Annotated in this window: 47 protein-coding genes (1 of these 47 running past the window's edge); 16 read left to right on the forward strand and 31 right to left on the reverse strand. The window is 67.0% G+C overall.

From position 1 onward, the window contains the following. Positions 1-543: 543 nt before the first annotated feature. The 12 genes from gshB to PSQ40_RS12055 form a co-directional block, all read right to left on the reverse strand. Complete coding sequence (gshB, locus tag PSQ40_RS12000; RefSeq protein ID WP_273951748.1) at positions 544-1,506, reverse strand: glutathione synthase; 963 nt, start codon at positions 1,504-1,506, stop codon at positions 544-546. After that, on the reverse strand, positions 1,503-2,711 hold the full coding sequence (locus tag PSQ40_RS12005; RefSeq protein ID WP_273951749.1) for a benzoate/H(+) symporter BenE family transporter: 1,209 nt from the start codon (positions 2,709-2,711) through the stop codon (positions 1,503-1,505). The genes gshB and PSQ40_RS12005 overlap by 4 nt, the downstream gene beginning before the upstream one ends. Before the next feature lie 52 nt (positions 2,712-2,763). Then, positions 2,764-4,632 (reverse strand): potassium transporter Kup, encoded by a 1,869-nt coding sequence (locus tag PSQ40_RS12010; protein ID WP_273951750.1) that lies wholly within the window; start codon positions 4,630-4,632, stop codon positions 2,764-2,766. A 291-nt stretch (positions 4,633-4,923) separates the two neighbouring features. Beyond that, a complete protein-coding gene (gene gshA, locus PSQ40_RS12015; RefSeq protein ID WP_273951751.1) occupies positions 4,924-6,219 on the reverse strand; it encodes a glutamate--cysteine ligase in 1,296 nt (431 codons plus the stop codon). A 125-nt stretch (positions 6,220-6,344) separates the two neighbouring features. Further along, positions 6,345-7,625 carry a glutamate-5-semialdehyde dehydrogenase gene (locus PSQ40_RS12020; protein WP_273951752.1) on the reverse strand — a complete coding sequence of 427 codons (1,281 nt, stop codon included), beginning with the start codon at positions 7,623-7,625 and terminating at the stop codon, positions 6,345-6,347. 54 nt (positions 7,626-7,679) lie between these two features. Further along, positions 7,680-8,729 carry a DNA polymerase III subunit delta gene (holA, locus tag PSQ40_RS12025; protein ID WP_273951753.1) on the reverse strand — a complete coding sequence of 350 codons (1,050 nt, stop codon included), beginning with the start codon at positions 8,727-8,729 and terminating at the stop codon, positions 7,680-7,682. Positions 8,730-8,744: 15 nt separating this feature from the next. Further along, positions 8,745-9,242: an LPS-assembly lipoprotein LptE gene (locus PSQ40_RS12030; RefSeq protein WP_273951754.1), complete on the reverse strand. Its 498-nt coding sequence runs from the start codon at positions 9,240-9,242 to the stop codon at positions 8,745-8,747. 2 nt (positions 9,243-9,244) lie between these two features. Beyond that, positions 9,245-11,938: a leucine--tRNA ligase gene (leuS, locus tag PSQ40_RS12035; protein ID WP_273951755.1), complete on the reverse strand. Its 2,694-nt coding sequence runs from the start codon at positions 11,936-11,938 to the stop codon at positions 9,245-9,247. 93 nt (positions 11,939-12,031) lie between these two features. Then, positions 12,032-12,466, reverse strand: a complete 435-nt coding sequence (locus tag PSQ40_RS12040) for an ExbD/TolR family protein (protein WP_273951756.1) — start codon at positions 12,464-12,466, stop codon at positions 12,032-12,034. After that, complete coding sequence (locus PSQ40_RS12045) at positions 12,463-13,122, reverse strand: MotA/TolQ/ExbB proton channel family protein (protein ID WP_273951757.1); 660 nt, start codon at positions 13,120-13,122, stop codon at positions 12,463-12,465. Before PSQ40_RS12045 ends, PSQ40_RS12040 begins: the two co-directional genes overlap by 4 nt. 13 nt (positions 13,123-13,135) lie before the next feature. Beyond that, positions 13,136-13,948 carry a 4-hydroxy-tetrahydrodipicolinate reductase gene (dapB, locus tag PSQ40_RS12050; protein WP_273951758.1) on the reverse strand — a complete coding sequence of 271 codons (813 nt, stop codon included), beginning with the start codon at positions 13,946-13,948 and terminating at the stop codon, positions 13,136-13,138. 80 nt (positions 13,949-14,028) lie between these two features. Next, complete coding sequence (locus PSQ40_RS12055) at positions 14,029-14,583, reverse strand: outer membrane protein assembly factor BamE (RefSeq protein ID WP_273951759.1); 555 nt, start codon at positions 14,581-14,583, stop codon at positions 14,029-14,031. 84 nt (positions 14,584-14,667) lie between these two features. On the opposite strand from PSQ40_RS12055, the gene fur reads away from it, so the two are divergent. Then, on the forward strand, positions 14,668-15,090 hold the full coding sequence (fur, locus tag PSQ40_RS12060; RefSeq protein WP_273951760.1) for a ferric iron uptake transcriptional regulator: 423 nt from the start codon (positions 14,668-14,670) through the stop codon (positions 15,088-15,090). A gap of 144 nt (positions 15,091-15,234) precedes the next feature. Here fur and hprK read toward each other — a convergent pair whose 3' ends face one another. The 4 genes from hprK to PSQ40_RS12080 form a co-directional block, all read right to left on the reverse strand. Next, complete coding sequence (gene hprK, locus PSQ40_RS12065; protein WP_273951762.1) at positions 15,235-16,185, reverse strand: HPr(Ser) kinase/phosphatase; 951 nt, start codon at positions 16,183-16,185, stop codon at positions 15,235-15,237. A gap of 32 nt (positions 16,186-16,217) precedes the next feature. After that, positions 16,218-16,685 carry a PTS sugar transporter subunit IIA gene (locus PSQ40_RS12070; RefSeq protein WP_273927911.1) on the reverse strand — a complete coding sequence of 156 codons (468 nt, stop codon included), beginning with the start codon at positions 16,683-16,685 and terminating at the stop codon, positions 16,218-16,220. A 138-nt stretch (positions 16,686-16,823) separates the two neighbouring features. Then, positions 16,824-17,153 carry a ribosome hibernation-promoting factor, HPF/YfiA family gene (hpf, locus tag PSQ40_RS12075; protein WP_273927910.1) on the reverse strand — a complete coding sequence of 110 codons (330 nt, stop codon included), beginning with the start codon at positions 17,151-17,153 and terminating at the stop codon, positions 16,824-16,826. A gap of 412 nt (positions 17,154-17,565) precedes the next feature. Continuing rightward, a complete protein-coding gene (locus PSQ40_RS12080) occupies positions 17,566-19,851 on the reverse strand; it encodes a sensor domain-containing diguanylate cyclase (protein WP_273951764.1) in 2,286 nt (761 codons plus the stop codon). Positions 19,852-20,154: 303 nt separating this feature from the next. On the opposite strand from PSQ40_RS12080, the gene corA reads away from it, so the two are divergent. Continuing rightward, positions 20,155-21,141: a magnesium/cobalt transporter CorA gene (gene corA / locus PSQ40_RS12085; RefSeq protein WP_273951765.1), complete on the forward strand. Its 987-nt coding sequence runs from the start codon at positions 20,155-20,157 to the stop codon at positions 21,139-21,141. A gap of 110 nt (positions 21,142-21,251) precedes the next feature. Here the strand turns inward: corA and PSQ40_RS12090 are convergent, their stop codons facing one another. From PSQ40_RS12090 to PSQ40_RS12115, 6 genes are all read right to left on the reverse strand, one after another. Further along, the gene (locus tag PSQ40_RS12090) at positions 21,252-22,022 is read right to left on the reverse strand and encodes a 5'-methylthioadenosine/adenosylhomocysteine nucleosidase (protein WP_273951766.1); all 771 of its coding nucleotides are present in this window, start codon (positions 22,020-22,022) and stop codon (positions 21,252-21,254) included. Positions 22,023-22,102: 80 nt separating this feature from the next. Then, positions 22,103-23,779, reverse strand: coding sequence for a long-chain-fatty-acid--CoA ligase (locus PSQ40_RS12095; protein WP_273951767.1), 1,677 nt, complete (start codon positions 23,777-23,779; stop codon positions 22,103-22,105). A 209-nt stretch (positions 23,780-23,988) separates the two neighbouring features. After that, positions 23,989-25,428: an NAD(P)(+) transhydrogenase (Re/Si-specific) subunit beta gene (locus tag PSQ40_RS12100; protein WP_273951768.1), complete on the reverse strand. Its 1,440-nt coding sequence runs from the start codon at positions 25,426-25,428 to the stop codon at positions 23,989-23,991. Next, a complete protein-coding gene (locus PSQ40_RS12105) occupies positions 25,425-25,748 on the reverse strand; it encodes an NAD(P) transhydrogenase subunit alpha (protein WP_273951769.1) in 324 nt (107 codons plus the stop codon). Before PSQ40_RS12105 ends, PSQ40_RS12100 begins: the two co-directional genes overlap by 4 nt. An 11-nt stretch (positions 25,749-25,759) precedes the next feature. Then, a complete protein-coding gene (locus tag PSQ40_RS12110; RefSeq protein WP_273951770.1) occupies positions 25,760-26,497 on the reverse strand; it encodes a hypothetical protein in 738 nt (245 codons plus the stop codon). A 5-nt stretch (positions 26,498-26,502) separates the two neighbouring features. Continuing rightward, on the reverse strand, positions 26,503-27,645 hold the full coding sequence (locus PSQ40_RS12115) for a Re/Si-specific NAD(P)(+) transhydrogenase subunit alpha (RefSeq protein ID WP_273951771.1): 1,143 nt from the start codon (positions 27,643-27,645) through the stop codon (positions 26,503-26,505). A gap of 170 nt (positions 27,646-27,815) precedes the next feature. Here PSQ40_RS12115 and PSQ40_RS12120 point away from each other — a divergent pair, with 170 nt between their 5' ends. The 6 genes from PSQ40_RS12120 to PSQ40_RS12145 all read left to right on the forward strand — a co-directional run bounded on the left by PSQ40_RS12120 (position 27,816) and on the right by PSQ40_RS12145 (position 35,502). Next, positions 27,816-28,301, forward strand: coding sequence for an NUDIX hydrolase (locus tag PSQ40_RS12120; RefSeq protein ID WP_273951772.1), 486 nt, complete (start codon positions 27,816-27,818; stop codon positions 28,299-28,301). Between the two features lie 81 nt (positions 28,302-28,382). Beyond that, on the forward strand, positions 28,383-29,498 hold the full coding sequence (gene mnmA / locus PSQ40_RS12125) for a tRNA 2-thiouridine(34) synthase MnmA (RefSeq protein WP_273951773.1): 1,116 nt from the start codon (positions 28,383-28,385) through the stop codon (positions 29,496-29,498). Positions 29,499-29,910: 412 nt separating this feature from the next. Then, positions 29,911-31,269 (forward strand): NAD(P)-dependent oxidoreductase, encoded by a 1,359-nt coding sequence (locus tag PSQ40_RS12130; protein ID WP_273951774.1) that lies wholly within the window; start codon positions 29,911-29,913, stop codon positions 31,267-31,269. A gap of 17 nt (positions 31,270-31,286) precedes the next feature. Continuing rightward, positions 31,287-32,591 carry an NAD-dependent dihydropyrimidine dehydrogenase subunit PreA gene (gene preA / locus PSQ40_RS12135; RefSeq protein ID WP_273951775.1) on the forward strand — a complete coding sequence of 435 codons (1,305 nt, stop codon included), beginning with the start codon at positions 31,287-31,289 and terminating at the stop codon, positions 32,589-32,591. 183 nt (positions 32,592-32,774) lie between these two features. Continuing rightward, on the forward strand, positions 32,775-34,223 hold the full coding sequence (hydA, locus tag PSQ40_RS12140; RefSeq protein ID WP_273951776.1) for a dihydropyrimidinase: 1,449 nt from the start codon (positions 32,775-32,777) through the stop codon (positions 34,221-34,223). A 22-nt stretch (positions 34,224-34,245) separates the two neighbouring features. Further along, positions 34,246-35,502: a Zn-dependent hydrolase gene (locus PSQ40_RS12145; RefSeq protein WP_273951777.1), complete on the forward strand. Its 1,257-nt coding sequence runs from the start codon at positions 34,246-34,248 to the stop codon at positions 35,500-35,502. Between the two features lie 60 nt (positions 35,503-35,562). On the opposite strand, the gene PSQ40_RS12150 is transcribed toward PSQ40_RS12145, so the two are convergent. From PSQ40_RS12150 to PSQ40_RS12170, 5 genes are all read right to left on the reverse strand, one after another. Further along, the gene (locus PSQ40_RS12150; RefSeq protein ID WP_273951778.1) at positions 35,563-36,240 is read right to left on the reverse strand and encodes a TetR/AcrR family transcriptional regulator; all 678 of its coding nucleotides are present in this window, start codon (positions 36,238-36,240) and stop codon (positions 35,563-35,565) included. Positions 36,241-36,375: 135 nt separating this feature from the next. Continuing rightward, positions 36,376-37,380 carry an ABC transporter substrate-binding protein gene (locus tag PSQ40_RS12155; protein WP_273951779.1) on the reverse strand — a complete coding sequence of 335 codons (1,005 nt, stop codon included), beginning with the start codon at positions 37,378-37,380 and terminating at the stop codon, positions 36,376-36,378. Positions 37,381-37,444: 64 nt separating this feature from the next. After that, positions 37,445-38,596: an ABC transporter permease gene (locus PSQ40_RS12160; RefSeq protein ID WP_273951781.1), complete on the reverse strand. Its 1,152-nt coding sequence runs from the start codon at positions 38,594-38,596 to the stop codon at positions 37,445-37,447. Next, positions 38,593-39,480 carry an ABC transporter permease gene (locus PSQ40_RS12165; protein WP_273951782.1) on the reverse strand — a complete coding sequence of 296 codons (888 nt, stop codon included), beginning with the start codon at positions 39,478-39,480 and terminating at the stop codon, positions 38,593-38,595. The genes PSQ40_RS12160 and PSQ40_RS12165 overlap by 4 nt, the downstream gene beginning before the upstream one ends. Further along, positions 39,467-40,297 carry an ABC transporter ATP-binding protein gene (locus PSQ40_RS12170; protein WP_273951783.1) on the reverse strand — a complete coding sequence of 277 codons (831 nt, stop codon included), beginning with the start codon at positions 40,295-40,297 and terminating at the stop codon, positions 39,467-39,469. The genes PSQ40_RS12165 and PSQ40_RS12170 overlap by 14 nt, the downstream gene beginning before the upstream one ends. Positions 40,298-40,703: 406 nt before the next feature. Here PSQ40_RS12170 and bcsD point away from each other — a divergent pair, with 406 nt between their 5' ends. The 7 genes from bcsD to PSQ40_RS12205 all read left to right on the forward strand — a co-directional run bounded on the left by bcsD (position 40,704) and on the right by PSQ40_RS12205 (position 53,323). Beyond that, on the forward strand, positions 40,704-41,177 hold the full coding sequence (gene bcsD / locus PSQ40_RS12175; RefSeq protein WP_273951784.1) for a cellulose biosynthesis protein BcsD: 474 nt from the start codon (positions 40,704-40,706) through the stop codon (positions 41,175-41,177). A gap of 33 nt (positions 41,178-41,210) precedes the next feature. Then, on the forward strand, positions 41,211-42,167 hold the full coding sequence (gene bcsP / locus PSQ40_RS12180; RefSeq protein WP_273951785.1) for a cellulose biosynthesis protein BcsP: 957 nt from the start codon (positions 41,211-41,213) through the stop codon (positions 42,165-42,167). After that, entirely contained in the window at positions 42,164-42,934 is a 771-nt protein-coding gene (gene bcsQ, locus PSQ40_RS12185; RefSeq protein ID WP_273951786.1) for a cellulose biosynthesis protein BcsQ, read from the forward strand. Before bcsP ends, bcsQ begins: the two co-directional genes overlap by 4 nt. Then, positions 42,931-45,144: a UDP-forming cellulose synthase catalytic subunit gene (gene bcsA / locus PSQ40_RS12190; protein ID WP_273951787.1), complete on the forward strand. Its 2,214-nt coding sequence runs from the start codon at positions 42,931-42,933 to the stop codon at positions 45,142-45,144. The genes bcsQ and bcsA overlap by 4 nt, the downstream gene beginning before the upstream one ends. Before the next feature lie 16 nt (positions 45,145-45,160). Further along, a complete protein-coding gene (gene bcsB, locus PSQ40_RS12195; RefSeq protein WP_273951788.1) occupies positions 45,161-47,512 on the forward strand; it encodes a cellulose biosynthesis cyclic di-GMP-binding regulatory protein BcsB in 2,352 nt (783 codons plus the stop codon). A gap of 115 nt (positions 47,513-47,627) precedes the next feature. After that, a complete protein-coding gene (bcsZ, locus tag PSQ40_RS12200) occupies positions 47,628-48,791 on the forward strand; it encodes a cellulose synthase complex periplasmic endoglucanase BcsZ (RefSeq protein ID WP_273951789.1) in 1,164 nt (387 codons plus the stop codon). Next, complete coding sequence (locus PSQ40_RS12205) at positions 48,767-53,323, forward strand: cellulose synthase subunit BcsC-related outer membrane protein (protein ID WP_273951790.1); 4,557 nt, start codon at positions 48,767-48,769, stop codon at positions 53,321-53,323. The genes bcsZ and PSQ40_RS12205 overlap by 25 nt, the downstream gene beginning before the upstream one ends. A 431-nt stretch (positions 53,324-53,754) precedes the next feature. Here PSQ40_RS12205 and PSQ40_RS12210 read toward each other — a convergent pair whose 3' ends face one another. Together PSQ40_RS12210 and PSQ40_RS12215 are read right to left on the reverse strand one after the other, a co-directional pair. Next, a complete protein-coding gene (locus tag PSQ40_RS12210) occupies positions 53,755-55,374 on the reverse strand; it encodes a hypothetical protein (protein ID WP_273951791.1) in 1,620 nt (539 codons plus the stop codon). A 342-nt stretch (positions 55,375-55,716) separates the two neighbouring features. Beyond that, positions 55,717-56,133, reverse strand: coding sequence for a hypothetical protein (locus PSQ40_RS12215; RefSeq protein WP_273951792.1), 417 nt, complete (start codon positions 56,131-56,133; stop codon positions 55,717-55,719). Positions 56,134-56,312: 179 nt separating this feature from the next. On the opposite strand from PSQ40_RS12215, the gene PSQ40_RS12220 reads away from it, so the two are divergent. Continuing rightward, positions 56,313-56,993, forward strand: a complete 681-nt coding sequence (locus PSQ40_RS12220) for an SDR family oxidoreductase (RefSeq protein ID WP_273951793.1) — start codon at positions 56,313-56,315, stop codon at positions 56,991-56,993. A 95-nt stretch (positions 56,994-57,088) separates the two neighbouring features. Here PSQ40_RS12220 and ssb read toward each other — a convergent pair whose 3' ends face one another. Then, the gene (gene ssb / locus PSQ40_RS12225; RefSeq protein ID WP_273951794.1) at positions 57,089-57,622 is read right to left on the reverse strand and encodes a single-stranded DNA-binding protein; all 534 of its coding nucleotides are present in this window, start codon (positions 57,620-57,622) and stop codon (positions 57,089-57,091) included. A gap of 27 nt (positions 57,623-57,649) precedes the next feature. Then, positions 57,650-57,671 carry the end of an MFS transporter gene (locus tag PSQ40_RS12230; RefSeq protein ID WP_273952041.1) on the reverse strand. It continues 1,175 nt past the right edge of the window, so only the last 22 of its 1,197 coding nucleotides appear in the window; its start codon lies beyond the right edge, outside the window; the stop codon is at positions 57,650-57,652.

The following is a 57,671-nucleotide window of genomic DNA, read 5'->3' on the forward strand; positions in this document are numbered from 1 at the left end:
CGGAATTGAAGTGAACTTCACTTCTATTCTCATGAGTGTTTAAAGTGCTATGCACTTAGTTCCAAAGAACTTGGCAATCGCCTTCAAACACCCACGCTTATCGGCTGTATATTTTTAATGAACCAACTACTCAACTCAGTTATTCTTTGCAGAACTTCTTCGCTTTTCGCTTCAGCGCGCTGTAATCAGCGCAGCCTTAAATTCTAGCACAGTTTTTAAGTAACTGGCAAAACTTTTTAATCTTTTTCTAACTCGCTTCAGTCAATCAAAGTCTTGCAACCCAAACCAACTCACCGCTTGTCAGCCACTGCGTTTTCAGCAGAGCCTCGAATTATATACCGCTTTTTGCGGCACAGTCAACTCGAAGAAGACTTTTTTCTCTCAGCACCTTCAGCAACCAGATCAACCCAAAGAGCCAACCCACCGCCAAACTTGCCAACCACCAGCAGCAACCGAAGCCGCTACCAGAAGGACTGTTTCATCAGTCGAGCCCGCAAGTATACACAAGATTTTGGGCTCAAGACAAGAGAACGAACCCGAAGCTTAAAAAACCTTCGGGTGACTGGCCACCCAGGCCTCGACCGCATCGGCGTACAAGGCCGGGACATTGCAGCCCGTCTGGTCGTGGATCTCCTGAAAGCAGGTCGGGCTGGTGACGTTGATCTCGGTGACGCAATCACCAATCACATCCACCCCCACCAACAGCAAGCCCCTTTCAATCAGGATCGGACCCAGGTGCTCCGCAATCTCGCGGTCGCGGGCCGACAAGGGGCGGGCCACCCCTTTGCCACCTGCGGCCAGGTTGCCCCGCACTTCCCCGCCTTGCGGGATGCGCGCCAGACAATAGGGCACCGGTTGGCCCCCAATGATCAGCACGCGCTTGTCGCCTTCGGCAATCTCGGGCAAGAAGCGCTGCACCATCACCGACACGGCCCCGTTTTGATTCAGGGTCTCGATGATGCTGCCCAAATTGAGGCCATCACGCCCCACGCGGAAGATGCCCATGCCCCCCATGCCGTCCAGTGGCTTGAGGATGATGTCGCCATGCTCGGCATGGAACTGGCGGATGTCGGCCGCTTGACGCGTCACCAGCGTGGGGCCGATCAAATCCGGAAACTCCATGATGGCCAGCTTCTCGGGGTGGTCACGCAAGGCAGCGGGCTTGTTCAGGACACGGGCGCCCTCGCGCTCCGCCTGGCTCAGCAGGTGGGTGCTGTAGAAATACTCGGCATCGAACGGCGGGTCCTTGCGCATCAGCACCACATCAAAATCCCGCAGGTCACGGGTTTCGGTGGCGCGCACCTCAAACCAGGTGTCGGGCTGGCCCGTGAGGTGGATGTGGCGGGCGCCGCCGCGCACCCGCTCGCCGCGCGACCAACGGATGTCGGCCGGTTCACAGGCCCAGATCTGATGACCCCGGCTTTGCAGCTCGCGCATCATCACAAAGGTGGTGTCCTTGTAGATCTTGAAGCTCTCCAGCGGATCAGCGACAAACAGAATATTCATGATGCAGTCCTTGTCGGTTCCACCCAGAACCGACCATGTTGAATGAACAAAGCCAGGATGCCGGCGACCACGCCCCAAAAGGCAGACCCCACATCCCACAACACCACCCCGCTGAGGGTGACCAAAAACGTGATCAACGCGGCTTCGCGGTGCGGCTCATGGGCCAAGGCCGACGCCAAGCCGCCACCAATCGACCCCAGCAAGGCCAAACCGGCGATGGTCGCCACCAGCGCAGTAGGGAAGGCCGACAGCACACTGGTCACCGCCCCCCCAAACAAACCGATCAGGACATACAGCAAACCACACACCACGGCGGCGCTGTAACGGCGGGCCGGGTCACGGTGCGCTTCTGGCCCCATGCAAATGGACGCGGTGATGGCGCTCAGGTTCAGTGCGTAGGCCCCAAATGGGGCCAGAACCAAGGTCACCAAGCCCGTCAGGGTGATGACTTTGGACACCGGGATACCGTCACGCCCGCCGTAGCCGGCCGCCTGAATGGCCACCACCCCCGGCAGGTTCTGACTGGCCATGGTGACCACAAACAAAGGAATCGCCAAGCTGACCAGGGCGCCGAGGCTGAATTCGGGGGTGATTAACACGGGCCGGGCCAATTCGAACTGCACGGTGGCCAGACTGAAGTGCCCCAACGCCGACACCCAGCACAAACCGACGGCCAGGGTGATGACCACCGCATAACGGGCCAGGTAACGCCGGCTCAGCAAATAGGCGAGCAGCATGGCCACCACCAGGCCCGGCGCCGTCTTGGCCGCAGAGAAGGCCTGCAAACCGAAACGGGTCAACACCCCCGCCAGCAGGGCCGATGCGATGGCCACCGGGATGCGGTTGAGGGCCCGCTCAAACCAGCCCGTGGCACCAAACAGCACCACCAAGCTGGCCGACACCAGAAAGGCACCGACCGCCTCGCCCATCGAAAAGCCGCCGCCCAAGCCGGCCGCCGCCAGCACCGCCGCGCCCGGGGTGGACCAGGCCACCATGACCGGCCGGCGCCACCACAGCGAGGGCAGCCAGCAGCACAGCCCCATGCCCAAACCCAGGGCCCACATCCAGGACGCGATGACCTGCGGGTCGGCGGTGAAAGCCTGAGCGGCCTGAAACACCAGGGCCACCGAGCTGGTGAAGCCCACCAGCACCGCCACAAAGCCCGCCGTGAAGGCGGACAGACTCAAATCCTTGAAAAATCGCATTGGGCCGATTGTGGCACCCCAGCGCAGAACGCGCTGAGGCGCCCACAAGGGCTCAGATCTCGATCTTGCTGCCCAATTCCACCACCGAGTTGCTCGGCAGGTTGAGGAAGTCGGCCGCGCCACTGGCGTTGTGGTGCATCTGGGCGAACAGTTTCTCGCGCCACGGGGCCATGCCGCTGCCAATGGTGGGGATCACCGTGTCACGCGACAAGAAATAGCTGGTGGTCATGGGATCGAGATCACAGCCACGGCCGCGGATCTGCGCCAGGGCCTTGGGCACATCGGGGTCGTTCTTGAAGCCGTAGTTGATCACCACCTGCCAGCAGTCATGGCCCAGGGGCTCGACGGTCAGGCGCTTCTCCAGGCCGATCCACGGCACCTCGTGGTTGCGCACCGTGACGAACAGGTTCTGCTGGTGCAACACCTTGTTGTGCTTGAGGTTGTGCAGCAAGGCGTTGGGCACCGAGCCCGGTTCGGCCGTCATGAAGATGGCCGTGCCGTCGACCCGGGTTGGCGGGCTGACAAACACCGCCTCCAAAAAGCTGGGCAGGTCGATGGCATCGGCCCGTTGCTTTTCACTGAGGAGCGCACGACCGCGCTTCCAGGTGACCATCAACGAGAAGATGGCACCACCGATCACCAGAGGGAACCAGCCGCCGTCAAGCAGCTTGAGCAGGTTGGAGCCCCAGAACACCAGGTCAACAATGAAGAAGAACCCGGTCGCACCGACACACAACCACAGCGGGTAGTTCCAGCCGTAGCGGATGACGTAGAAGGTCAGCACGGTGGTGATCAGCATGTCAGTGCAGACGGCGATGCCGTAGGCGCCCGCCAGGTTGCTGGACGACTTGAACATCACCACGGCCAGAACGATGGCCACGAACAGGCCCCAGTTCACAAACGGCATGTAGATCTGACCGGTGTCCTTGACGCTGGTGTGCTGGATCTGCAGGCGCGGCAGGTAGCCCAGCTGGATCACCTGCTTGGTGACCGAGAAGGCGCCGGAGATCAACGCCTGCGACGCAATCACCGTGGCCATCGTGGCCAGGCCCACCAGCGGCAGCAAGGCCCAGGACGGCGCCATCATGAAGAAGGGATTGGTCACCGCATCGGGCTTGCTGAGCAGCAGAGCCCCTTGACCAAAATAGTTCAGCGTCAAGGACGGCATGACCACGGCGAACCAGGCCAGGCGGATCGGCTTCTTGCCGAAGTGACCCATGTCGGCGTACAGCGCCTCGGCCCCAGTCACGCAGAGCACGACGGCCCCCAGGATCACGAAGGTCACCACCGGGTTGTTGATGATGAACTTGATCGCGTAGTGCGGGCTCAAGGCCCACAGAATCACCGGGTTGCTGGCAATGTGCACCACGCCCAGCAGGGCCACCACGGCAAACCAGACCAGGGTGATGGGGCCAAAAAACTTGCCAATGCCGCCCGTGCCGCGCTTTTGCACAAAAAACAGGCAGAACAGGATCACCAGGGTCAGCGGGATCACGTAGCGCTTGAAGGCGGGTGACACCACCTCCAGCCCCTCCACCGCGGACAGCACCGAGATCGCCGGGGTGATGACGCCGTCGCCATAGAACAGGCAGGTGCCGAAAATCCCCACCAGCAACAGACCACTGCGCAGCTGGGGGCGGTCTTTGACCGATTGCGAGGCCAGTGCCAGCATGGCCACCAGACCACCTTCGCCGTTGTTGTCGGCCCGCAGCACCAGCACCACGTACTTGATCGAGACGATGACCGTCAGGGTCCAAAAGAAGATGGAGAGGACACCGTAGATGTTGTCAGGGGTGAACGGGACGTGCCCTGAATGAAACACCTCTTTGACCGCATAGAGCACGCTGGTCCCGATGTCGCCGTAGACGACGCCGATGGCGCCCAGCGTGAGCGCCGTGAGGGAGGATTTGGAAGCTGACACAAAAAACACCTCACCCAAATGGGGGAGGTTCCGTTGCCTGAAGGACCGCTATTGTGCTCCGCTGGCAGCCACGCGCAAGAAGGCTGGACGCGCGACACCCACCGCCCGAGCGGACGGTGTTGCAGTGCAGCAACTGAAACTCAGGCCACCTTGATGCGCAGCGTGAATTGAGGCAGGCGCTGGCGCCTCAGACCGGGCCCCTCATGTCGCCCGTGGGCCGCGCCCTGAAAGGGCCGCCTGCCACAACGCGACGCAGCGGCCCCACCTGGCGATCGAGCCCGGTCGGAGCGATCAGGTGTAGACCTCGGCGTCGGGGTCGGTGGCTTCGAGCTCGTAACTGCCGGCCAACATGGCCAGTCGGGCCACCACCCCGTACATGTAGAAGCGGTTGGGCGCGCTGGCCCCAGGCTTCATGCCGGGCTGGGGCAGGTGGGTGCTGTGCTCGAAGGCCAGCGGGACAAAGCTCGCCCCCGGGGCGTTGAGGTTCTCGTCCACCCCGCGGTCGGCGTGGATGCGGTAGAAGCCGCCCACCACATAGCGGTCCATCATGTAGACCACGGGCTCGGCCACGCTGTCGTTGACGCGCTCGTTGGTCAGCACGCCCTCCTGGATGATCACGTCGTTGACGGTCTGGCCGTCCTTGATGACGCTCATCTTGTTCTTGGTCTTGCGGTTCAGGCCGTCGAGGTCTTTGACATCGCGCACCGTCATGATGCCCATGCCGTAGGTGCCGTTGTCGGCCTTGACGACCACAAACGGCTTTTCGTGGATGCCGTATTCCTTGTACTTGCGCTTGATCTTGGTCAGCAGCGCGTCGACGTTGCTGCGCAGGCACTCGAGGCCCTGGTCCTCGGCAAAGTTCACGTCACCGCACTTGTTGAACATCGGGTTGATCAGCCAGGGATCGATGCCCAGCAGCTTGCCGAAGCGCTTGCAGATGTCTTCGTAGCTTTGGAAGTGATTGCTCTTGCGGCGCACCGACCAGCCCGCGTGCAGCGGCGGCAGCAGGTACTGCTCGTGCAGTTCTTCCAGGATGCCCGGGGCTCCGGCCGACAGGTCGTTGTTGAGCAGGATGGTGCAGGGGTCGAAGTCCTTCAGGCCCAGGCGGCGCTTGCTGCGGATCACGGGTTCGAGGGTCACCTGCTCGCCACCGGGCAGGTCGATCACCGTCGGCTCCTTGATGTCGGGGCTGATGGAGCCAATGCGCACATTCAACCCGGCCATGTGGAAGATGCGCTTGAGCTGCACCACATTGCTCAGGTAGAAGGTGTTGCGCGTGTGGTTCTCGGGAATCACCAGCAGGTTCTTGGCCTCGGGACAGATCTTTTCGATCGCTGCCATGGCCGCCTGCACCGCCAGGGGCAGCATGTCGGGGGTCAGGTTGTTCCAGCCCCCCGGGTACAGGTTGGTGTCCACCGGCGCCAGCTTGAAGCCCGCGTTGCGGATGTCCACCGAGGTGTAGAAAGGCGGCGTGTGCTCCATCCACTCCAGCCGGAACCAGCGCTCGATCGCCGGCATCGAGTCGAGGATGCGCTGCTCCAGTTCGTTGATCGGGCCCGTGAGCGCCGTGATGAGATGCGGAACCATGCAGGCCCTCGTGCAGAAAGTGAATGAAGAGGCTCACTTCGGGTGAGCGAATCGGCAACACATGGGGGCAGCCAAGCCCTTTTACAAGGCCTGGGCGAGGCGATTCAGCCGCCCCGCACCGCCCCTCAGGAACGCACCTCGCCCTCGCCCAACACCACCCACTTGAGCGAGGTCAGGCCTTCGAGACCGACCGGGCCGCGCGCGTGGAACTTGTCGGTGCTGATGCCAATCTCGGCCCCCAGGCCGTATTCGAAACCATCGGCAAAACGGGTGCTGGTGTTGACCATGACGCTCGACGAATCCACCTCGCGCAGGAACCGCTGCGCATGGACATGGTCGCGGGTCAGGATGGCCTCGGTGTGGTGCGAGGAGTAGTGGTTGATGTGGGCGATGGCTTCATCCACCCCGGCCACCACCTTGATGCTGATGATCGGCGCCAGGTACTCCTCGAACCAGTCCTGCTCGGTGGCCGGCACCAGGCGCGCGCCCTCGACCGCGCCGAGCAGTTGCAGGGCCTCGGGGTCGCAGCGCATCTCGACCCCCTTGGCCGCGAACACGGCGCCGATGCGGGGCAAGAAGTCGGCCGCCACCCCGCGCGCCACCAGCAGGCTCTCGCTGGCATTGCAGGGGCTGTACTTCTGGGTCTTGGCGTTGTCGGTCACACGCACCGCCAAATCCAGGTCGCAGGGGTCGTCGACGTAGGTGTGGCAGTTGCCGTCCAGGTGCTTGATGACCGGCACTTTGGCTTCGCGGCTGATGCGCTCGATCAGGCCCTTGCCACCGCGCGGGATGATCACGTCCACGTACTGCGGCATGGCGATCAACTGGCCCACGGCCTCGCGGTCGGTGGTCTGCACCAGTTGCACCGCGTCTTCGGGCAGGCCGGCTTCGCGCAGGGCCTGTTGCACCAGGCGGGCCAGGGCCTTGTTGGATTCGATGGCCTCGGAGCCGCCCCGCAGAATGCAGGCATTGCCGCTCTTGATCGACAGGCTGGCGGCCTCGATGGTGACGTTGGGGCGGCTCTCAAAAATCATGCCGAACACACCGATCGGCACCCGCATCTGTCCCACGCGGATGCCGCTGGGCTGCTGCTTGAGGCCTTGCAACTCACCAATCAACTCGGGCATGGACGCCAGTTGCTCACAGCCCTGGGCGCAGGTCTCCAGCACCTGGGGGCTGAGCTTCAAGCGGTCCACCATCGGGGCCGACAGGCCGGCCGCGGTGGCGCGTTCGAGGTCTCGGGCGTTGTCCACAGCCAGCGCTGCGACGTTGTCACGCAGCAGGCGGGCCAGGGCTCTGAGGGCTTTGTTCTTGGTCGCGGCAGAGGCCCGGGCCATCTGGGCGGCAGCGGTTTTGGCCTGCAGACCCAGGGTTTGGGTGTACTCGGCAACATTTAAGGCGTTCATGCCCTCATTTTGCCGCAAGCGCTCCCGGCGCCGCGGCGGCGGGGCGGCCAGCCCTCAGCGGCGGCAGACGGTGCAGAGCATCAGGGCCAAGCGCTGCAGGGCCTGCCAGTTGTCGCTCGGCCAGTCGGGGCGCTTCAGGCCCTTGACGATGCCGTCCACCGCATGGGCCGCCTGCAGCAGGCTGGCCAGTTCGTGCTGCGCGATGCGCGGCACCACGCGCTCGAACAAACGCTCGCGCGGGCCCCAGACGCGCTGCTCGCGCAGGGCCATGGGCAGCGGGCGCCCGTCGGCCACCGCGTCCTTGACCCGCTTGAGCGCCCGGATGTCCTCGGCCAGGGTGTAGTGCACCAGCACCTCGGCCTCGCCCTCGGCGCGCAGGCCGTCGAGCATGCGCTGCACCCGGCCCACCTTGCCCGACAAGACCGACTCGGACAGCTTGAAGACGTCGTAGCGGGCCACGTTGAGCACCGCGCTCTCGACTTGCTCGGGCGTCAGCTCGCCGGCGGGGAACAGCAGCGCCAGCTTCTGGATTTCCTGGTGAGCGGCCAGCAGGTTGCCCTCCACCCGGTCGGCAAAGAACTGCAGCGTGCGTGCGCCCTCTTCGCCGGCCACCACGCGCTGCCCCTGCTGCTGCAAGCGCTGCGCGATCCAGGCCGGCAGCGCCTGACGCTCGACGGGCTCGACGCCGAGGGTGACGCCGTTTTGCTCCAGCGCCGTGAACCAAGCGCCGGTGCGGGTGGCCTTGTCGAGGCGCGGCAGGATGAACAAGGTCAAGGTGCTGTCGTTGCCCTGGGCCGCCTGCGCCAGTTGCTGGATGGCCGGGCTGCCTTCTTTGCCCGGCTTGCCCGAGGGGATGCGCACCTCCACGATCTGGCGCTCGGCGAACAGGCTCAGCGACCCGCCAGCGGCCAGCACCTCGCTCCAGTCGAAATGGGCGCCCGCCACGGTGTAGCTGCTGCGCTCGGTGTAGCCCTGGGCCCGCGCGGCGGCACGGATGGCGTCCGCCGCCTCCTGCAGTTGCAGGGGCTCGTCACCGTGCAGGGTGTAGAGCGACCGCAGGCCCTTGGCCAGGTGGGTGGCGAGTTGCGCGAAAGCGACCTGCATGGATGCCGGTCCGCCTCAGAGCTCGCGCACCGCCGCCAGGCGCCGCATCAGCTGCTGCACCACGTCGGTCTGCATGCTCTTGTAGAGCAGCGCTTCTTCGGTCTCCTTGGCCAGGGCCAGGGTTTCGCTGTAGTTGATGTCGCGCTGCTGCAGGATCTCGGTCGGCGGGATCAGCTCTTGCCCTTGCAGGGTGCGCAGCTTGAAGCGCAGGCGCACCCGCAGCTGGAACTGCCGCACCTGGCCCGAGGCGTTGAGCGCCACCACCACCTTTTCACGCTGATCGGACAGCAGGTCCAGGATGACCTGCGCACGCTCCATTTGGCGCGGGTCCTGAATCACTTCGACGCGGTCGGTGGACTCGAGGTTGCGCCGCAGCTCGATGACCAGAGGCGAGTTGTTCAGCCCGTTGATGAACGCGGTCTGAAACGCGAAGTCGGGGGCCTGGCGCAGCTTGAAGCCGCAGCCGGCCAGCAGCAGACCCGCGGGCCAGATCAGGGCGGTGCGGCGCTGCATGGTCAAACCACCACGTTGACCAAGCGACCCGGCACCACCACCACCTTCTTGGGCGACGCCCCGTTGGCGAGCTTGAGGTAGACCTCATTGGCCAGCGCGATGGCTTCGATGGCAGCCTTGTCGGCATGGGCGGGCACCAGGATGGCACCACGCAGCTTGCCATTGACCTGCAACATCAGCTCGACTTCGTCGCGCTGCAGCGCCGACTCGTCGACCTGCGGCCAGGCCGCGTCCAGCAGGTCGCCCAGGGCACCGGCGTAACCCAGCTCGGTCCACAGGCTGTGGGCGATGTGGGGGGTGGCCGGGTACAGGCAACGCAGCAAAATGCCGAAGCCTTCGATCAAGGCCACCTGAGCGCCCGCGCTGTCGAAGGCCCTGAAGTCTTCCAGCGCGTTGAGCATCTTCATCGCGCCCGAGACCACGGTGTTGTACTGCATGCGCTGGTAGTCGTAGTCCACCTGCTTGAGCACGGTGTGCACTTCGAGGCGCAGGGCCTTGGCCTCCTTGCCAAAGGTGACCTCCGACAGGCTGCTGGCCTGGGCGGTGCTGGCGGCGGCCGCATCGGCGTTGAGCGCCAACAGCTTGCCACCGAAGTTCCAGACCCGGCGCATGAAACGGTAGCTGCCTTCCACCGCGGCGTCGTTCCACTCCAGCGTGGCTTCAGGCGGGGCGGTGAACATGGTGTACAGGCGCGCGGTGTCGGCACCGTAGCGTTCGATCAGTTCTTGCGGATCGACCCCATTGTTCTTGGACTTGGACATGGTGCCCACGCCCTCGTAGTCGATCGGCGTGCCCACCGGCAGGTCGCCCACCGCGTTCTTGAGCTTGGCACCAACGATCTTGCCGCCCTCGTCGAGCACATGCTCCACGTCGTGCGGCCAGAAATACTCCTTGCCGCCCTTCTCGGTGCGCCGCGAATAAATGTGGTTGAGCACCATGCCTTGCGTGAGCAGCTTGGTGAAGGGCTCGTCCACCTTGACCAGGCCCAGGTCGCGCATGACCTTGGTCCAGAAGCGCGCGTACAGCAAGTGCAGGATCGCGTGCTCGATGCCGCCGATGTACTGGTCCATCGGCATCCAGTAATCAGCCCCCTCGGCCACCATGGCGTCGGCGTTCTTCGGGTCGCAGTAGCGCATGAAGTACCAGGACGAATCCACGAAGGTGTCCATGGTGTCGGTCTCGCGGCGCGCTGGCTTGCCACACACCGGGCAGGTGACGCCGGCATGGAAGCCTTCGTGCTTGTGCAGCGGGTTGCCCGAGCCGTCGGGGATGCAGTCTTGCGGCAGCACCACCGGCAGGTCTTTTTCGGGCACCGGCACCGGGCCGTGGTCTTCGCAGTGGATGATCGGGATCGGCGTGCCCCAGTAGCGCTGGCGGCTCACGCCCCAGTCGCGCAGGCGCCAGGTGGTCTTCTTCTCGCCCAGGCCCTTGGCGGCCAGGGCTTCTGCCACGGCATTCACGCAGTCGCTGAAGTTCAGGCCGTCAAAGGGGCCGGAGTTGATCATCACGCCGCGCTGCTTGTCGCCGTACCAGTCGTGCCACTGGGTCGTGTCATAGGTCTCGCCTTCGACCTGCACCACCTGCTGGATCGGCAGCTGGTACTTGAGCGCGAAGGCAAAGTCGCGCTCGTCGTGCGCGGGCACGCCCATCACGGCGCCGTCGCCATAGCTCATCAGCACGTAGTTGCCGACCCAGACCTCGACTTGGGCGCCGGTCAGCGGGTGGATCACGAACAGACCGGTGGGCTGACCCTTCTTCTCCTGCGTGGCCAGCTCGGCTTCGGTGGTGCCGCCGCTCTTGCATTCCTCGATGAAGGCGGCCAGGGCCGGGTTCGAGGCGGCCGCGTGCTGGGCCAGGGGGTGCTCCGGCGCCACGGCGCAGAAGGTCACGCCCATGATGGTGTCGGCGCGGGTCGTGAAGACGAACAGCTTGCCGCCATCGATCAGCTGGCCATCCTGGCCGCGGATGTCGTGCGGGAAAGCAAAGCGCACACCGCTGGACTTGCCGATCCAGTTCTCCTGCATCAGGCGCACGCGCTCGGGCCAGCCGTTGAGCGTGGCCTTGTCGTTGCCGATCTGCACGTGGTCGAGCAGCTCTTGCGCGTAGTCGGTGATCTTGAGGTAGTAGCCCGGGATCTCGCGCTTTTCCACCAGCGCGCCGGTGCGCCAGCCACGGCCATCGATGACCTGTTCATTGGCCAGCACGGTCTGGTCGACCGGGTCCCAGTTGACGGTCTGGGTCTTGCGGTAGGCGATGCCTTTTTCCAGCATCTTCAGGAACAGCCACTGATTCCACTGGTAGTAGCTGGGGTCGCAGGTGGCCACTTCGCGGCTCCAGTCGATGGCCAGGCCCATGGCCTGCATCTGCTTCTTCATGTAAGCGATGTTGTCGTAGGTCCACTGCGCGGGCGGCACGCCGTTCTTCAGTGCCGCGTTCTCGGCCGGCAGACCGAAGGCGTCCCAGCCCATGGGCATGAGGACGTTGTAGCCCTTCATGCGCAGCTGACGCGTGAGCATGTCGTTGATGGTGTAGTTGCGCACATGGCCCATGTGCAGCTTGCCGCTCGGGTAGGGCAGCATGGAGCAGGCGTAGAACTTCTTCTTGTCGGCCTGTTCGGTCACGCGGTAGGCATCGCGGGCGGTCCAGTGGCTGTGCGCGGCGCGCTCAACCTCAATGTGGTTGTACTTTTCTTGCATGAGAAACTCTGTGGCCACCTTGGATGCGGCCGGTTGGGGGTGCAGGCCAGCGGCCTGCGATGGGCTGATTTTAGGCGCTCCCGAAACCCTGCCTCAGCGAGCGGCCGCGTCGCCGGGTGCCGGCTCGGCCACGAAGCCGATGCGGCTCAGGCCAGCTTGTTGCGCCAGCCCCAGCACCTGCACCACGCGGCCGTAAGGCACCCGCGCATCGGCACGCAACTGGACTTCGGTTTGGGGGTCGAGGGCGGCCAGTTCATGGAGGCGGCGCGCGCCTTCGGCATCGCTCAGCGGCTGGTCGTGCCAATAAAACTGCCCTGCGGCATCCAGCCCCAGCGACACCGAGCGCGCGCTCTGCGCAGGCTGGGCTGCACTGGACTGGGGCAGGTCCAGGCGCAGGCTGCTGGCCAGCAGCGGCGCCGTCAAAATCAGGATCACGACCAGCACCAGCATCACATCCACCAGCGGCGTGACGTTGATGTCGCTCATGGGTTGCGGGCGCTCGGCCCGCTCGAGCCGGCCAAAGCTCATGCCGGCGATCCGCTGCGCCCAGCAGGCCACTGCAGCTCCCGCAGATCGCGGGCGAAGCCTTCCAGGTCGGCTTCGATGCGGCCGATCAGGCGGCCCATCACGTTGTAGGCCAGCACCGCCGGAATGGCCACGGCCAGGCCGGCGGCCGTCATCACCAGGGCCTCGCCAACCGGGCCGGCCAGTTGGTCCAGCGTCAGGGTGCGCACGCCGGCAAGCGCGGTCAGCGCATGGAAGATGCCCCACACCGTGCCCAGCAAACCAACAAAGGGCGCGGTCGACCCCACGGTGGCCAGCAAGACCTGCCCCCATTGCAGGCGCAGCACCGTGTGGTGCAGTGCGTCGCGCAATTGGCGGGTCAGTTGCTGTTCGCGCGAGCCCGAGGCCGCCAAGGCACCGGCCGGCGCGGCCTCGGCAGCCCGGGCCAGCGGCAGCACGACGCCGTCGCGGTCCAGCGCCACCAGACGCTGCACGCCCGAGGCCCAGGAGTCCGACTGCCAAAAGGCCGCCGTGCCGCGCTGCACATCGACCAGGGCGCGGCGCAGCACCCAGCTCTTGCGCAAGATCACCACCCAGCTCGCCACCGACATGAGCAGCAACAAGAACGCGACCCCACGGCTGAGGCCATCGCCTTCGCTGAGGAATTGCAGGCTGCCCATGCGGCGAACCGGGTCAGTTCAGACCAAGCACATCGAACATGTCGAACAGCCCCTTGGACTGCCCGGCCAGGAAACGCACCGCGCGCAGGCTGCCCTGAGCGTAGGTGACGCGGCTGGACGACTTGTGGGTGACCTCGATGCGCTCGCCGGTGCCGGCGAACAACACCGTGTGGTCACCGACGATGTCGCCGCCGCGCACGGTGGCGAAACCGATTGAAGACGGATCGCGCTCACCGGTCACGCCTTCGCGGGCGTAGACGGCGCAGTCCTTGAGGTCACGGCCCAGGGCGTCGGCAATCACCTCGCCCATCTTGAGCGCGGTGCCCGAGGGCGCGTCCACCTTGTGGCGGTGGTGGGCCTCGATGATCTCGATGTCATAGCCCGTGGACAGGGCTTTGGCCGCCATTTGCAGCAGCTTGAGCGTGACGTTGACGCCCACGCTCATGTTGGGCGCCATCATGATGGCGATGTCGCGCGAGGCGGCTTCGATCTCGGCCTTCTGGGCCTCGCTGAAACCGGTGGTGCCGATGACCATCTTGACGCCCAGTTCGCGGCAGACGCGCAGGTGCTCCAGCGTGCCCTCGGGGCGGGTGAAGTCGATCAGCACCTGGGCCGGCTGCAAGCCAGCGCGCAGATCGCTGGTGATCACCACGCCACTGCGGTGGCCCAGAAATGCGGTCGCGTCGGCCCCCACGGCCGGGCTGGTGGCCAGGTCCAGGGCACCGGCGACGGTGCAATCGTCGGCGGCGTGAATGGCTTCCAGCAACATGCGGCCCATGCGGCCCGACGCGCCGGCCACAGCGATCTTGTGCAAATCAGCACTCATTGGTTCTACATCCTGTCAGTCAAAACATGCCCCATGGCGGCCTGCGCCGCAGGCCCTGGGGTTCAAGACGGTCCCAAGCGTCAGCGCTTGGGGCCTTCGAGCGGCGGGTACGAGACCGCCGGAACCTCGGCTGCATCCGCCTGGCCGCTGACCGCCGCGGGTCGTTTGGGCAAGGGGAATTTCTTCAACTCTTCTTCGGAGGCCTCAAGCACCGGCACCTTTTTGGACTTGGTGCGGGCATCCAGCTGGGACACGAACTCGGCTTCGCTGGGCATTTCATCGCCCTCGAAACGCTCCAGCGTGTCGCCGCTGAAGTACACGCTCAGGCGGCGCGACTGCGGCTCCACCCCCTGGCGGCGCAGGGTGAACACGTAATCCCAGCGGTCCGAGTGGAACACGCTGACCACCAGGGGCGACCCCAACAGCTCTTTGACCTGCTGACGGCTCATGCCAGGCTGCAAGGCGTTCACCTGCTCTTTGGAGACAAAGTTGCCTTGCACCACCTCAATCCGATAGGGCGTGACGGCCGTGGCAAAACGGCTGCCAGCGCTGTCGAGGGCGCCGCAAGCAACCGCACCGGCACACAGCACCAGGGCCAGGCTCAGCCGGGCGCCGCGAAGGGAATAAGCAGACATGGATCGGGAGGTAACGATATGATCGAACCATTGTAGCGGCTGGGCCTGTCAGAGCGGGTTGGTGCGCTGGCTCAAGGATGTCTCATGGCCAATATCGAAGAACTCAAAAATACCGGGCTGAAAGCCACCCTGCCTCGCTTGAAGATTCTGGAGCTGTTCCAGAAGGGCCGACAGCGCCACATGACCGCTGAGGATGTCTTCCGCGTGCTGCTGCAAGAACAATCCGACATCGGCCTGGCCACCGTCTACCGGGTGCTGACCCAGTTCGAGCAGGCCGGCATCCTGAGCCGCAGCCACTTTGAAAGCGGCAAGGCGGTCTACGAGCTCAACGAAGGCCAGCACCACGACCACCTGGTCTGCACCAGCTGCGGCAAGGTGGAAGAGTTTTACGACGCTGAAATCGAACGCCGCCAGCAAATGGTGGCCAAGACCAAGAACTGGCTGCTGCAAGACCACGCCATGTCCCTGTACGGCCTGTGCGAGGCCTGCGCCAGCAAGGCCCGCTGACGCGCCCGGCACGGCGCAGCGCCGTTCACCCACCCCAATCGACGAGGCCCGTTGCCAGCGCGAACGGGCCAACCGGCTGGGCTGGTCAGCCGCAAACGAAGGTTGGCCCCCGAACCACCCCGCGCCAAGCAGGGGAGCGGGAACTCAGTCGCCTTGCTCCATCGCACGGCGGTGGCGCTCGACGAACTCCTGGTAGGTGTCGATGCCGCGCAACTGCAGGATGGTGTTGCGCACGGCGGCCTCGACCAGCACCGCGATGTTGCGGCCGGCCACCACCTGGATCACCACCTTGCGCACTGGCACCCCGAGCACATCCTGGGTCAGGGGCTCGTAGGGCAGGCGCTCGTAGTCACGCTCCATGGTCTCTTTGCGGACCAGGTGCACGATGAGCTTGAGCCGCATCTTGCGGCGCACAGCGGTTTCGCCAAAGATGCCGCGGATGTCGAGCAGGCCAATGCCGCGCACCTCGAGCAGGTTCTGCAGCAGTTCGGGACAGCGGCCTTCGATGGTGGTCTGGTTGATGCGGAACAGATCAACCGCATCGTCGGCGACCAAGCCGTTGCCACGCGAAATCAGCTCCAAGCCCAGTTCACTTTTGCCCAGGCCGGATTCGCCGGTGATCATCACGCCCAGCCCCAGGATGTCCATGAACACCCCGTGCATCGAAGTGCGGTCGGCAAAGTGTTTGGACAGGTAGGCCCGCAGCACGTCGATCACAAAGGCCGACGACTCATGGGTGGCAAACATCGGGATCTGTGCGCGCTCGCACATGGACAGCAGCGCATCGGGCGCGGTCTGGCCATCGGCCAACACCAGCACCGGGGGTTCCAGCGTCACGATGCGCGAGATGCGGCGGGCGCAATCTTCGGGCGTGGCGTTGATCAGGTAGGCGATTTCGCGTTCGCCCAGGATCTGCACCCGGTAGGGGTGGATGTAATTGAGGTAACCCACCAGGTCGGCACCCGAGCGCGCGGCGCGGATCACGACCTCGTCAAACCGGCGCTCAGAGGCGCCAAGGCCGGCGACCCACTCCCACTTCAGAACAGAACGAAACTCCTCGAACAGGACGTCGGCACTGACCACATGGGGCTTCACGGCAGGGATCGCTTCAGGAAAGAATCAGGGGGTCACGCCGGCTGGGTCGATTGCCAGGTGGCAATCAGCTGGTGCAACTCGGCCGCATCGGTGCAGGCCTTGATGCGCTCGCGCAGCGGCGCATCGCTGAGCAACTCGGCGATCTCGGACAGGATCTCGAGGTGCTTCTGGGTCGCGGCTTCGGGCACCAGCAGAAAGATCAGCAGACCCACCGCCTGTTCATCAGGCGCGTCAAAACCGATCGGCTGGGCCAACTGGAAGACAGCGGCCATGGGGAACTTCAGGCCCTTGATTCGGCCGTGAGGAATCGCCACGCCATGCCCCAGCCCGGTCGAGCCCAAACGCTCACGCGCGAACAGGCTGTCGGTGATCAAGGCACGACTGAGGCCATGCAGGCTCTCGAACAGCAAGCCGGCTTCTTCGAAAGCGCGTTTCTTGCTGGTGGCATCAACGCTCACAAGCACTTGAGCGGCGGGGAGGATGGACGCGAGACGGTTCATGATGTGTAAGCCGGATTATGCACCCGCGATCCAGCTTCGCTGAAAAACACGCATCAGCATGCAACTGACATGAAAAAAGCCGCTGATTTGCAACAGCGGCCCAGGATGCTTGTCACGCAAGCAAATGTCTGGCAGGGGTCACATCAGGCGCTTCACGGCCTCATGATGATGGTCTTGCACACGGTCCTTGTGACGCACCACTTGGCGGTCCAGTTTGTCCATCAGTTCATCGACGGCGGCGTAGAGGTCTTCGTGGGAGCTTTCGGCAAACATGTCATTGCCTTTGACGTGGACATTGCATTCGGCGCGCTGACGGCGCTGCTTTTCCTTCTGCTTTTCAACGGTGAGCAAAACCTTCACGTCGACCACCTGATCAAAATGCCGGGTGATCCTGTCCAGCTTGGTCGTCACGTAATTACGCAAGGCGGGTGTGACTTCGAGGTGATGACCGCTGATCGTCAAGTTCATGAGTAGCCTCCTATGCACTCTGGGTTGAAAACGCCACCCGGTTGGGGTGGATGGCGATGCACAAATACAGTGAACTTGAATTCACTATGCGCCCGAGTGCCTTGAATTGCAATGGCTTTTCATCAAGACGTCACAGGAATCGAGGCCTTATCGGGAAAGCCCTCAAAAGCCCCCTCATGGCACACGGATGAGGCCTTGACGGCCCGTGGCGCAGGGGGCAAATTGGGCGGTTGAGTCGGCGTGCACCGGCTTGAATTCAGTGCGATTTCGGCGCTACGTCGGTGCGACTCCGGTACTCAAAGCACCCGCAGAGCCCACAACGGCCATGGCTGCGGCGCCCTTCCCCTGGCGGACCGCAGGCACGCGCTCATGAGGTCGGCCTACCAGCCTCCCTTGCGCCCCCACCCCCAACTCAGGCGAAAGCGAACTGCCCTTTGCCTGCGGCCTTGGCGCGGTACATGGCCGCATCGGCGCGGGACAGCAAGATCTCGGCCGACAAGGGCTCGCCCTCGCCAGCGCTGCCACCGTGCGTCACCGTGACGCCGATGCTCGCCGCCAGTTCGATGGGCCGCCCGCCCAGCACCACGGGCAGGGCCAATTGCTCGATCAGCTTGCTGGCCACCAGGCTGGCGTGCTCGGTGGGCTGGGACAGGCCTTCCAAGATGATGGTGAACTCGTCGCCCGCCAGGCGCGCCACGCCGTCGGTCTCGCGCACCACCGACTGCAGGGTGCGAGCGAAATGGCGCAGCACCGCATCACCGAACTCGTGCCCGTAGTTGTCGTTGTACTGCTTGAAGCTGTCCACATCGAGGAACATCAAGGCCAGACCGCTTTGCTGGCGACGCGCCCGCGCCAGCGCTTCCACCAGGCGCTGCAGAAAAGCCCGGCGATTGGGCAAGCCCGTCAGCGGGTCATGGCTGGCCTCGTGGGCCAGGCGCTGCTGCAACTGGTATTGCTCGGTGACGTCGTGGGCCAGGATGTAGAAGCCAAACGGAGGGCCGTCCATCGCGGTGTCGGGCACAAAGGCGGCGCGCACCCGGACCTCGCCGCGGGCGGTGCTGAGGCGGCTGTCAAACGAAACGGTCTCCCCCCCCTGGGCGCGGCGCAGGTAGTCCCTGTCGGGCCTGAAAGTCACCCCTTCGAGCACCCGCTCCACGGCTTGGCCCACGATCTGCTCCACCGGCAGACCAAACCAATGCTCATACGCGCGGTTGTTGAACTGGTAGACCAAGTGCTCGTCCACGTAGGCGATCAGCGCGGGCAGGTTGTCCGCCAGCAGGCGCAAGCGGGCCCGGCTGGTCAGCAACTCCCGCTCCACCGCCTTGCGCACCGAGATGTCGTGCAGAAAAGCGTTGACCCGCAAGCGCCCATCACGCCGGTTCTCGCTCAAGGACAGCTCGACCGGGAACAACCGCCCGTCACGGTGCTGGGCCTGGACCTCAAACCGGTGCTTGCCCGCGGGCCGACCGCCCGTGGCCCGGAACAGCGCGAACCCGCCCTGGTGCCCATGGCGGTGGTCGGCGGGCACCACCAGGTCCTCCAGGGAACGCCCCACGGCCTCCCAAGCCGTCCAGCCCAGGGTCTGGGTGGCCGCCTGGTTCCAGTCGGTGACGCGTCCCTGCTCGTCGACCTCGATGAAGGCATCCGAGGCGTTGGCCAGGGTGGCCTTGAAATGCTCTTTCTCTTGCAACAGCGCCTGCTGCGCGGCCTCGCGCTGGGTCACCTCCAGGCTCAGGCGGGCGTTGGCCTCGCTGAGTTCGGCGGTGCGCACACTGACCCGGTGCTCCAGCTCTTGTTGCAGCACGGCCAGGGCCTGCTCGGACAGTTTGCGCGCCGTGATGTCGGTGGCCACCAGCACCCGCTCGGGGGCCTCGTCGGCCGCCCCCGACGCGGCCGTCAGCTGGGTCAACCCGACCAGGAACCAGACCAGCGACCCATCGGGCCGGCAAAACAACAGTTCCTGGGTCTGGGTGCAGTCAGGCGCGCACAGCAGGGCCTGCAGATCGCTCACCCCCTGGGGTTGGTCGCCCAGGTACAGCACCTGTTCCAGCGGGCTGCCCATCAGCTCGGCGGCCGGGCGCGCCAGCAGGCGCTCCATTTGGGCGTTGACGCGGACCCAGCGCCAGTCGGCACTGACCAAGGCCATGCCCACCGCCGCTTGCGCAAAGATGTGCTCGAACTGGGCTTCGGAACGCTGGGCACGGTGGGCGGCTTCCAGGCCCCAGAAGAACTGCTCCACCAGGTCGGCAAAGGCCCGCAGGTCGCCCAGCTCGTCAGCACTGAAATGGCGCGGCTGGCGGTCGATGAGGCACAGCGCGCCCAGGGCATGGCCCTGGCTGCTGCGCACCGGGCAACCGGCATAAAACACAATGCCCTCGGGCGCGGTGACCAGGGGGTTGTCGCTGAAGCGGGGGTCCAGACGCGCATCGGGCACCACCATGATCTCGGTGCCCAGGATGGCATGGCCGCAAAACGACACCTGGCGCGGCACCGCCAGCTGCCCCGACCCATGGACCGCACAAACCCGCTGGACTTCCTTGCCGATCAGGGTCACGCCCGCCAGCGGCGCCTTGAAGTGCCGGGCCACCAGGCGACTGAGGCGCTCCAGTTCGGGCGGTACCTGCAGGAGGTGAGGCTCCAAAGCCTCCACGGCTTGCAGGCGCAAGACCTCGTCAGCAGGCAAACCTGGAAACTGCATGAAAACTCCGCTTGTCCTGAGGGGTACAAATACTTTAGCCCGTCCGGGCCGGTTTGGGTCTGCTTTTTGGCCACCCGGGACACCCGCCGCGGGCGCTCAGGCGCCCCGCTCGGGGTGGCTGCAATTTACGCGATGTGCCAGTAACCCAACATGTTGCAGTGCCATAATTCGACCTTTGAAATTTTTGGAGCAATCGCCTTGGAAACCTACCCCAGTTGGTAGCTTTCAACTCCCATGGCCGCATCGGGGTTGAAAGCCACCCCCGCCACCGCCCGAATGCAACCATGACCCACGGAGCGCGCGATGCTCAACATCTTTACGCTGGCCAACGGCCGCCTGTTCCAGGAAGAAATCGAGTCCCTGGAAGAGCTCTCTAAATTCCAGCCGATCTGGGTCGACCTGGAATCCCCATCGCTGGAAGAAAAGCGCTGGATCAAGCAGTACTACGGCCTGTCCATCCCGGAAGACGCGATGGACGAGGACATTGAAGAATCCGCCCGTTTCTACGAAGAAGACAACGGCGAGCTGCACATCCGCAGCGACTTCCTGATCGCCGACGACGAAGCCCCACGCACCGTGCGCGTGGCCTTCATCCTGAACCAGCACAACACCGACCTCAAGAGCCGGGGGGTGCTGTTCTCGATCCACGACGAGGACGTGCCGGTGTTCCGCCTGCTGCGCATGCGGGCCCGCCGCGCGCCGGGCCTGATCGAAGACGCCAAGGAAGTGCTGCTCAAGCTGTTTGACGCCGACGCCGAGTATTCGGCCGACACGCTCGAGGGCATTTACGACGAGCTCGAGAAAGCCGGCAAGCAGGTGCTGTCAGGCGATGTGACCGACTCGCTGGCCGGTGAGGTGCTGGGCGCCATCGCACGCCACGAGGACTTGAACGGCCGCATCCGCCGCAACGTCATGGACACCCGCCGCGCGGTGAGCTTCATGATGCGCAGCCGCATGCTGAACGCCGAGCAATTCGAAGAAGCGCGCCAGATCCTGCGCGACATCGAATCGCTGGACAACCACACGGCGTTTTTGTTCGACAAGATCAACTTCTTGATGGACGCCACTGTCGGCTTCATCAACATCAACCAGAACAAGATCATCAAGATCTTCTCGGTGGCCAGCGTGGCCTTGCTGCCCCCGACGCTGATCGCCAGCATCTACGGCATGAACTTCAAGTTCATGCCCGAGCTGGACTGGTCGCTGGGCTACCCCTACGCGCTGGGCCTGATGGCGCTGTCCGCGGTGGTGCCCATGCTGTACTTCCGCAAGCGCGGCTGGTTGAAGTGACGCGGCCCTGAGGCGGGCTGCGGCGAGTCGACCGGGCTGCGCCTGGGCCGTGCTTCACCGCCGGGGCAGCCGTCGGGCCCCACCCCGCCGGCAGGGCACTCAGCCCCCTGTCAGGTACCGGTCGGGGCGGCCTGGCCGTCGAGCCAGTGCTGCATGATGAGGGTGGTGCAACGCCCCGCCACCGCCTCCAGAAAAGCAGGAAAGTCGACGTGGGCCGAGTCATCGGCGCGGTCGGAGATGGTGCGCAAAGCAGCAAAAGGCACGCCATAGTCGTGGCAGACCTGGGCCACGGCCGCGGCCTCCATCTCCACCGCCAGGGCCTGCGGCAGGCGCCGGGCCAGGGCCTGCGCCTCGTCGGCGGCCGAGACAAACCGGTCCCCACTGATCAGCAGGCCATGGTGCACCTGCATCGCGTCCAGGCCGTATTGCTGCCGCACCGGGGCCTCGAAATGCTGCGCCACACCGTCGCGCAGGGCCTGCGCCGCGGCGCGCAAACCCGCCGCCATGCCGGGGTCACACGCGAAGCGGTCGCGTGCGTACAGCGGCACTTCGTGGCGCGGAAACAGGGGCGAGGCGTCCATGTCGTGCTGCAGACAGGCCTCGGCCACCACCACATCGCCCACGGTGACCCCGGCCCCCAGCCCCCCCGCCACGCCACTGAAGACGATGCGGGTCACCCCGAAGTGCTCGATCAGGGTGGTCGCCGTGGTGGCCGCCGCCACCTTGCCGATGCGCGACAGCGCCAGCACCACCGCCTGCCGGTCACGCCAGCGGCCGACACAGAACTCACGCCCGGCCCGCTGCTGCATTTGGGGCTCGGTCAGGCAGGCGCGCAGGCCCGCCTGCTCCTGGGGCAAGGCACTGAGAATGGCCAAGGTCATCGGGTTCAACTCCACAGGCGACCACGCCACCGGACGGGTCGAAAAAAAGGGCGGCTCAGCCGCCCGGGGTCAGGAAGGACTTACTTCTTGTCACGCAACTCGCGTCGAAGGATCTTACCCACCGGGGTCTTGGGCAGGTCGGTGCGGAACTCGATCAGGCGCGGCTGCTTGTAGCCCGTCAGGTTGGCGCGGCAGAAGTCGCGCACCTGGGCCTCGGTCAGGTCTGGGTTTTTCTTGACGATGACCAGCTTGACGGCCTCGCCGGTCTTCTCATCGGGCACGCCGACGGCCGCGCACTCCAGCACGCCGTCCAGGTCGGCCACCACCTCCTCGACCTCATTGGGGTAGACGTTGAAGCCGCTGACCAGGATCATGTCCTTCTTGCGGTCGACGATCTTGTAGAAGCCTTTTTCGTCCACCACGCCAATGTCGCCGGTCTTGAAGTAGCCGTCCGGGGTCATGACCTTGGCGGTTTCGTCCGGGCGCTGCCAGTAGCCCGCCATCACCTGCGGGCCCTTGATGGCGATCTCGCCGGGCTGACCCAGCGGCACCTCGAAGCCGTCGTCGTCGAGCAGCTTCAGGTAGGTGCTGGGCAAGGGCACACCGATGGTGCCGGTGTAGGCCTTGGACGTGACCGGGTTGCAACTCACCGTGGGCGAGGTTTCAGACAGGCCATAGCCCTCGCAGATCGGGCAGCCGGTCTTGTCGAGCCACAACTTGGCCACCGCGCCTTGCACCGCCATGCCACCGCCCACCGACACCTTGAGGTTGGACCAGTCGACGGTGTTGAAGTCGGGGTGGTTGGCCAGGCCGTTGAACAGGGTGTTGACGGCCGGAAAGCTGTGGAAGACATGGCGGCTCAGCTCCTTGAGCACCGCCGCCAGGTCGCGCGGATTGGGGATCAGGATCAGCTTGCCGCCGATGCGCAGCGTCAGCATCATGCCCACCGTGAACGCGAAGATGTGGTACAGCGGCAGCGCGCAAACCGCCGTGGCCTGCTGGTGCGCGGGCACCTGGCTCATGACGGGCGAGTTCCAGGCCTCCGACTGCAGCACGTTGGCGATCACGTTGCGGTGCAACAGCACCGCCCCCTTGGAGATGCCAGTGGTGCCACCGGTGTACTGCAGCAGGGCCACATCGTCGGCCCGGATCTCAGGCCGCGTGAAACTCAGGCGGCCGCCCTGGCTGACCGCGTCGCGAAAGCGCACGGCGCCCGGCAGTTGGTACTCGGGCACCATCTTCTTGACGTGGCGCACCACATAATTGACCAGGGCCCCCTTGAGCAGGCCCAGTTCGTCGCCCATGGCGCACAGCACGATGTGCTTGACCGGCGTGTGCGCCAGGCACTGTTGCAGCGTGGTGGCAAAGTTCTCGATCAGGACAATCGCCTTGGCGCCCGAGTCCTTGAGCTGGTGCTCCAGCTCGCGCGGGGTGTAGAGCGGGTTGACGTTGACCACCACCAAGCCGGCGCGCAACACCGCGGCCACGCAGACCGGGTACTGCGGCATGTTGGGCATCATCAGCGCCACGCGGTCGCCCTTGACCAGGCCCAGGCCCTGGAAGTACGCGGCCAGCGCCTGGCTCTGCCGGTTGGCCTGGGCGTAAGTGACGTCCTTGCCCATGAAGCTGTAGGCCACGCGGCTGGCGTATTTCTCGAAACCCTCGTCCAGCAGCGCCACCAAAGAGGCGTAGTGGGCAGGGTCGATGTCGGCAGGCACCCCTTGCGGGTAACTGTCGAGCCAGGGGCGGTCGGTCATTTTGTCTCTCCAGACTCATTTTTAGGAATGGGGAACGCGGGCCCTGAGTCCTGTCAGGCCCGCGTCAGCACAACTCCCTATTTTCGCTGGAATTTGACTCAAATAAACGCAGTAGACGATGCCTGCCCGGCAAAGCCCGGTTCAGGCACCGTCCGCGGCACCGCGGGCCGGGCGACCGGTGGCCGCGCCAGCCATGGCGCACCGCCCCGTCACTCGACGGCTTTGACCATGTCCTCGACCACCTTCTTGGCGTCACCAAAGACCATCATGGTCTTGTCGAGGTAGAACAGCTCGTTGTCCAGCCCGGCGTAACCGGCGGCCATGGAGCGCTTGTTGACGATCACCGTCTTGGCCTTGTAGGCCTCGAGGATGGGCATGCCGTAGATTGGGCTGCCCTTGACATGCGCGGCCGGGTTCACCACGTCGTTGGCGCCCAGGATGATGGCCACATCGGCCTGGCCGAATTCGCCGTTGATGTCCTCCATCTCGAACACCTGGTCATAGGGCACCTCGGCCTCGGCGAGCAGCACGTTCATGTGGCCCGGCATGCGACCGGCCACCGGGTGGATCGCGTACTTGACGGTGATGCCCTTCTCGGTGAGCTTGGCAGCCAGCTCCTTGACCGCGTGCTGGGCGCGCGCCACGGCCAGGCCATAGCCCGGCACGATGACCACGGTCTCGGCGTTGGACAGCACAAAGGCCGCGTCGTCGGCGCTGCCGCTCTTGACGTTGCGCTGGGCCTGCCCACCGCTGGCCGCCGTGGCCGCCTCGCCGCCAAAACCGCCCAGGATCACGTTGAAGAACGAGCGGTTCATGGCCTTGCACATGATGTAGCTCAGGATGGCCCCCGAGCTGCCCACCAGCGAACCGGCAATGATCAGCATCGCGTTGTTGAGGCTGAAGCCAATGCCCGCCGCGGCCCAGCCCGAGTAGCTGTTGAGCATGGACACCACCACCGGCATGTCGGCGCCGCCGATCGGGATGATGATCAGCACCCCCATCACAAAGGCCAGTGCCAGCATCGCGAAGAAGGCGGTCCAGTTCTCGGTCGCCATGAAGGTCAGCCCCAGGCCCACGGTGGCCAGCCCCAGCACCAGGTTGAGCATGTGCTGGCCGGCAAACTGCACCGGCGCCCCCTGGAACAGGCGGAACTTGTACTTGCCCGACAGCTTGCCGAAGGCGATCACCGAGCCGCTGAAGGTGATGGCGCCGATCGCCGCGCCCAGGAACAGCTCCAGCCGGTTGCCGGCCGGAATCGGCTCGCCCTTGGCCTGCACGATCTGGAAGGCATGGGGCTCGGCCACAGCCGCGACCGCAATGAACACCGCCGCCAGGCCGATCATGCTGTGCATGAAAGCCACCAGCTCGGGCATCTTGGTCATCTCGACGCGCTGCGCCATGAAGGCCCCCGCGCCGCCGCCGACCACCAGCGCGGCCAGCACGTAGCCCAGGCCGCCCACACTGGACAGGCCCGCCGTGCCGGACAGCTTGACGATCAAGGCGGCCGTGGTCAGCACGGCGATCGTCATGCCGATCATGCCGAACAGATTGCCGCGGATCGAGGTCGTGGGGTGGGACAAGCCCTTCAGCGCCTGGATGAAACAGACGCTGGCCACCAGGTACAAGAGGGTGACGAGGTTCATGCTCATGCTGCGTCTCCCTGCTTGGCCGGGGCCTTTTTGTCTTTCTTGCGGAACATCTCCAGCATGCGCCGGGTGACCAGGAAACCACCGAAGACGTTGACCGCCGCCAAGGCCACCGCCAACACCCCCATGGTCTTGCCCAGGGGGGTCTCGGTGAGTGCCGCGGCCAGCATGGCCCCCACGATCACAATGGCCGACACCGCGTTGGTCACCGCCATCAGGGGCGTGTGCAAGGCTGGGGTGACCGTCCAGACCACGTGGTAGCCCACGTAGATGGCCAACACAAAAATGATCAGGTTGATCAAGGTAGGGGATACGACGTCCACGGCGGTTCTCCTCAGTGGGGTAAAGGCATCGGGAAGGCGGGTAACAACAAGGCACCGTCAAGCGACGCTGCGCTGACGCGCGCCGCCTGAGCCACCTGCTGCGCCCAGATCAGGGCCGGCTGACCGGACACCAAAAAGTCATCGTTGTTGCGCGTGCTCGGCTGCACCAGCTGGCGGTTCACCAGCACCTGCACCGACACATACGCCCCGGCTTCCGTGTTGTAGCGGAAGTTCAGGTAGCCATAGGGCTTGAGCGCGGCCACTTGCAGGCGCGTCAAGTAGGCGGACACCACCGGGTAGCTTTTGGCCAACCAGTCGTAACCATCGGCCCAGCGCTTGAAGCGCAGGCAGTCGATGCGGGTCGGGCTTTTGGCAGCCCGGTCGTCGACGTAGACCCCGCGCTCTTCGGGGCAGGCGTTGACGCCAAAGTGGCGGTCCTTGACGTCGCCACTGCGGTTGGCTTGCACCACAAAGACGGCCAGCAGCGGCGCGTCCTTGCCGGGGGCTCGCAGGCCGAACACCCGGGTGGGCAAGGCCGTGGGCGCACCGTTTTTGTCCACCGCGTCCAGCGCTTCGTCGCCACCGCCGAGCTCGACCCAGGCCTGCTCGGATGGCAGGGTCACCTGCACCCGGCCCGCGGTCGGGCTGTTGGGCGGCACCACCGAGCAGGCGCCCAGCCAGGCCACCCCCAGCGCCACCGCAGCCCAGCGCAGCCAGCGCCCCAGCGACATGCCATTCATCAAACCCATCACCTTCATTTGCGTCTCACCGTACCTTCATGGCTCATCAGGCAGGCGGCCACGATGTCGTCGTTGAGATCGACCTGCAGCGTGCCGTCCTTGTTGAGCACCAACTTCAAGAAATCCAGCACATTGCGTGCGTAAAGAGAGGAGGCATCGGCCGCCACGCGGGCCGGCAGGTTGGTCTCACCCACCAGGGTCACGCCATGGCGCACCACGATGCGGTCGGCTTCGGTCAGCGGGCAGTTGCCACCCGGGCCACCATGGGGGCCCAACGGGCCCTTGCCGGCGGCCAGGTCGACCAGCACCGAGCCCGGCTTCATGGACTTGACCATGTCCTCGGTCACCAGCACCGGCGCGGCCCGCCCGGGAATCAGCGCGGTGGAGATCACCACATCGGCCTGCGCCACGCGCTTGGCCACCTCGACCTGCTGACGCGCCAGCCAGCTCGGGGGCATGGGGCGCGCATAGCCGCCAACACCCTGGGCGGCTTCTTTTTCTTCGTCGGTCTCGTAGGGCACCTCGATGAACTTGGCGCCCAAAGACTCGACCTGCTCCTTGACCGAGGGCCGCACATCCGAGGCCTCGATCACCGCGCCCAGGCGCTTGGCGGTGGCGATGGCCTGCAAGCCCGCCACCCCCACGCCGAGCACCACCACGCGCGCCGCTTTCACGGTGCCGGCGGCCGTCATCAACATGGGGAAGAAGCGCTGGTACTGGTCGGCCGCGATCATCACGGCCTTGTAGCCGGCGATGTTGGCCTGCGACGACAGCACGTCCATGCTCTGGGCCCGCGTGGTGCGCGGCGCGGCTTCGAGCGCATAGCTGGTGAGCCCGGCACTGGCCAGGCGCTGCAGGCCCTCGGCATCAAAGGGGTTGAGCATGCCGACCAGGGTGGCGCCGGGTTTGAACAGTGGCAGCTCGGCCTCGGACGGGGCCCGCACCTTGAGCACCAGGGGCGCGCCAAAGGCGCCGGCCGCGTCGGTCAGGGTGGCGCCCGCGGCCACATAGGCCTCGTCGGTGACGCTGGCGGCCACACCGGCGCCCGCTTGCACACCCACCTCGTGCCCCAAGGCCTTCAGTTTTTTGACCGTCTCGGGGGTGACGGCCACTCTGGTCTCCCCCGCCGTGCTTTCAGCGGGAACGCCGATGAACATGGGACTCTCCTCGTGGATGGTTGCAAGCTTGTCAGAAACTGATCCGGAGCTTACATGATGCCGCCATGGCGCTGGTGTCCAAACGGAGACGCTGACCCGCCGCCGCCACACGTCCGTCGTGGCGCCCGCGCGTCAAGCCAGCGTCATGTCAAACGGGAATAATGCGGGGCATGACTATTCGTTGGAAACCCAGTGTGACCGTCGCGGCCATCATGGAGCGCGACGGCAAGTTCCTGTTGGTGGAGGAGCACACCGACTCCGGCCTGAAGCTGAACAACCCCGCCGGCCACCTGGACCCGGGCGAGGCCCCGCAGGACGGCTGCGCACGCGAAGCGCTCGAAGAAACCGCCCACCACTTCACCCCCACCGCCCTGGTCGGTGTCTACCTGTCGCGTTTCCGCAAGGCCTCGACCGGTGAGGACATCACCTACCTGCGGTTTGCCTTCTGCGGCAAAGTGGGGCACGAGGTGCCCGGCATGGCGCTGGACGACGGCATCGTGCGTGCGCTGTGGATGACACCCGAAGAGATCCGCGCCAACGCCCACCGCCACCGCAGCCCGCTGCTGCTGCGCTGTCTCGACGATTACCTGGCCGGCAAGCGCTACCCGCTGGACAGCATCTACACCGACGATTCGGTGCTCAACCCGCCCGCGTGACGGGGCGGCTCGCCGGGGCAGGCACCGGCATTGGCCCCACGCCCCGGCCCCGAACGCCCCGGCTGGGATAATCGGGGGGCTATGAACAAACAACGCATCGTGGTGGGCCTGAGCGGCGGGGTGGACTCCGCTGTGACCGCGCACCTGCTCAAACAACAGGGCCATGAGGTCGTCGGCATCTTCATGAAGAACTGGGAAGATGACGACGACAGTGAGTTCTGCTCCAGCCGGCAGGACTTTCTGGACGCCGCCAGCGTGGCCGACGTGCTGGGCATCGAGATCGAACACGTCAACTTCGCCGCCGAGTACAAGGACCGCGTCTTCGCCGAGTTCCTGACCGAATACCAGGCCGGCCGCACGCCCAACCCCGACGTGCTGTGCAACGCCGAGATCAAGTTCAAGGCCTTCCTCGACCACGCCATGCGGCTGGGGGCCGACCGCATCGCCACCGGCCACTATGCGCGGGCGCGCTTCAACCCGGTCACTCAAAAGCACGAACTGCTCAAAGGCCTGGACCCGGCCAAGGACCAGAGCTATTTCCTGCACCGCCTCAACCAGGCCCAGATCAGCAAGACGCTGTTCCCAGTCGGCGAGCTCAAGAAAACCGAGGTGCGCCGCATCGCCGAGGAGATCGGCCTGCCCAATGCCAAGAAAAAGGATTCGACCGGCATCTGCTTCATTGGCGAGCGCCCGTTCCGCGAGTTCCTGAACCGCTACATCTCGCGCGAGCCCGGCCCGATCAAGGACGAACGCGGGCGCAAGCTTGGCACCCACGTGGGCCTGTCCTTCTACACCCTGGGCCAGCGCCAAGGCCTGGGCATTGGCGGCGTGAAAGAAAAAGGTGCCCAACGCGGCAGTGGCGACCATGCCCCCTGGTTCGTGGCACGCAAGGACATCCCCAGCAACACGCTGTGGGTGGTGCAAGGCCACGACCACCCCTGGTTGCAATACCGCCGCCTCAGCGCCGACAGCGCCAGCTGGGTCAGCGGCGCCGCCCCGACGCCCGGCCCGGTGGCCGCCAAGACCCGCTACCGCCAGGCCGACGCAGGCTGCCAATACCAGGACGGGGCCGCCGCGGGCACCTTCGCGCTCGACTTCAGCGAGCTGCAATGGGCCATCACACCGGGCCAGAGCGCCGTGCTGTACGACGGGGATGTCTGCCTGGGCGGCGGCCTGATCGCCAGCGCCGAGCACTGACCCCAGGGGCCCGCGTGGCCCCTTTTGGGGGCGCCCTGCCGCGCGGCGCCCACCGCTGCGCCCCCGGCGCGACTAAAGCGACAAAGCGACTCACACCCCTGACGCGCCTGGCCCGCGCTGCGCCGCCACGCCGGCCTCCACCCGCGCCACCGCCACCGCCTTCCCCCCTGCGCGTCACCCGCCCCTTGAGCGCAGCACGCCGGGCCGCCCAGCTGGCGCGCACCGCGTCGGTGCTGCGGCCGTGCCCGTGCGCGCCCCACCGTGCCACCGCGCCCCAAGCCTGCGCAACCGCTGGTCTCGTTTCGCGCCAGCTTGGTGCCAGCCACACACCCAAAGCTGGCACGCCAGTTGCATCATGAGAAAAGCTGACCATTTGATCAGCTTTACAAAATGATCGACAGGAGTTGCCCCCGTGACCCAGACACCGACCACCGGTCCCGACATCCAGGCGGGACGGCTTGCCCCGGCCGACTACGCCCAGCGCTTTGCCGACGCCGGCGCCCCCTTCACCGCCCAGCAGGCCGTGCTGGAGGCTGAACGCTGCCTCTACTGCTACGACGCGCCCTGCGCCACCGCCTGCCCGACCGGCATCGATGTGCCCAGCTTCATCCACCGCATCAGCCAGGGCAATGTGCGTGGCGCCGCCCAGGCCATCCTGAGCGCCAACCCCTTGGGCGGCATGTGCGCGCGGGTCTGCCCGACCGAGGAGCTGTGCGAGGCGGTCTGCGTGCGCAACACCCAGCAGGGTGTGCCGGTGGCCATCGGCAAGCTGCAACGCCATGCGGTGGACGCCGTGATGCACCTGCCGCAAACCAGCCTGTTCCAGCGCGCCCCGGCCACAGGCAAGAAGGTGGCCGTGGTCGGCGCCGGCCCGGCCGGCCTGGCCTGCGCCCACGGCCTGGCCCTGAAAGGCCACGAGGTCACGGTGTTCGACGCCCACGCCAAGGCCGGCGGCCTCAACGAATACGGCCTGGCCACCTACAAGACGGCCGACGACTTTGCCCAGCGCGAGATCGACTGGCTGCTGGGCATCGGCGGCATCCGCGTGCAGACCGGCTGGAAGCTCGACAGCGCGGCCCAGCTGGAGGCTTTGCGCGCCGAGCACGACGCGGTCTTCCTGGGCATCGGCCTGGGGGCGGTCAACCAGCCGGCCCTGCCCGGCAGCGAACTCAACGGCATCCGCGACGCGGTCGACTTCATCGCCGAGCTGCGCCAGTGCGAGGACCTGTCGACCCTGCCCGTGGGCCGCCGCGTGGTGGTGATCGGCGGCGGCATGACCGCGGTCGACGCCTCGGTGCAATCGCGCCTGCTGGGCGCCAGCGAGGTGCACATGGTGTACCGCCGCGGCCCCGAGGCCATGGGCGCCTCGGTGGACGAACAGACCTGGGCCAAGACCAACGGCGTGGTGATCGAGCACTGGCTGGCCCCGGTGGCCTTCGAGGGCGAGGCCGGCGCCGTGCGCGCGGTGCGCTTCGAGCGCCAGCGCCTGGTCGACGGTCGCCTGGTCGGCACCGGCGAGTTCGAGACCCGCGCGGCCGACACCGTGCTGCAGGCCGTGGGCCAACGCCTGGCCAGCGCGCCCTGGCTGGACAGCCTGCGCCTGGCGGGTGGCCGCATCGCCGTCGATGCCCTGGGCCGCACCAGCCTGGCCGGCGTGTGGGCCGGCGGCGACTGCGTCGGCGGAGGCCGTGACCTGACCGTCGAAGCGGTGGAGGACGGCAAGCAGGCCGCCCTCGCCATCCACGCCTCTTTTTCTTCTTCCAACGCCTGAGCCCCGAGGACACCGACATGGCTGATCTGAGCATTGATTTCGTGGGCATCAAGAGCCCCAACCCCTTTTGGCTGGCCTCGGCGCCGCCGACCGACAAAGCCGTCAACGTGCTGCGCGCCTTCGAGGCCGGCTGGGGCGGGGTGGTCTGGAAGACCCTGGGCGAGGACCCGCCGGTGGTCAACGTGCACGGCCCACGCTACAGCGCCCTGCTCTCGCCCGACCGCCAGGTGATGGGCTTCAACAACATCGAGCTGATCTCCGACCGCCCGCTGGCCACCAACCTGAAGGAGATCCGCGAGGTCAAGCGCGCCTTCCCCGACCGCGCCATGGTGGTCTCGCTGATGGTGCCCTGCCAGGAAGCGTCCTGGAAGAACATCCTGCCCCAGGTGGAGGACACCGGCGCCGACGGCATCGAGCTCAACTTCGGCTGTCCGCACGGCATGAGCGAGCGCGGCATGGGCGCCGCCGTGGGCCAGGTGCCCGAGTACATCCAGATGGTGACCGAGTGGTGCAAGCACTACTCGAAGATGCCCGTGATCGTGAAGCTCACGCCCAACATCACCGACGTGCGCTACCCGGCGCGCGCGGCCAAGAAAGGCGGCGCCGATGCGGTGTCGCTGATCAACACCATCAACTCCATCATGGGCGTGGACCCGCGCACCCTGACCATGGTGCCCAGCACCGCGGGCAAGGGCTCGCACGGCGGCTACTGCGGCCCGGCGGTGCGCCCGATCGCGCTCAACATGGTGGCCGAGATCGCGCGCGACCCCGAGACCGCGGGCATCCCGATCTCGGGCATCGGCGGCATCGGCACCTGGCGCGACGCGCTCGACTTCCTGGCCCTGGGCGCGGGCAGCGTGCAGGTCTGCACCGCCGCCATGGTGTATGGCTTCAAGATCGTGCAGGACATGGCCAGCGGCCTGTCCAACTACATGGACGACATGGGCATCCAATCGATCGCCGAGATCACCGGCCGCGCCGTGCCCACCGTCAGCGACTGGCGCTTCCTCAACCTCAACCACATCAGCAAGGCCGTCATCGACACCGACAAGTGCATCGAGTGCGGCCGCTGCCACGTGGTGTGCGAGGACACCTCGCACCAGGCCATCACCGCCACCAAGGACGGCCAGCGCCACTTCGAGGTCAAGGAAGAAGAGTGCGTGGGCTGCAACCTGTGCGTCTCGGTCTGCCCGGTCGAGGACTGCATCACGCTGCGCGACCTGGCCCCCGGCGAGATCGACCTGCGCACCGGCCTGCCGGTGAGTGCCGAACCGCTGAACTGGACCGCGCACCCCAACAACCCGATGCGGGTGGCCGCCTGAGGCGCACCGCCGCGCAAGCCCCGTCCCCGTGCCGCTGCGGCGAGCGCGCCGGTGCCCCCTGCGGGCCTGGCGCCGCGCCGCACTGAAGCGCCAGTGCGCGTTTCAGGCCTGGGAATTGCATCAGCCCTCCGGGCCCCGGACCGCAGACCCCGGGGCACGGCGTTTCAAGGAAAGAGGTCTTTCATGAGTTCATCCCCCCTGCTGATCCGTGGCGGCACCGTGGTCAATGCCGACCGCGCCTTCCGCGCCGACGTGCTGTGCCAAGGTGGTCAGATCGTGGCCGTGGGCGAGTCGCTGGAAGCGCCCATGGGCGCCACCGTGGTCGACGCCGGCGGCCAGTACGTGATGCCCGGTGGCATCGATCCGCACACCCACATGCAACTGCCCTTCATGGGCACGGTCACACGCGACGACTTCTTCAGCGGCACCGCCGCCGCCCTGGCCGGCGGCACCACCAGCATCATCGACTTCGTGATCCCCGACCCGCAGCAGCCGCTGATGGACGCGTACCAGACCTGGCGCGGCTGGGCCGAGAAGTCCTGCGCCGACTACGGCTTTCACGTCGCCATCACCTGGTGGGGCGACAGCGTGCACGCCGACATGGGCACCCTGGTGCGCGAAGAAGGCATCAACAGCTTCAAGCACTTCATGGCGTATAAAAACGCCATCATGTGCGACGACGAAACCCTGGTGAACAGCTTCCGCCGCGCGCTCGAACTCGGCGCCATGCCCACCGTGCACGCCGAAAACGGCGAGCTGGTCTTCCTGCTGCAGCAAGAGATCAAGAAGCAGGGCATCACCGGCCCCGAAGGCCACCCGCTGTCGCGCCCCCCCGCCGTCGAGGCCGAGGCCGCCCAGCGCGCGATCGCGATTGCCGACGTGCTCAAGGTGCCGATCTATGTGGTGCATGTGTCCTGCGCCGAAGCCGCCGAGGCCATTGCCCGGGCCCGCGCTCAGGGCCAGCGCGTCTATGGCGAGGTGCTGGCGGGCCACCTGGTGGTGGACGACAGCGTCTACCGCGACCCGCGCTACGACTTCGCCGCGGCCCATGTGATGAGCCCGCCGTTCCGCGAAAAGCGCCACCAGCGCGCCTTGTGGCAAGGCCTGCAAGCCGGCCACCTGCACACCACCGCCACCGACCACTGCACTTTCTGCGCCGAACAGAAAGCGGTGGGCCGAGGCGACTTCAGCAAGATCCCCAACGGCGCAGGCGGCGTCGAGGAACGCCTGGCGGTGATCTGGGACGAAGGCGTCAACACCGGTCGCCTGACCCCCAGCGAATTCGTGGCCATCACCTCGGCCAACGCCGCCAAGCTGTTCAACCTGTACCCGCGCAAAGGCTGTGTGACCGTGGGCGCCGACGCCGACCTGGTGGTCTGGGACCCCAGCGCCACCAAGACGCTGTCGGTCAGCACCCAGCACTCGCTCGGCGACTTCAATGTGTTTGAAGGGCGCACCGTCACGGGCGTGCCCAGCCACACCCTCAGCCAGGGCCGCCTGGTCTACGCACAGGGCGACCTGCGCGTCGAACGCGGCAGCGGCCGCTACCTCAAGCGCCCGGCCTTTGGCCCCACATTCGACGCGCTCGGGCGCCAGGCCGCACTGGCCCAGCCCCAGGCCGTGCCCCGCTGAACCCCACAAAAGGAATCCCCCCATGAACCCCAAAGACCTGCCCCCTCAGACCGAGGCCTTGCGCATCAATGGCCCGCGCCTGTGGGACTCGCTGATGACCCTGGCCCAGATCGGTGGCACCGACAAGGGTGGCGTCTGCCGCCTGGCCCTGACCGAACTGGACCGCCAAGGCCGCGACCTGGTGGTCGGCTGGGCGCGCGACGCCGGCATGAGCATCACCGTCGACCAGATCGGCAACGTCTTCATGCGCCGCCCGGGCAAGAACAACGCCCTGCCGCCCATCATGACCGGCAGCCACATCGACACCCAGCCCACGGGCGGCAAGTTCGATGGCAACTATGGCGTGCTGGCCGGCCTCGAGGTGGTGCGCACGCTGAACGACCACGGCATCGAGACCGAAGCCCCGATCGAGGTCGCGTTCTGGACCAACGAAGAAGGCTCGCGCTTTGTGCCGGTGATGATGGGCTCGGGGGTGTTCGCCGGGGCCTTCACGCTGGCGCACGCCTACGCCGCCACCGACAGCGAAGGCAAGAGCGTCAAGGACGAACTGACCCGCATCGGCTACGTCGGCACCGAGGTGCCGGGCCAGCACCCGATTGGCGCGTACTTTGAAACCCACATCGAGCAAGGCCCGGTGCTGGAAGACAACGATAAGACGATCGGCGTGGTCAGCGCGGTGCTGGGCATCCGCTGGTACGACTGCACCGTGACCGGCATGGAAGCCCACGCCGGCCCCACGCCCATGGGCCTGCGCAAGGACGCGCTGCAGGTCGCCACGCGGGTGATGCAAGAGGTGGTCACCATTGGCAACCGCTACGCGCCCCATGGCCGGGGCACGGTCGGCATGGTCAACGTGCACCCGAACAGCCGCAATGTGATCCCGGGCCGGGTCAAGTTCTCGATGGACCTGCGCAACAGCACCGATGCGCTGGTCGATCAGATGGACCAGGACATCCGCGCCTACATCGGGCAGGTGGCCGCCGAGACGGGCCTGAAGATCGAGGTGGAACTGGTCTCGCACTACCCGGCCCAGCCCTTCCACGCCGACTGCGTGGCCGCCGTGCAGCGCGCCGCCGAACGCCTGGGCTACAGCCACATGCCTGCCGTGTCCGGGGCCGGGCACGACGCGGTCTACATGGCCAAGCTGGCGCCCACGGGCATGATCTTCATCCCCTGCAAGGACGGCATCAGCCACAACGAGATCGAGGACGCCCAGCCCGAGCACATCACCGCCGGTTGCAATGTGCTGCTGCAGGCCATGCTGGAGCGCGCGGGCTGAGGCCCTGCCGCCCGTGATGGCGGCGCCGCGGGGCGGTGCCGCCAGCGGCCGCCCCGTGGCTCAGTCGGGCACGGGCAGACCGCAGCCGCGCAGGATCAACGCGATCACGTGGCGGGTGGCGCGCTCGTAGTCGGGCTCGCCCAGCGACTCCTGGCCCAGCACGGCGGCGATCTGCACCTCGAAGTCCGCGTAGGTCTGGGTCGCCGACCAGATGGTGAAGAACAGGTGCGTGGTGTCCACCGGGGCCATGCGCCCTTGGGCCACCCAGCCGTCCAGCACGGCGGACTTGGCCTGCACCAGGGCGCGCAGGTCGGACACCAGCAAGGTCTTGAGCACGGGCGCGCCGTGCAGCAGTTCGTTGGCAAACACCTTGGACGCGTGCGGCCGGCGCGCCGACTGGCGCATCTTGTCGCGGATGTAGTCCCCCAGCGCGGTGGCCGGGTCGGCCTCGGGCGTGATGCCGTGGGTCGGCGCCAGCCAGTCGGTCAGGGTGCGCGCCAGCACGGCGCGGTACAGGTCCTGTTTGTTGCCGAAGTAGTAATGCAGGTTGGCCTTGGGCAGGCCTGCGGCCTCGGCGATGGCCGCCATGGTGGCGCCGCTGAAACCCGCGCCGGCAAACACCCGCTCGGCGGCCTCGAGGATCAGGCTCTCGTTGGCCTGGCGAATCTGGCCCTTGGCGGCTTCGGCAGTCGCCTGGGCGGCCAGGGGCTGGGACGGAGAAGAAGCGTCAACAGGCATGGGGGCACTCAATGAAACAGGCTCGCATAAAAAGGTGCGAAACAACCAGGGCGCCGAGGATAAGCGCCCCGGCGGCATGGCGCAGCCCCCGCAGGGCCGCGCCAGGGCCCGGCGAGACGGCGGGCCCGGCGGCGCTCAGCGCGCTGCGGCTTCCCAGACCACGTGGCTGTAGCCGGCCTTGCCCGGGTCCTTCTTGATCACCGGGGAGCTGCCACCGGCCATCAGCACCTTGACCGTGCGCTCGTAGGCGGCGGGGTCCAGGTAGCCGATCTTGTCGGTGCCGGCCTTGGTGATCAGCTTGGCCACGTTCTCCATCTGGCGCTTTTGCACCGCCACCGTGGCGCTGCCCGAGCTGTCTTGCGCGACCACGATCTTGGCGGCTTCCTCGGGGTTCTTGACCGCTTCGTTCCAGCCCTTGAACGTGGCCTTGAGGAACTTGGCCATCTTGGCCACGAAGGCCTTGTCCTTGAGGTTGGACTCGAGCACATACAGACCGTCCTCGAGCGAGGCCACGCCCTGGTCCTCATAGAAGAAGGTCACCAGGTCGCTCTCTTTGACGCCCGCGTCGATCACCTGCCAGTACTCGTTGTAGATCATGGTCGAGATGCAGGCGGCCTGGTTTTGCAGCAGCGGGTCGACGTTGAAGCCTTGCTTGAGCACCTTGATGTCACCGTCAGTCTTGTAGCCCAGCTTGGCCATCCAGTTCAGGAACGGGTACTCGTTGCCGCCGTACCAAACGCCCAGGGTCTTGCCCTTGAGGTCTTTCGGGCTGCTCACGCCGCTGGCCTTCTTGCAGGTCAGCATCAGGCCCGAGCGGTCAAACACCTGGGCGATGTTGACCAGGGGCACGCCGGCCTCGCGCGCGGCCAGCGCGTCGGGCATCCAGTTGACGATGGCATCTGCCGACTTGCCCGCGATCACCTGCACCGGCGAGATGTCGGGGCCGCCGGGTTTGATGGTGACGTCCAGTCCTGCTTCCTTGTAGTAGCCCTTGGCCTGCGCCACGTAGTAGCCCGCGAACTGGGCTTGCGGCACCCACTTCAACTGCACCGTGACCTTGTCAGCCGCGTGCGCGGCCACCGCACCAAAAGCCAGCAGGGCAGCGGCAACGCAGCTGGACAAGCGAAAAGCACTCTTCATGGGACGCTCCTTGTGATTGAGAAAAGAACAAACAAAGCCAAACCGAAACCCAGCCATGCCCGGCTCAGGTCGAACGCACCGAGGGGTGCCAGAACGCCACCCGCCGCTCCAGTCGCACGAGCAAGGCGTAGGCCAGCGAACCCGTCAGCGCCGCCACCGTGATGGCCGCCCAGACCAGGGACATGTTCATGCGCGCCGACTCGGTGGAGATGCGAAAGCCCAGCCCCAGGGTGGGCGAGCCGAAGAACTCGGCCACGATGGCGCCGATCAGGGCCAGGGTCGCGTTGACCTTGAGCGCCCCCACCACAAAGGGCGCCGCCGCCGGCAGGCGCAGGCTCCACAGCGTGCGGCCGTAGCTGGCGGCGTAGCTGTGCATCAGCTCGCGCTCCAGGCGCCCAGCCGACTGCAACCCCGCCAGCGTGGACACCAGCATCGGGAAGAACGTCATCAGCACCACCACCGCCACCTTGGACGGCCAGTCAAAGCCAAACCACATGACCGCGATCGGCGCCACGCCGACCAGGGGCACGGTGCTGCTCAAGGAGGCCAGCGGCAGCAGACCCCGCTGCAGGAAAGGCAGCCGGTCGATCGCCACCGCCACCCCAAAGCCCAGGCCCGAGCCCAGCACCCAGCCCAGCAACACCGCCTTCACCACGGTCTGCACAAAGTCGCCCCCCAGCGTGGCCGAATGCAGCCACAGCGCCTCCAGCACCAGGGCCGGCGCGGGCAGCAAGACGCGCGGCACGTCCAGCGCCACCGTCAGCAATTGCCACGCGTAAAGCACCCAGGCACCAAACAGCAGCGGCGCCCAGACACCATCGCTGGCATGCCCCTGCAAGGCCGCGCAGCGCTGAATGCCCAGCCAGGCGAGGCCCGCCAGGGCCAGCACGCCGAGCCAGAAGCCCGCCGCTCCCGCCGCCGCCCCCTGGGCTGGCGGCAGCTGCAGCCAGGCCAGGGCCGCGAGGGCACTCAGGCCGGCCAGGGCCAGCGAGCCCGCGCGCCGGCTGGGCCGCAGGCCGCCCACGGCGGCGGCGGTGCCCAGGCCCCAGGCCAGCAAGGCCCAGGGCTGCTGCCACCACCACAGCGCGGGGGCGGTGCCGCCCTCGGGCGCCTCGCCCCACAGCAGGGGCTGGCTGGCGCACAGCAGCCAGCAGGCCAGGGCCCAGACGGCCGTCAATTGCCCTGCCGGGCTGAAAGGGCTGGGTTCGCGGTTCATGCCCGACTCCTGTTGCGCAAGACCCACTTTTCCAGCCCCGCCATCGACGCCGACAGGGCCAGGCCCAGCAGCGACGCCATCAGCAAGGCCGACCAGATCTGCACCGTGTTGCCGTAGTAGGAGCCGGTCAACAGGCGCGCGCCCAAGCCCGCTTGGGCCCCGGTGGGCAACTCGGCCACCATGGCGCCCACCAGGCCGGCGGCAATCGCCACCCGCAGCGCGGGGAACACAAAAGGCAGCGCGGCGGGCAGGCGCAGCAGCCACAGCGCCTGCCAGCGGCTGGCCGCGTAGGTGTGCATGAGTTCGGTCTCGAGGCGCTGTGGCGAGCGCAGGCCCTGCACCGCCGCCACCGTGACCGGGAAGAAGCACAGGTACATCGCGATCACCGCCTTGGGCAGCACGCCGCTGAAGCCAAGGCTGCCCAGGATCACCAACACGATGGGCGCGATCGCCAGCACCGGGATGGTTTGCGACGCCACCACCCAGGGCAGCAAGGCCCGGTCCAGGGTGCGCGAATGCACGATCAGCACCGCCAGCACGGCGCCCAGCAGCGTGCCCAGCCCAAAGCCCAGCAAGGTGGATTGCCCAGTGACCGCCACATGGAACAACAGGTTGCGCGGCGAGTCGACCGGCCAGTCCACCAGGCTGGACCAAAAGTCCAGCGCAATCTGATGCGGGGCCGGCAGCACCGGGCGCTGCAGGTCCCAGCAGGCCTGCACCAGCATCGGCCAGGTCCAGTCACCACGCGGCGCCAGCACGCGCTCGATGGCGCCAGGCGCATTCAGCCAGACCGCCAGCGCATACCAGAGCAGCAGCGCCAGCCCGATCATCAGCGCCACCGGGGCCCAGGCGTCCCGGCGCGCACGCCACTCAATGGTGCCCATCGGCCAGTGCCTCCCGCACCTGGTGCGCCAGTTGCATGAATTCGGGCGTGTCACGCAGGCCCAGGTGACGTTCGTCGGGCAAGGTGGAGCGGATCACCTTGACGATGCGCCCCGGCCGTGGCGACATGACCACGATGCGCGAGGACAGGTACACCGCCTCTGAGATCGAGTGGGTGACGAACACCACGGTGCGGCGCTCCCGACACCACAGCTGCTGCAGCTGTTCATTGAGGCCGTCGCGGGTGATCTCATCGAGGGCGCCAAAGGGCTCGTCCATCATCAGGATGCGGGGCTCGAAGGCCATGGCGCGCGCGATCGACACGCGCTGCTGCATGCCACCCGAAAGCTGCCACGGGTACTTGCCCTCAAACTGGGCCAGCCCCACGCGGGCCAACTGCTCGCGCGCCACGGCCTGGGCCCGCGCCCGGTCCTGCCCCTGAATTTGCAGCGGCAGCATCACATTCGCCAAAACGGTGCGCCAAGGGAACAAAGCTGGTGCCTGGAACACATAGCCATAGGCCCGCGCCTCGCGCGCCTCACGCGGGCTGACGCCGTTGACGCGCACCTCGCCACTGGAAATCGGCTCCAGATCAGCGATCACCCGCAACAAGGTGGTCTTGCCGCAGCCCGACGGGCCGATCAGGGAAATGAACTCCCCCTGCTCGATGTCCAGGTCCACCGCCTGGAGCGCCCGCACGGGGGCGTCGGCGGCGGGGTAGATGACGCTGGCAGCCCGCACCTCGACGGCACGGCGCGACGCCGGCACACGGGCCGGGGGCGCTTCGAAAGGCAACTCGGTGTTCGACACAATCTGCATGGCGATTCCAAAACCTAACCAAATGGTCAATTTCAAAATCTGCATAAGCCAGATTCGTGCCAGAAAATAAGCCCTCGCCCCCCCAGGGCGCCCGACCCCACCCCGACAGCGGGTCGCCACGGGTCAAAAACTTCACACAGAAAACGACGGGCTATCACCGCTTGGGTGATAAAAGTACCGAAAATACGGGGCTTGACGCCAATCAATCCTGAATCAGGACCGACCGGCGACTCAGAGGGCCGCAGAGTCCGCCAGGGTGCGGACGAAATCACACTTCGCCCTTTGGCTTGACATAGTTACCGTTAGATGTTTTGTTAACATTTGGCAACTATTTAGCCCCCCAGGCATGGACAAATGCCGTCGCGGGCGCTACATCTCATAACATCTGAACCCAGGGAGTCCTTCCATGAGCGAGGCCGCGAACAGCCGACCGACCGAGGTATCCGAATACCTCGCGCGACAGCAATGCTCGCGTCAATGGCGCCATTTCCTGCATGCGCTGGCCGATGAGTTCGCCAGCGCCCTGCCCGCCGACCAGCTCCGCACCCTGGCCCAACGCATCGGAGCCCGCTTTGCCAATGAGCTGCCGCTGGGCGCGCAACCGACGCTGGAAGGCGTGCAGGCCGAAATGTCGCGCGCGTGGCTGGACATTGATTGGGGTTGGGTGGTGCTGGTGCAGCACGACGACCACGTCGAGATCCGGCACCAAGGCTCGCCCCTGGTGGCCGCCTTTGGCAGCGCGGGTGGCGATTGGGCCGTGGGCTTCCTGGAAGGCGTTTACCAACAATGGTTTGAGCAGCAGGGCGCCCCGGGCCTGCGCGTGACCCAGAGTCAGGCGGCCGACGGCTGGGGCAGTGTCTGCTTCCGGCTGAGTCGCTGACCCCTGGCAGCCCCCGAAACCGCGAGTGCATCCATGCCCAAATCTGAAGATATCGTCAAACTGTTCCAGCAGTTTGGTGGACAAGTTGACGAATACCAGGAGCTGAACCGCCAGAACTCGGCGCGCCAGGCCCGTGCGCGCTGGCCCCTGCTGGCCGCACTGGACGTGGGCAAGACCCACCATGCGGGCGCCCCGGCGGTGGCCGACATGGAAGCCCCCGTGATCGACGGCCCCCTCCATTTCCACCCGGCGCCGGTGCAACCGCCCCCGCCCCCGGTGCGCCCTGTGGAACCGGTGCTGGACCTGAGCCCCCCGACCCCCGACGCGGCGCCTGCGCCAGCGTCAGCCCCGACCACCGCCCCAACCACCGCACCCGCCCCGGCGGCCGACGTGCTGGCCGCCCAGGCGGCCCCGACCCCGGGGCTCCAGGCCCCCGCACTGGCACCTGCACCGGTACCTGCAGCGGCCCCCATGCAGGCACAGGCCCTGGCCGCGGCACCCACCGTGCCCGCGCCCGTGCCCGAAGCTGCGGTGACCCCGACGCTGGCCGCCGTGCCGGTGGCCCCGGCTGTGGCCGCCGTGCCTGCCCCGGCCCCCGCGCCCTGGGTGGCGGCCCCTGTGGCCCCGGTCGCAGCGGTGGCCCCGGTCGCAGCGGTGGCCCCGGTGCTGCCCGCAGCCGTGTTGCGCCCCGCCGCCGCCCCGCTGGCCCCCCCGCCGCTGAGCCCGCGCGCCCCGCTGGCTGCGCCTCGGGTGACCCCGGTGGCCGCCCAGCCCGCCGTGCCCGTGGCCGCAGCGCCCGTGGCGGCCCCTGCCCTGACGCCGCGCTCGCCGCTGGCGCAGTGGGGCTTGCCGCCCGCGGCCGCCACCCCGGCGCCCGCCCCGGCGACGGAACTGCAACACCTGTTTGCCCGCCTCGCGGGCCAGACCCCCAGCGCTGCGCCGGCCTCGCCGCTGAGCTCCTTGCTGAACCAACTGCGGAGCGGTACATGAAGGTCATCGCAGTCGTCTCGTCCAAAGGCGGGGTGGGTAAGACCACGGTCACGGCCAACCTGGCCCATGCCCTGGCCCGCCAGGGCCGCACCGTGGTGGTCATGGACCTCGACCCCCAAAACGCCCTGGGCCTGCACTTTGGCATCGCACCGACCGAGTACCGCGGCGTGTCGCGCGCCTCGCTGTCGGGCCAGAGCTGGCGCAGCGTGGTGTTTGAAAGCCGATCCGGCGTCTACGTGCTGCCTTACGGGGTGGTCAACGAGGACGACCGCGACCGCTTTGAACAATCGTTTGAAGGCACGCCCGACTGGTTGACCCACCAGCTGAGCAGCCTGAACCTGCCGTCCGATGCCCTGGTGCTGCTGGACACGCCGCCGGGCCCGTCGGCCTACATGAAGCAGGCCCTGCACGCCGCCCACCTCGCGGTGCTGGTGGTGCTGGCGGACGCCGCGTCCTACGCGGCGCTGCCCATGATGCAGCGCCTGATCCAGACCTACTGCGTGGGCCAGCCCCATTTCATTGACTCGCTCTACGTCGTGAACCAGACCGACAGCAGCCGCCAGCTGTCCAAGGACGTGACCAACATCGTGCGCAGCAGCTTCGGCGACCGCGTGGTTGGTGTGATCCACCAGGACCAGTCGGTCGGTGAAGCCCTGGCCCATGACCTGAGCGTGCTGGACTACGAAGCCAACAGCCAGGCCGCGCAAGATTTCCGGGCCTGCGCGCAAAAGATCGCCCTGCGCCTGCCAACCAAGGCTTTCGCATGAGCAGCACCCCCGCCCAGCCCGACAAGGCGCATTACGACAACACCGACAGCAACGCTGGCGAAACCGGCACCCGCTGGGGCCGGGTCCTGAACCAGGTGGCCGACTCCCCGTTCTGGAACAGCCGCGTGGCCCAGTACGGCACCGGGGTGCTGGCCTTCCTGCTGTTTGCGCTGGTGATCAGCGTGCCGCTGGACCTGATGGAGCAAGCCATCTTCGCGGCCTGCACCTTCGCCATGGCCCTGCTGCTGCGCCGCACCAAGGGCCGGGTCACGACCCTGGCCATGATGACGCTGTCGATCTCGGCCTCGACGCGCTACATCTGGTGGCGCCTGACCGACACCGTGGGGTTTGAGAACTGGCTCGACGGCTTCTTTGGCTTCGGCCTCGTGATGGCCGAGCTGTACGCCTTTGCGGTGCTGCTGATCGGGTACTTCCAGACCGCCTGGCCGCTGGGCCGCAAGCCGGTGCCCCTGCCGGCCGACACCAGCACCTGGCCCAGCGTGGACGTGTTCATCCCCACCTACAACGAACCGCTCGAGGTGGTGAAGCAGACCGTGTTCTCGGCCATGAGCATCGACTGGCCCGCCGACCGCCTCAAGGTCTTCGTGCTGGACGACGGCCGCCGCTCCGAGTTCCGCAAGTTCTGCGAAGAAGTGGGTGTGGGCTACAAAGTGCGTGGCAACAACCGCCACGCCAAGGCCGGCAACATCAACGCCGCGCTGAAAACCACCGACGGCGAGTACGTCGCGATTTTTGACTGCGACCACATCCCGACGCGCTCCTTCCTGCAGGTGTGCATGGGCTGGTTCTTCAAGGACTCGAAGCTCGCGATGCTGCAGACGCCGCACGTGTTCTTCTCGCCCGACCCGTTTGAAAAGAACCTCGACACCTTCCACCGCACGCCCAACGAGGGCGAGCTGTTCTACGGCATCGTGCAGGACGGCAACGACCTGTGGAACGCGTCCTTCTTCTGCGGCTCCTGCGCCATCATCAAGCGCGCGCCGCTGATGGAGATCGGCGGTATCGCGGTCGAAACGGTGACCGAGGACGCCCACACCGCGCTGAAGCTCAACCGCAAGGGCTTCAACACCGCCTACCTGGAAATCCCGCAGGCCGCCGGCCTGGCCACGGAAAGCCTGTCCGGCCACGTCGGTCAGCGCATTCGCTGGGCGCGGGGCATGGCGCAGATCGCACGGATCGACAACCCCCTGCTGGGGCCGGGCCTCAAGATCGGGCAGCGCCTGTGCTACCTGAACGCGATGCTGCACTTCTTCTATGGCTTGCCGCGGCTGATCTTCCTGACCGCACCGCTGGCCTACCTGTTCTTTGGCGCGCACGTGTTCCAGGCCACAGCGCTGATGATTTCGGCCTACGCGCTGCCGCACCTGGCGCACGCCAGCATCACCAACTCGCGCATCCAGGGCCGCTACCGCTACTCGTTCTGGAACGAGGTCTATGAGTCCGTGCTGGCCTGGTACATCATGCGGCCGGTGTTGATGGCCTTCATCAACCCCAAGCTCGGCAAGTTCAACGTGACCGCCAAGGGCGGGGTGATCGAGGAAGCGTATTTCGACTGGGGCATCGCGCGCCCCTACCTGATCCTGCTGGTGGCCAACCTGCTGGGCTTCGCGGTGGGGGTCTGGCAGGTGAGCTTCCAGCCGGATGCGGAGGTCACCACCCTGGTGATCAACATGATCTGGACCGCCTACAACATCATCCTGTCGAGCGCCAGCCTGGCGGTGGCCAGCGAGAGCCGTCAGGTGCGCGTGACGCCACGGGTGGCGGCCACGTTGCCGGCCGCGATCCGGCTCGAAAACGGCAAGGTGCTGACCTGCCAGACCGACGACTACTCGCAGCAAGGCCTGGGGCTGACGGTGCCCGAGGGGGTGCAGATCCCCACCGGCACACGGCTGCAGGTGTCGCTGTTCCGCTCGGACGACGAGGGCATCTTCCCGGCCGTGGTCACCTTTGGTGGCAAGGGCCGGCTGGGGGTGCGCTTCGACAACCTGAGCCTGGCCCAGCAGGCCGAACTGGCCGCCCTGACCTTCTCCCGGGCCGACGCCTGGGTGGGCACCTGGGGCCAGCGCCAGCAAGACAAACCTTTGAGTTCCCTGGGCGGCGTGATGGCCATCGGGGTGCGCGGCATCAGGCAGCTGATGACCAATATCGTCAAGTCCGTGCGCCCGCGCACGACCTCCAACGCCAAGTGATTCACTGCCTCAGACCATGACCCCACATTCCACCGTCACCTCCAAGCGCTCCACCCACCGCGTGCCGCTGCAGCCGGTCATTCTGGCCATCGCCCTGATGCTGGCCGCGCCGGGGCTGCAAACCGCCCAGGCCGCCACCAAGGCCAAGTCGGGGTCGAATCGCATCATCACCGAGACCGCCGCCGAGGCCGCGGGCGAAACCCCCAGCCAACGCAGCAGCCACGCGCGCACGGTGTCGTTCTCGCTCAAGCAGCTCGGCGCCCTGTTCCCGCTGCAGCTGCGCGGCATCCGCGGCAACAGCGGTGTGACCTTCAGCATCCGCGCCGACCAGGTGGTGACGGGCGCCAAGCTGAAGATCAACTACGCCTACTCGCCGGCGCTGATCCCGCAGCTGTCGCACATCAACGTGCTGGTCAACGAGCAGGTGGCCGCCACCATCCCGGTGCCCACCGAGCAAGCCGGTCAGAACCTGCAACGCGAGATCGTGATCCCGCCGCGCCTGATCACCGAGTTCAACCGCCTCAACCTCGAGCTGATCGGGCACTACACGCGGGACTGCGAAGACCCTGCGCACTCCAGCCTGTGGGCCAACGTGGGCAACGACAGCACGCTGGAGCTGACCCTCACGCCGGTGGCCCAGGCCAACGACCTGGCGCTGCTGCCGCAACCGTTCTTTGACCGCCGCGACGCCTTGCCGCTGAACCTGCCGATGGTCTTCGCCGGCGCCCCCAGTGGCGCCACGCTGGAGGCCGCGGGCGCGCTGTCGTCGTGGTTCGGTGCGCTGGCGGGTTACCGCGGGGCCCGCTTCCCGGCGCTGCAAGACCAGATCCCGGCCCAGGGCAATGCCATCGTGCTGGCCATGGGCAACCAGGTGCCGGGCGGCCTGAATGTGTCTGCGCTGCAAGGCCCGACCGTGGCCATGGTGCCGAACCCGAACGACCCCAGCGCCAAGCTGCTGCTGGTGATGGGCCGCGACGCCAAGGAACTGAAGATCGCCGCCAACGCGGTGGCCGTGGGCTCGCCCGCGCTGTCGGGCCCGGTGGCCACCATCACCAGCCTGAGCGAGATCAAGCCGCGCAAGCCCTATGACGCCCCCAACTGGCTGGCCAGCGACCGCCCGGTCAAGTTCGGTGAACTCGCCCTGGAAGACACCCTCAACGTGGCGGGCTACTCGCCCGACCTGATCCGGGTCAACTTCCACCTGCCGCCCGACCTGTTTGGCTGGCGCAGCAAGGGCATCCCGGTGGACCTGAAGTACCGCTACACGCCGCGCCTGAACACCGACAAGTCGACGCTGAACATCAGCGCCAACCAGCAGTTCCTGCGCTCGCTGCCGCTGCTGGCGATCAACCACGACGCCCCCTCGGCGCTGGACCGCGCCGTCAACGCCGTGGTGCCGCCGGGCGAGCTGATCCCCGCGCGCGAGCAGTTCCACATCCCGCTGTTCAAGCTGCCGGCACGCGCCCAGCTGCAGTTCCACTACTTCCACGACATGGTCAAGCAGGGCGCCTGCAAGGACGTGGTGCTGGAAAACGTGCGGGGCACGGTGGAGCCCGATTCGACGATCGACATTTCGAGCTTCCCGCACTTCCTGGCGATGCCGGACCTGGCCGCGTTCAGTAACAGCGGCTTCCCGTTCACCCGCCTGGCCGACCTGTCCGAAACCGCCATCGTGATGCCGGACAAACCCAGCCTCAACGACTACAGCAGCTACCTGAGCCTGCTGGGCGTGTTCGGCCGCTCCACCGGCTACCCGGCCACGGCCGTCAGCGTGGTGGGCCCGAAGCAGGTCGACGCCCTGGCCGGCAAGGACGTGGTGGTGATCGGCTCCGGCAACAACCAGCCGCTGCTGGCCCAGTGGGCCGACGCCAGCCCGGTGGGCATGCAAGGCGGTTCGCGCCGCTTCAACCTGTCTGATTTCGCCTACCGCGTGTTCAGCTGGTGGGACCCGAGCCAGCGCGATGGCGCCAAGCCAGGTCGCAACCAGGTGGCCTTCACGGCCGACAGCACCGACGGCGTGATCGCCGGCTTCGAGTCCCCGGTCAGCCCGGGCCGCAGCGTGGTGCAGCTGTCCAGCAACAACCCCGAAGGCCTGAGCCAGGTCATTGAAGCCCTGCTCGACCCCGACCTGGTGAAGGAAATCCAGGGCAGCACCTCGGTGGTGCGTGGCAAGCAGGTGGACAGCCTGGTCGCCGAGCAAACCTACTGGGTGGGCCGCCTGGACCCGCTGACCTGGGTGCAGTGGTACCTGTCGCGCAGCCCGCTGCTGCTGCTGGCGCTGGGCATCGTGGCCGCGCTGCTGATTGGCGTGCTGCTGTTCCTGTCGCTGCGTGCCCGCGCCCGTGCCCGCCTGAAGAACAAGGACTGACCCCCTCTTCATGCAGTCCCAGGCCACCGCATCCCGATGGAGCCTCCTCCGTGGCCGCCGAGCGCCCACGGGGCGGGGCGGTCGTCGCTCCTTCCTCTCCCGCCTGCTGGCGCCAGTGACCCTGGCGCCTTTGGTTTTGTCGCTGGGCTCGGCCTTCGCGGCCCCCCCCCAGGCCGCCTGCGTCAGCAGCGCGGAATGGCCGCTGTGGGAGACCTTCAACGAACGTTTCGCGCAGGAAGACGGCCGCATCGTTGACTTCAGCGTGCCGCAAATGCACTCCACCTCGGAGGGCCAGTCCTACGCGATGTTCTTTGCCCTGGTGGCCAACCAGCCCGAGCGCTTCGAGCGCCTGTGGCGCTGGACGGTGTCCAACCTCGCGGGGGGCAACATCGCGGCGCGCCTGCCCGCCTGGCAATGGGGCCAGCGCAAGGACGGCAGCTGGGGCGTGCTGGACAACAACCCGGCCTCGGACGCCGACCTCTGGCTGGCCTACGCGCTGCTGGAGGCCGCGCGCGTCTGGAAGAAGCCGGTCTATGAAACCGAGGCCCGCACCCTGCTGGCCCGCGTGGTGCAGGACGAGATCGTCGACCTGCCCGGCTTCGGCAAGATGCTGCTGCCCGGCCCGGCCGGCTTTGTGTTCCCGGACCAGAAGCTGTGGCGCCTGAACCCCAGCTACCTGCCGCTGCCGCTGCTGCGCCGTTTTGCCCAGGTCGACCCCAAGGGGCCGTGGCAGGCGCTGGCGCAGAACACCGTGCGCCTGCTGGGTGACACCGCGCCCCGCGGTTACGCCCCCGACTGGACGGCCTGGCGGGTGGCCGAAAACGGCAAGGGCAGTTTTGTGGCCGACCCGCAACTGGGCGATGTCGGCAGTTACGACGCCATCCGCACCTACCTCTGGGCCGGCATGACGCCCACCAACGACCCGGCCGCGAACACGGTGCGGCGCCAGCTGGGCGGCATGGCCCAGGCGGTGGAGATGGCGGAGTTTGCGCCCGAAAAGGTCCAGACCTCGACCGGCTCGGTGCAGGGTGTGGGGCCGATCGGCTTCTCGGCCGCGATGCTGCCCTACCTGTTGACCGACGGTCGGAGCGCGGCTTTACAGCTCCAACAAAAGCGGGTGCAAGCCCGTTTACTCGATCCGGCAGCCCGTCTACCCTATTACGATCACGTGCTCGGCCTGTTCGGGACCGGATGGATTGAGAAACGCTACCAATTCCTGCCCTCAGGCAGACTGCAATTACGCTGGGAGAAGGCATGTACCACCGCCACCAAACGCTAGCCATGAGCCTGCTGGCCGCACTGAGTGTGCCGGCCGTCTATGCCCAGGAACCCGCCCTGAAAGCCCTGCTGGAACAAGGCAAGTACTGGCAGTCGCGCGGCAACAGCGAACGCGCAGCCGAAGCCTGGCAAAAGCTGCTCAAGATCGACCCCAACCAGCCCGACGCCCTGGGGGGCATGGCCGTGGTCGAGGCCGACAACAAGAACTTTGAGAGCGCCGCCAAGTACCTGGCCCAGCTCAAGCGCAACCACCCCAGCCACGCGTCGGTGGCCCGCATCGAGCAGGCCATCAACGTGCAGCGCAACGCGCCGCAACTGCAAACCGCACGCGACCTGGCCAAGGCAGGCAAGCCGGCAGAAGCCATCAGCACCTACCAGAACGCGCTGGGCAACCAGGTGCCCCGGGGCCCACTGGCGCTCGAGTACTACCAGACCCTGGGCGGCACCGCCCAAGGTTGGGAATCGGCCCGCAAAGGCCTGGAACAACTGGCCCAGGAGCAGCCCGACGACGCCCGCATTGCGCTGGCCCTGGCCCAGCACCTGACCTACCGCGACGCCACCCGCCGCGAAGGCATTGCGCAGCTGTCGCGCCTGGCCAGCCACTCGGATGTCGGCAACGCCGCCATCGAGAGCTGGCGCAAGGCCCTGGCCTGGACCGGCAGCCGCAGCGCCGACATCCCGCTGTACCAACAGTTCCTGCGTGCCTTCCCGGGCGACGCCGCGGTGCAAGCGCGCCTGGCCGACATCGAGCGCCAGCAGAAGCAATCGCGTGGCGACGGCACCGGTGCCGGCAATGACCCGCTGCGCAAGCGCACCCAAGAGGCCTTCCGGGCCCTCGACGACGGCGACCTCGAAGCCGCCGAAGCGGGTTTCCGCAGCGTGCTCGAAGCGCGCCCCACCGACGGCGATGCGCTCGGTGGTTTTGGCGTGCTGCGCCTGCGCCAGGAGAACTTTGGCCAGGCCCGCGACTACCTGGAACGCGCCTCGCGCCAGGGCCAGGCCGGCCGCTGGAAGAGCGCGCTGGACAGCGCCACCTACTGGACGCTGGTGGCGCAATCGACCACCGCGCGGGAGAACAACAACCTCGACGCGGCCCGCCAGTACCTGCAACAGGCGGTGCGCCTGGACCCGCGCGAAACCACGGCCGAAAACGACCTCGCCGATGTGCTGGTCGAAATGGGCCAGTACGACGCCGCCGAAGCCACCTACCGCCGTGTGCTGACCCGCCAAGCCGACAACCCCGACGCCGTGCGCGGCCTGGTGGGCGTGCTGGCCCAGAACAACAAGGCCGATGAGGCGCTGCGCATCGTCGAGCGCATGAGCCCGACGCAGCAGGAAAAAGTCGGCGCCCTGGGCCGCCTGCGCGCCACCCAGGCGCTGGGTCAGGCCAAGGCCGCTGCCGCGCGCGGCGACGACACCGGCGCCCGCGTGGCGCTGGAAAACGCCTTGCTCAACGACCCCGCCAACGCCTGGGTGCGGCTGGACCTGGCGCGCCTGTACATCAAGCTGGGCGCCAAGGCCGAGGCGCGCGGCATCATGGACGGTCTGCTGATCTCCAACCCCAACATGCCCGAGGCGCTGTATGCGCACGCCCTGCTGTCGGCCGAGACGCAGGACTGGGCCGGCGCCATGGCCACCCTGGACCGGGTGCCCGAAGCCAACCGCACGCGCGACATCGCCGCGCTGTACAAGCGCGTCTGGGTGCACGTGCAAGCCGACGGGGCCTCGGCCCTGGCGGCCCAGGGTCGACAGTCCGAAGCACTGGCCAAGCTGGCGCAGGCGGAGCAATTCACCGGGCAGGACCCCGAACTGCTGGGCGCCGTGGCGCTGGCCTACACCGATGCCGGGGACAGCAACCGCGCCATGGCCACCATCCGCCAGCTGCTGGCGCGCTCGGCCCGCCCGGAGCCCGGCCTGCGCCTGCAGTACGCGGCCATCCTGCTGAAAACCAAACAAGACGTCGAGCTGGCCGGCATCCTGCGCCAGTTGCAGGGCATGCCCATGACCCTGCAACAACGCCAGTCGTTTGAAGACCTGCGCGTGGGCTACGTGCTGCGCCAGGCCGACGCGCTGCGCGAAGCCGGTGACCTGGCCGGCGCCTACGACACCCTGGCCCCGGTGCTGGCCGAGCGCCCCAACGACCCGCTGGTCATGGGCTCGCTGGCCCGCATGTACGCCGCCAACAACGACTACCCGCAGGCCATCACGCTGTACAACCGCCTGCTGGAAAAAGACCCCAACAACCTGCAGTTGCTGCTGCCCGCAGCCTCGCTGGCGATTTCGGCGCGTGAGTACGCGTACGCCGAATCGGCCATCCAGATCGCGCTGGTGCGTGCGCCCAACAACCCCGAGGTGCTGACCGCCGCCGCGCGCCTGTACCGGGCCCAGGGCAAGACCAGCAAGGCGACCGAGTACTTCACCGCCGCCGTGGCCGCCGAGAACCAGCAGCGCAACGCGCAGCTGGCCGCCAGCGGCGCGCTGACCCAGGTGCGCGCCACCAACCCGTTCGCCAACCGCAACAACCAGCCCCAGCGCCAGCCGTTCGCCCCGCTGGTGCCGGGCGCCATGCCCACGGCCGTGCCGGTGGGCACCTCGTATGGCAACAGCTCGATGGCCCCGGTGGCCGAGCCGCTGCGCTTTGCCCCGGTGGCCTCGCTGGGCAACCCGCCGGCCGCGCCTGCGCTGCCGCAGCCGCTGATCCCGGTGCCCGCGGGCGCCGCCCGCGCCTCGGCCCTGACCCTGCCGGCCTTCCCGCCCACGGGCGCCGGCCCGGTGGATCAAGCGGCCAACCTGCCGACACCGTCCAGCTACCTGACCCAGACCTACCAGCCGGCACCGCTCAACGCCGTGGTGCCCGGTGGCAGCCAGAACGCCTCGACCCGGGCCGTGCCGACCCGCAGCAGCGCCAGCAGCAACCCGCCCGCGGTGGAACGCACCACCGCGCCAGTCAGCGAGCGCAGCCCGTCCGCCAGCGCCCGCAGCAGCCAGGCCGCGGCGGTGAACAGCCGCAGCTCGGCGGCGTCGGCCAGCGCGGCCACGCGCTCGGTCGAGCCCGTCTACGCCGATGTGCAAAGCCCGGCCCAGGCCGCAGCCGCCGCCTACGCGCGCAGCCAGGCCGTGCAGCCCGCCAACAGCCAAGCCGGCTATGCCCCGGTGCCGATCCCGGCGCCGGCAGCGGTCTATGGCAGCAGCGCGCCCCCGGCCCCGAACAACAACCTGGCCTGGGCGCCCAGCGCCGTGCCCGCGGCGGCCCCGCCGACCGTGGCCCAGGCCAACACCCTGCCCGGCTTGCCGGGCAGCAGCAACAGCAGCCGCCCGCGCACCGCGGCCGACGAGCTCAACGACATCCGTCAGGACCGCATCCCGGTGGTGTCGCTGGGCATGGTGGCCCGCGTGCGCCAAGGTGAAGCCGGCATGAGCCAGCTGACCGACATCGAGGCCCCGCTGCAGCTCAAGTTCGACGCCGGTGACGGCAAGATGAGCGTGAACATCACGCCGGTGTCGCTGAACTCGGGCACCCCCGACCTCAGCTACGGCACCCTGAGCCGCTTTGGCGGGGGTCCGGTGACCGCGTTGGCCCTGCCCGACCGCTCGGCCGGAGGCCAAAGCGCCTCGGGCGTGGGCTTCAGCGTGGGCTACGAAACCGCCAGCCTCAAGATGGACGTGGGCACCACGCCGCTGGGCTTCAACCACTCGGACGTGACCGGTGGCGTCAAGTACCGCATCCCGCTGGGCGATGAGCTGTCCCTGACCCTGGACGGCTCGCGCCGCCCGGTGACCGACAGCCTGCTGTCGTTTGCCGGCACCAAGGACCCGCGCACCGGCGACAGCTGGGGCGGCGTGTCGGCCACCGGCGGGCGCATCGACCTGAACTGGGAAACCGGCGACTTCGGCATCTACACCTACGGCTCGCTGTACGGCCTGACCGGCAACAACGTGGCCACCAACTCGCGCGTGGAAGGCGGCGGTGGCATCTACTGGCGCCTGGACCGCGGCCCGCACTCCAACCTGACCACCGGGCTGAACTTCACCGCGCTGAGCTACGACAAGAACCTGCGCTACTTCACCTACGGCCACGGCGGCTACTTCAGCCCGCAGCGCTTCCTGTCGCTGAATGTGCCGGTGGAATGGGCACAGCGCAGCAACCGCTTCTCCTACCAGCTCAAGGGTTCGCTGGGCGTGCAGTCTTTCCGCGAAGATGCGGTGGCCTACTTCCCGACCAACAGCAGCCGCCAAGCGGCCGCCGTGCTGGCCGCCAACGACGCCTTTGCCTTCGGCACCGCCGGGGCCACGGCCACGGGCGCGGTCTACCCGGGGCAAACCAAGACCGGGCTGGGCTACAACCTCGGGGCCGCCATGGAGTACCAGGTGCACCCGCAGGTGTTCTTCGGCGGCCAGTTGGCGCTGGACAATGCACGCGACTACCGCCAGTTCATTGGCGGCATTTACCTGCGCTACGCACTGCAGCCTTACTCGGGCCTGCAAGCGCTGCCGGTGAACACGGTGCGCTCGCCTTACGGCAGCAACAACTGAACGCTTTCCGGCTGCTGTGGCCCCCGGCACCGGGGTGCTGCGCGGCCTGAACAAGGGCCCCCACCGGAACGAGCGCAGGGGTTCTCAAACAAGCGCGGGGCGTCCCCCCACCAGCCCCTGCCGCCCTGGCTGCCGGGGCTTTTTCATGACCCCAGCGTCTCTGTGCCGGTGCTCGAAGCCTGGCGCCTGAGCCCGCCCTGCGGGGCGCGCGGATCGGATCGGTGAACCACACGAGTCCAGCCGCTGGCCGGGCCCCTGGGCTGAGCGCACTGCCGCGCCCAACGCCCCAGCATGCCACCAGCCCACACAGGCCCACCCGGCGCGTGCCCCGCGCCAGCGCGGCGGGCGATCGCCCAATGAAAATGGACCCCGCAGGGTCCATTTCTGAGTCGGAAGGCCCCCCGAAAGCGGCCCTCCCGGTTGGTGTGGGCTTACTTGCTGCCGATGAACACCAGGTTGGCACGGGTGCCACCGGCGCTGTAACCCGCCACGCCCATGCGCAGGCCGACCACGTTGTTGGCGCCGTCAAAGATCGCCGAGGCGGCGCCCGACTGCACCGGCTGGCCCGCCAGGGCGCAGGTGCCCGCAAACGCCAGCGTGTCGACGCGGTACAGGTTCAGCGTGGTGTTGGTGCTGCTGTACGGCGAGATGTTGCCGGTCAGGGTGCAGCCCGTGGTGGTGGTGCCCGTCAGCACGCTCTTGGTGCCGTCCACCGTGCTGGCCGCCACCTTGATGGTCAGGCCCACGCCACCGAAGCCGATGGTCGAGCTGGTGTAGGTGCCGTACAACGCGGTCACCGTGGGCAGGATCGGCGACACGTAGAGGTTGCCGGTGTCCGGCACCAGGCTGAACGGTGTTTGCGCGCTGGCGGCGCTCGGGTCGGTGTAGGTGCCCTTGAAGGTGGTCTGGGTGCGCACATCGGCACTGATCGCCACGCTGTCGGTGTACTGGGTGGCCGCCAGGTTCTGGTTGGCAAAGTACACGCCGTCCGTCGAGCTGACGATGCTGGTGCCCGAGGCCACGATCAGGTTGCCATACAGCGCGTCGTAACCGCCGCCCACGCGCTTGTAGAAGAAGTACGAGTTGTCGGGCAAGACCATGGCGTAGAGGTCGGTCACGCCATCGCTGGTCGCGCTCTTCCAGAAACCGGCCGCCACCTGCTGAGTGGTCGCCGGCGACGAGGAACTGCCCGCCACCAGCACGCCGTCGAGCACAAAGGTGTTCAGCGTGGTACCGGTGTTCTTGGTCAGCACCCAGATGCCGGTCTTGTTGTTGAGGGTGTCGAACTTCAGGAAGGCCACACCCGACTGGGTGGTGCCGGTGGCGCCGCAGGTGGTCGTGCCGCCCGACAGGTTGAGCACCACCGAGTAGGCCGCCGAGGTCGCGCTGCTGTTGGCGGCCGGGGTCACCGGGACCGCGGTGCCGGTGACCGTGCAACCCGACACCGTGCCGCTGATGGCGCCCACGGCGTCGATCGTCAGCACCCAGCTGCCGCCAAACAGGCTGCCGCCGGTGTAGCTGCCCTGGATCAGCGAGTACTTGGCCGGGAAGTTGTTGAGCTTGCTGTAGCCGAGCTTGATCGACGTCACCGCGCCCGTGGCCGCGGCCGTGTTGGCCGGGTTGCTGTAGTTGCCGCTGATGGTGTCGGTGCGCGTGCCGCCGGTGCTGGTCGAGGCCGTGCCCGAGAAGGTCAGCCCGGTGGCGAACTTGCCGTCCTGCACCGAGAAATACGTGACGTTGGTGGCCAGCGCGGTGCTGATGTTGACCCGCATCAGGCCAAACAAACCGTCGTAACCCGAGGTGCCGGCCGCGCCCTTGGCCAGGTAGAAGTCACCCCCCTTGCCGTCGGTGCCGCCACTGATGTAACCCACCACCGTGCGCTGGGCCGCGCCGGTGCCGGTGGTGCCTTCCCAAATGCCATCCGGGTATTGCTGGGTGCCGGTCACGGCGCCCACATTGGAGGTGTCACCGCTGCCGCCGCCACCGCCACAGCCCACCAGGGCGAGCAGACTCAGGGCAGAGGCCCAATGTTTCAGTGTGAGTGCCTTCAATTGCGTGATCCTTGTGACAGCTACAACCCTTGCCGCCATGACGCAGTCGGACCTGGCGAGCCAAATTTAACGAGATGTTACAGGCTTTGGCCCGGCCCACCCGCACTGTTCATCGTGCGGTTACAACATTGTCACGAATGGCGCGGGGATCGCTCTAACGCAGGGCACGGGCAAGCCATGCGGCCCCTGTGCGCCACGCAAGCCGGGGGGCCCTGTCGGCCACAGGTGCCGCCGCACAACGGCCCGGCCGCTTGGCGCGCAGCGGCTGCCGCTGGCCCTGGACCGCAGGCCGGTGCAGGCGATGCCCGCCGCGGCCGCGGCCGCGGCCCGCGCGGGGCGGGTTCACAGCGCGGCTTTGAGCAGGGCCTGCAAGTGAGCGTCGGTGATGGCAGGGCTCTTCAACAAGAAGTCGGGCGTCACGCAAGCCGCCACCGTCGCGGACTTGGCACACACGGCCTTGAACGACTTGTACCGAAAGGCCTCGTGGCCGACGCCGCTGAGGTCTTGGGCATCACCGCCCGCGGCCTGCTTCCACAGGGCGTACTGCTCGGGCGTGCCCAGCCGCAGCGTGAACAGGGTCTGCCCCTTGCCATCCTGGTATTCCACGTCGGAGAACTGGATGCCGTATCGGTTCTGCGCCTTGCTGCTGTGCTTGGCACCGCTCACCCCGAGGATCTTTTCAACGGTGGCGTCTGACACCTCGGCGGCAGCGGCCCCGAAGGACAAGAGGAGGGCAAGGAGCGGCACAAAGGACTTCATGGCTTGGAAAAATGCGTTAAATGAACGATCAAGTTTAGCGGTTTGCAGAGCGCCGACGGCCTCCGGGCCAGCCCCGATGCCGACGGGGCGGGCCTCCGCTAACCTGACAGGCCACTTGGGGCCCCGCCAAACCGGCCCCGCTTCGGGCCTGCGCCCCTTCACCCAACCCATTGCCCGACATGCCAAACACCCTGACCGGCCAACGCGTTTTGATCACCCAGGCCTCGGAGTTCATGGGCCCCATGCTGTGCGAGGTGTTCGCCGAGCAAGGCGCGCAGGTGCTGCGCAGCGAGGGCCCCCTGAGCGACCCCGAGGCAGCCCAGGCGGCGGTGGCCGCGGCGGGCGAGATCGATGTGCTGGTGGCCAACCTGGCCCTGCCTGCCCCCAGCACGCCCGCGCTGGAGGTCGACCCGGCGGAATGGCAGCAGGTGTTCGCGACCCTGGTGGACCCGCTGCCCCGGCTGGTCCAGGCCGCCGTGCCCGGCATGGTGGCGCGCGGCCGCGGCAAGGTGCTGGTGATGGGCAGCGCGTCGGCCCTGCGCGGCATGAAGCGGGCCTCGACCTACAGCGCGGCCCGCGGCGCCCAACTGGCCTATGTGCAGGCGGTGGGGGTGGAACTGGCGCCCAGCGGCATCCAGGTCAACGCGATCGCCCAGAACTTTGTCGACAACCCGACCTACTTCCCGCCGTCGGTGCAGGCCAACCCCCGCTTCCAGGAGCGGCTGGCACGCGAAGTCCCGCTGGGCCGCCTGGTCGGGGCGCGCGAAGACGCCCTGTTCGCGGCCTACCTGTGCAGCGCCGCGGCCGACTGTTTTGTGGGTCAGGTGTTCCCGGTCTGCGGCGGCTGGGTGGCGCGCTGAGGGGGGCGGCCGCTCGACAGGGCGCTGCCGGACGCAAAAAAGCCCCGGGGGCCAGGCCCCCGAGGCTCTCAAAAGTCAGCGCTGAAGGTCGGGCTTCAGAACGGGATGTCGTCGTCCATGTCGTCAAAACCCGACGACGGACGGCTGGCCATCGGCGCGGGGGCCGGGGCCGGACGCGGGGCCGGGGCGCGCGGTGCAGCGGCTGCAGGCGCACGGCGCGGGGCCGACTCGTAGCCACCGCCTTGACCGCCACCGTAGCCGCCGCCGTCGTCACCCGACGGACCGCCCATGCCTTGCCGGCTGCCCAGCATCTGCATCTGGTCTGCGCGGATTTCGGTGCTGTACTTTTCAACGCCGGACTGGTCGGTCCACTTGCGGGTGCGCAGCGAGCCTTCCACATAGACCTGCGAGCCTTTGCGCAGGTACTGGCCGACGATTTCGGCCAAACGACCGTTGAACACCACGCGGTGCCATTCGGTGGCTTCTTTCATTTCGCCGGACTGCTTGTCCTTCCACTTGTCCGTGGTGGCGATGGTGACGTTGGCCACCTGGTCGCCCGACGGGAAAGTGCGGATCTCGGGGTCGCGCCCCAGGTTGCCGACGATGATGACTTTGTTGACTGATGCCATGACTCAATTCTCCGATTCAGGGCGAGATTATGAAGCGTGCGGCTCGGAA

It is taken from the genome of Curvibacter cyanobacteriorum, from assembly GCF_028649475.1.
Taxonomy (GTDB): Bacteria; Pseudomonadota; Gammaproteobacteria; order Burkholderiales; family Burkholderiaceae_C; genus Curvibacter; species Curvibacter cyanobacteriorum.

What these genes read in the sequence shown, in the direction of transcription:
- gshB (WP_273951748.1), bottom strand. Translation starts at nt 1,506, where the DNA reads ATGAATATTCTGTTTGTCGCTGATCCGCTGGAGAGCTTCAAGATCTAC.
- PSQ40_RS12005 (WP_273951749.1), bottom strand. Translation starts at nt 2,711, where the DNA reads ATGCGATTTTTCAAGGATTTGAGTCTGTCCGCCTTCACGGCGGGCTTT.
- gshA (WP_273951751.1), bottom strand. Translation starts at nt 6,219, where the DNA reads ATGGTTCCGCATCTCATCACGGCGCTCACGGGCCCGATCAACGAACTG.
- PSQ40_RS12020 (WP_273951752.1), bottom strand. Translation starts at nt 7,625, where the DNA reads ATGAACGCCTTAAATGTTGCCGAGTACACCCAAACCCTGGGTCTGCAG.
- holA (WP_273951753.1), bottom strand. Translation starts at nt 8,729, where the DNA reads ATGCAGGTCGCTTTCGCGCAACTCGCCACCCACCTGGCCAAGGGCCTG.
- PSQ40_RS12030 (WP_273951754.1), bottom strand. Translation starts at nt 9,242, where the DNA reads ATGCAGCGCCGCACCGCCCTGATCTGGCCCGCGGGTCTGCTGCTGGCC.
- leuS (WP_273951755.1), bottom strand. Translation starts at nt 11,938, where the DNA reads ATGCAAGAAAAGTACAACCACATTGAGGTTGAGCGCGCCGCGCACAGC.
- PSQ40_RS12040 (WP_273951756.1), bottom strand. Translation starts at nt 12,466, where the DNA reads ATGAGCTTTGGCCGGCTCGAGCGGGCCGAGCGCCCGCAACCCATGAGC.
- PSQ40_RS12045 (WP_273951757.1), bottom strand. Translation starts at nt 13,122, where the DNA reads ATGGGCAGCCTGCAATTCCTCAGCGAAGGCGATGGCCTCAGCCGTGGG.
- dapB (WP_273951758.1), bottom strand. Translation starts at nt 13,948, where the DNA reads ATGAGTGCTGATTTGCACAAGATCGCTGTGGCCGGCGCGTCGGGCCGC.
- PSQ40_RS12055 (WP_273951759.1), bottom strand. Translation starts at nt 14,583, where the DNA reads ATGTCTGCTTATTCCCTTCGCGGCGCCCGGCTGAGCCTGGCCCTGGTG.
- fur (WP_273951760.1), top strand. Translation starts at nt 14,668, where the DNA reads ATGGCCAATATCGAAGAACTCAAAAATACCGGGCTGAAAGCCACCCTG.
- PSQ40_RS12070 (WP_273927911.1), bottom strand. Translation starts at nt 16,685, where the DNA reads ATGAACCGTCTCGCGTCCATCCTCCCCGCCGCTCAAGTGCTTGTGAGC.
- hpf (WP_273927910.1), bottom strand. Translation starts at nt 17,153, where the DNA reads ATGAACTTGACGATCAGCGGTCATCACCTCGAAGTCACACCCGCCTTG.
- PSQ40_RS12080 (WP_273951764.1), bottom strand. Translation starts at nt 19,851, where the DNA reads ATGCAGTTTCCAGGTTTGCCTGCTGACGAGGTCTTGCGCCTGCAAGCC.
- corA (WP_273951765.1), top strand. Translation starts at nt 20,155, where the DNA reads ATGCTCAACATCTTTACGCTGGCCAACGGCCGCCTGTTCCAGGAAGAA.
- PSQ40_RS12090 (WP_273951766.1), bottom strand. Translation starts at nt 22,022, where the DNA reads ATGACCTTGGCCATTCTCAGTGCCTTGCCCCAGGAGCAGGCGGGCCTG.
- PSQ40_RS12095 (WP_273951767.1), bottom strand. Translation starts at nt 23,779, where the DNA reads ATGACCGACCGCCCCTGGCTCGACAGTTACCCGCAAGGGGTGCCTGCC.
- PSQ40_RS12100 (WP_273951768.1), bottom strand. Translation starts at nt 25,428, where the DNA reads ATGAGCATGAACCTCGTCACCCTCTTGTACCTGGTGGCCAGCGTCTGT.
- PSQ40_RS12110 (WP_273951770.1), bottom strand. Translation starts at nt 26,497, where the DNA reads ATGGGTTTGATGAATGGCATGTCGCTGGGGCGCTGGCTGCGCTGGGCT.
- PSQ40_RS12115 (WP_273951771.1), bottom strand. Translation starts at nt 27,645, where the DNA reads ATGTTCATCGGCGTTCCCGCTGAAAGCACGGCGGGGGAGACCAGAGTG.
- PSQ40_RS12120 (WP_273951772.1), top strand. Translation starts at nt 27,816, where the DNA reads ATGACTATTCGTTGGAAACCCAGTGTGACCGTCGCGGCCATCATGGAG.
- mnmA (WP_273951773.1), top strand. Translation starts at nt 28,383, where the DNA reads ATGAACAAACAACGCATCGTGGTGGGCCTGAGCGGCGGGGTGGACTCC.
- preA (WP_273951775.1), top strand. Translation starts at nt 31,287, where the DNA reads ATGGCTGATCTGAGCATTGATTTCGTGGGCATCAAGAGCCCCAACCCC.
- hydA (WP_273951776.1), top strand. Translation starts at nt 32,775, where the DNA reads ATGAGTTCATCCCCCCTGCTGATCCGTGGCGGCACCGTGGTCAATGCC.
- PSQ40_RS12145 (WP_273951777.1), top strand. Translation starts at nt 34,246, where the DNA reads ATGAACCCCAAAGACCTGCCCCCTCAGACCGAGGCCTTGCGCATCAAT.
- PSQ40_RS12150 (WP_273951778.1), bottom strand. Translation starts at nt 36,240, where the DNA reads ATGCCTGTTGACGCTTCTTCTCCGTCCCAGCCCCTGGCCGCCCAGGCG.
- PSQ40_RS12155 (WP_273951779.1), bottom strand. Translation starts at nt 37,380, where the DNA reads ATGAAGAGTGCTTTTCGCTTGTCCAGCTGCGTTGCCGCTGCCCTGCTG.
- PSQ40_RS12160 (WP_273951781.1), bottom strand. Translation starts at nt 38,596, where the DNA reads ATGAACCGCGAACCCAGCCCTTTCAGCCCGGCAGGGCAATTGACGGCC.
- PSQ40_RS12165 (WP_273951782.1), bottom strand. Translation starts at nt 39,480, where the DNA reads ATGGGCACCATTGAGTGGCGTGCGCGCCGGGACGCCTGGGCCCCGGTG.
- PSQ40_RS12170 (WP_273951783.1), bottom strand. Translation starts at nt 40,297, where the DNA reads ATGCAGATTGTGTCGAACACCGAGTTGCCTTTCGAAGCGCCCCCGGCC.
- bcsD (WP_273951784.1), top strand. Translation starts at nt 40,704, where the DNA reads ATGAGCGAGGCCGCGAACAGCCGACCGACCGAGGTATCCGAATACCTC.
- bcsP (WP_273951785.1), top strand. Translation starts at nt 41,211, where the DNA reads ATGCCCAAATCTGAAGATATCGTCAAACTGTTCCAGCAGTTTGGTGGA.
- bcsQ (WP_273951786.1), top strand. Translation starts at nt 42,164, where the DNA reads ATGAAGGTCATCGCAGTCGTCTCGTCCAAAGGCGGGGTGGGTAAGACC.
- bcsA (WP_273951787.1), top strand. Translation starts at nt 42,931, where the DNA reads ATGAGCAGCACCCCCGCCCAGCCCGACAAGGCGCATTACGACAACACC.
- bcsB (WP_273951788.1), top strand. Translation starts at nt 45,161, where the DNA reads ATGACCCCACATTCCACCGTCACCTCCAAGCGCTCCACCCACCGCGTG.
- PSQ40_RS12205 (WP_273951790.1), top strand. Translation starts at nt 48,767, where the DNA reads ATGTACCACCGCCACCAAACGCTAGCCATGAGCCTGCTGGCCGCACTG.
- PSQ40_RS12215 (WP_273951792.1), bottom strand. Translation starts at nt 56,133, where the DNA reads ATGAAGTCCTTTGTGCCGCTCCTTGCCCTCCTCTTGTCCTTCGGGGCC.
- PSQ40_RS12220 (WP_273951793.1), top strand. Translation starts at nt 56,313, where the DNA reads ATGCCAAACACCCTGACCGGCCAACGCGTTTTGATCACCCAGGCCTCG.
- ssb (WP_273951794.1), bottom strand. Translation starts at nt 57,622, where the DNA reads ATGGCATCAGTCAACAAAGTCATCATCGTCGGCAACCTGGGGCGCGAC.